We start from the raw sequence: 57,671 nt of genomic DNA, 5'->3' as shown, positions 1-57,671 counted from the left end.
GTGCAGAGTCGTACTCATTCATCTGGCAACCGTGGGTCTTGATGTAAAGCTTCTTTGTAGCCATGCGCTATCGATATCACCTTGTCTAAAACCAAGCAGGCAGGGTGTGTTAGTAGTTGCTAACCCAAAAGCTCTGCGTGAAAACGGAGCATTATAATCGCCGTAAACCTGCGTGCCTAGCTGCGCTTTGTCTGAAAGGGATGGGCAAAAGTCCCTGTAAATTGTCAGGTTATCCCGATAGGAGTAGGTATCTGAAAGAGGATTCAGGAGCCTGAGGCGGCTCCTGAGCTAGTTCTTGAGATGGCACTTGAGGTGTGGCTTATTGAGCCTGCAGGGTGATGGAGTTGTCCTGCACACTGATATTGTCGCCATTGATGACGATCTTACCGGTCAGTGCATTGTTCTGGTAAGTCAGCTTGATCTCACCGGAAAGCACGCCCGGTACCGAGCTCTGGTTGGTCCACTTGAAGCTCAGCGTCTCATTAATACAGGCCGGTGGCTGGTGAGGGCGGCCCTGCTGACCATTGGGCCTGAATGGTCTGTGATGTGGTCTGTTGTGATGTGGTGGGCCAGCAAACTGAAAGGCTGCGGCATTGCCGTTATTCAGCACAAAACCATCAAAATCCTGATGCTCTTTTTCGCAATCTGCATCGGGCAGTGCGGTGTTGCGGCTGTCCATCAAAGGCTGACCGTGGGGACGCTTATGATGGGGGCGATTCGGAACCACTGTGTACTCTTTTTTCTGACTGGCATCATTGATGCGAAGAATGGGGCGCCCGTGAATAGTGGTTAGGGTTAATGAAATGTGGCGATCATCTTCGATCACGCCGGTTAATTTGTATATGTTGTCCGGAATATTACAGGCCGGACGTTTGTGACAGGCGCTGGCGGAGCCGGATGCCATTAAACCGGCAGTCAGGGCAATACACGGAAGGAGCTTGAATGTGGAAGATGAGAAACTGCCATTGGGCTGAGTTCTGAGCATGATACGTCCCTATATCTGGATGCGTCAGGAAAAGTATAGGCAGGCTGTTTTGATTTAATGGATGCGCAACCAGGATATACGTGGCTGTTCGACTCCCAGAAGCCTGATCAGGAAGGACTTCCAGCGTTGGATATTCAGCTTGGGTGTTGTGTACTCCTCCAGAGTGACCCTGTCTGAGGGCAGATGTTGTGCCCAGAGTTGCAGGCCAGAAGGGCTGACGACCGAGTGATCAGAGAGAAAGCTGCCGACGGAGTTTCGGGTTTCTTCTCTATGGGTGAGCAACCAGCGGGCCAGTGCAGCAGTTGGAGCCAGCGAAGCTGTAGCAATCATATAGGAAGGCAGGGTCTCGGCCAGAATATGGCTGTTGTGGAAGGCGGTGGCCAGTTGAGAAAACACGGTGTGAGCCTGCTCTTCATCCAGATAAGGCAGAATGCCTTCAAGAGTAAACAGAACCCCTTCCTTTGGGATTTGATCAAACCATTCTGTACTGATGATATCGCCAGCAATCATCTGGTGATCCTGCCCAAGTTCTGTGCGCTGATAGATGGCTTGCTTCAGCTGAGTGACTGCCTGCAGATCGACCTCGATGATGGTTTTGAAGTAACGGTGGTATCGCAATGGGCGACTGTCAAAACCCGAGGCTAGTGCAACCAGCGTATCTGGCGGCTCCGGAAGGCTAAGAATCCTTTCCAGCATCTGATCAAACAGACTGCTCCGATGACGAATGTAATCACCGGCTCGCGGGTCGCGACCTATCTGTTTGCTGAGCTCCGCCAGGTGAGGGTGCTGGGTGATCAGATCCTCAAACATTCTCTCCGCATACTTGTCATGCAGGTCATCCGTTTCCACAGAGGCCTTGTGAATCAGGCTGATAAAAGCCGTTTGCATCAATGGATCGTGGATCATCTCTTCAACAGGCGTTGCTGAAGCCAGCCACGTGTTTGTTATCAGGAAAATGAAAACCACCAGATTCCCGAAATTCCGGAGCGGGGAGAGGTTCATAGTGATACAGAACAGAAGAAAAGGGACTGAGCTTTGGTGAGAATGCCGGATTTTTCAAGCTGAGCGGGCGAGTTGGCTGATCGGTTTTGCACGGTGGCCGAAAATGACTGTCTGAGATTCAAGGGTGTCAGTGACAAGAAAATTGTCTTCGCTAGAATGCCTCGTAATAAAAACAAAAGATTTTTATGTGGAGTCATGCATGCGTTACTGGAACAGCTGGGGGCACGATAACACCGAGAAGCCACCACTCACAGAGTCAGCCCTGACTTTTGTTCGTGAGACTCTGGGAGATAGTCAGCCACTTCCGGAAGCCACTCTGGAAGAGGTATGCAAGCAGGTTCCAGAATCCCGCCTTCCCGATCATGCCCTGATCGATAAGTCTGCAGAGGTTCGTGTTCGTCACGCCCGTGGTCAGTCCCTGCCGGACTGGATTGCCATGAAGAGCGGTGACTTCGGCTGTTTCCCTGATGGTGTCGCCTGCCCGGAAACACCGGAACAGATTCGCGAGCTGCTGGAGCTGTCCCGGGAAAAAGACTTTATTGTGATTCCTTACGGTGGCGGTACCAGTGTTGCCGGTCATATCAATCCTCAGCAGCAGGATAAAGCCGTTCTGACTCTCAGTCTGGAGCGCATGACCCGTCTTCTGGATCTTAATGAAGAAAGCCAGATTGCCACCTTCGGTCCGGGAACGCCTGGCCCTATGGTCGAAGCACAGCTGGCCAGCCGCGGTTATACCCTTGGTCATTATCCACAGTCGTTTGAACTGTCCACCATTGGTGGCTGGGTTGCCAGTCGTTCCAGTGGTCAGCAGTCCCTGCGTTATGGTCGTATCGAGCAAATGTTTGCCGGTGGTCGTCTGGAAACCTTTGATGGCACCATGGATATCCCGACCATTCCTGCCTCATCGGCCGGTCCGGATCTTCGTGAAGTTGTGCTGGGTTCCGAAGGACGCTTCGGCGTTATTTCCGAGGTTAAGGTGCGGGTTACCCGCGCCCCGGAAAAAGAAGAGTTCATCGTCGTTTATTTCCCGAACTGGGAGAAGGCTTACCAGTTCTGCCGCGAAGCGACGCAACAAAAGATTCAGCTCTCCATGCTGCGTGCTTCCAATGCCGTGGAAACCTGGAGCCAGTTAAAGCTGGCCGGTCATGATGATCTGGTCGCCTGGCTGGAGCGTTACCTGCGTCTGCGTGGTGTTGATGAAGGCAAATGCATGGTGACTTTCGGTATTACCGGCAACAAGATTCAGGTGATGGCCGCCCGTGGTCAGGTGCATAAATTAATCCGCAGTTATGGCGGTGTTGGCATGACCGGTCTGGGGCCAAAGGTCGGACGTCTCTGGGAGAAAGGTCGCTTCCGCTATCCGTATTTGCGGGAGAATCTATGGAAGCACGGCTACGCTGTGGATACCCTCGAAACCAGTGTTAACTGGGACAAAACCAATACCACGATTGATGGTATTGAAAACTCCCTGAGAACCGCTCTGGAAGACGAAGGTGAAGTCGTGCATTGCTTCACTCACCTTTCCCATGTGTATACCCAGGGTTCCAGTATTTACACCACCTACCTGTTCCGTATGGGCAAAACCCATGAGGAAACGCTGGCGCGCTGGAACAAGCTGAAGAAGGCCTGCTCCATTGCCGTTGTTGAGCATGGCGGTACGATCAGCCATCAGCATGGTGTTGGTCGTGATCACGCTCCTTATCTCAAGCATGAGAAAGGACCGCTGGGTATGGCTGCGCTGTATAGCCTGAGCGAACACTTTGATCCTGATCAGCGCCTGAATCCCGGTGGTCTTCTGGAAGAAATCACCGAGAACGAGAAAAGCACGGAAGGTGCTCTCTGATGAGTGATCTGGCGAAGGCAGCCGGACAGGAGTGGGATGTTATCGTCGTCGGCGGTGGCATAACCGGAGCGGGCATTCTTCGTGAAGCCGCCCGCTGTGGCCTGAAGGCACTGCTGCTTGAGCAGAAAGATTACGCCTGGGGAACTTCCAGCCGTTCATCCAAGATGGTTCATGGCGGCCTTCGTTATATTGCCCAAGGTCAGATTCGCGTGACCAAAGAGTCTGTTCAGGAGCGGGAGCGCCTGCTTAAAGAAGCGCCTGGGCTGGTGAACCTCGGCAGTTTTGCCATGCCGCACTATGAAGGTAAGTTTCCCGGCCCGCTGGCATTTGGCACTTTGCTGAATGTTTATGACTTTCTGGCTGGCAAGCGTGCCCACCGGTTTGAGAGTCAGACGACAGTTGATCACAATCTGATTCCCGGTCTCCGTCAGGAAGGCCTGAAAGGGGCGACTCTGTTTCGGGATGCAATTGTCGATGATGCCCGTCTGGTTATGCGTACCCTCGATGAAGCCACTCAGGACGGCGCAACAGCGCTGAACTACTGTAAAGTTGCCAGTCTGATTAAAGACAGCGGTCGTGTTTGTGGTGTTGTAGTCAATCAGGGCGAGAACTCTCACTCCATTGCTGCCCGGGTGGTTATCAGCGCGACCGGAGCCTGGAGTGATAATCTGCGTAAGGATGTTGGGCAGGAGCCAGTAGTGCGGCCACTACGTGGCAGCCATCTGGTATTGCCAGCATGGCGTCTGCCGGTGGCTCAGGCCTGTTGCTTTATGCACCCGGACGATAAGCGTCCGGTGTTTGTCTTCCCTTGGGAGGGGGCAACGGTAATCGGAACCACAGATCTGGATCATACCACCAGTCTTGATGACGAGCCGGTGATCAGTGCGGAAGAAGTGGAATATCTGCTGAAGGCAGCCAACAGTGAGTTTCCTTCAGCGAATGTTCAGCGTGAAGATATTGTCTCCAGTTGGTCTGGTGTCCGCCCTGTGATCAGCAGCGGCAAGGATATTGATCCGTCCAAAGAGAATCGGGAACACGCGATCTGGGACGACAGTGGGTTAATATCCGTTTGTGGCGGTAAGCTGACTACGTTTCGACTGATTTCCCGTGAAGCTCTGGAGATGGCCAGCAGTTATCTTCCCGGATATACCGTTCCGGCTGTCGAGAATAATGCCGTTCTTTTTAATAGCCCGGAAACACCCCCTGATGACACTCGCTTTCTGGCGCTAGGCGCTGATCTTCAAAACCGCCTGAGCGGTCGTTATGGCGTGCGCCTGCCGGAGATGCTGGTGCTTGCCGGGGATGAAGACTTTGAACGGGTTGGTGTGACCGACTTTCTCTGGCTGGAGCTGCGTTGGGCTGCCAAAGCGGAACAGGTGAAGCATCTTGATGACCTGCTGTTGCGCCGCACCCGTATTGGCAACCTTCTGCCCGATGGCGGTCGCGAGCTGTTTGATCGTATTAAAACCGTAATGTTGAATGATGCCGGCTGGAATGAGAGCCAGTGGCAGAGCGAGCTGGAGCGTTATCAGGGTCTCTGGCGGCAGGCTTATAGTATCTGAGTGAAAGTCTGCCGGATGGCAACCTGCTGTTTCCCGCCCCGATGGGCAATCCTTGCCCTGCGGTGCTAGTCGGCCGTCCATGGCCTATGGAAACATCAGACAGCCAACCGACAATCTCAGTGAAGTGCTGTAGAAATATGTTTTACGCAGTGACGAGGCAGTATGCAGAAAAGCGATAACAACAACGATAAGAACGCAATGAATGATCTGATACTGGCAATTGATAACGGCACCCAGAGTGTCCGGGTGCTGCTGTTTGATCTGCAGGGCAATGTGGTTGCCAAAAGCAAAGTTGAGCTGGAAGCCTACTTCTCTAATAGCCCGGGCTGGGCTGAGCAGGAGCCGGAGTATTACTGGGCTTCTCTTTGCCGTGCCTGCCATCAGCTCTGGGCTCAGAACGATATCGACAAGAGTCGCATCAAGGGCGTAACCCTGACCACTCAGCGTGGCACCTATGTCTGTGTTGATGAACACGGACAGGCCCTGCGTCCGGCGATTGTCTGGCTGGATCAGCGCCGTGCAGAAACCACCGACCCTATCGGCGGTTTGTGGGGGCCACTGGCAGCTGTGACCGGTCTGAAAGGTTTGATCAATTACTTCCGCAGCAAATGTTACTCTCGCTGGATTTCCCAGTTTGAACCCGCGATATGGGAAAAGACTGAACACTTTTTGCTGCTGTCCGGCTGGCACACCTTAAAACTGACTGGTCAGTACCGTGACTCCATTGGCGGTATGGTGGGTTATCTGCCGTTCAATTATAAAAAGCAGGATTGGGCACCGGACTGGGACTGGTCCTGGAAAGCCACCTGCCTTAAGCGTGAACAACTGCCGGAACTGGTTAAGCCGGGCGGTATTCTGGGTGAAATAACCCCGGAAGCTGCCGCTGCCACAGGTATTCCTGAAGGTTTGCCTCTGATTGCTGCCGGTGCGGACAAAGCCTGTGAAGTGATTGGTTCCGGTTGTTTTGAAGAAGACACTGGCTGCTTAAGTTACGGTACAACCGCCACGATCAATGTTGTCCACGACAAATTCCGTGAACCACAGTTTCTTGTGCCACCCTGGCCGGCAGCTGTTCCAGATGCCTGGAACAGTGAATTTATGGTGTATCGCGGCTACTGGATGGTCAGCTGGTTTAAAAAACAGTTTGGTCATCACGAAGTTTCGGTCGCTGAACGTGAAGGCATGTTGCCGGAAGAGTTGTTTGAAGACCTGATAGAAGAAGCGCCGCCGGGGTCCATGGGGCTTATGCTCCAGCCATACTGGTCTCCGGGTTTGAAAACCCAAGAGGCTAAGGGCGGGATCATCGGTTTTGGTGATGTTCACCATCGCGCTCATGTTTACCGGGCGATTGTGGAAGGTCTGGCTTACGCTCTTCGCGAAGGTAAAGAGAAGCTTGAGCGTAAAGGTCGGATTAAACTCAGCAAGCTGGTTGTGTCCGGTGGTGGCTCCCAGAGTGATGGTGCGCTTCAGCTGACGGCAGATATTTTTAATATGCCGGTTATTCGGCCTCACACCTATGAGACGTCCGGGCTAGGCGCCGCCATCAATGCCGCTGTTGGTTTGGGATATTACCCAAGTTATGGGGTTGCGATTAAAGCGATGACCCGGCCGGAACGCACCTTCCAGCCGAACCCGCTGAACGCCGAGCTTTACCAGCGTTTATACAAAGAGGTTTACCTCAAGATGTACAAGCAACTGCAGCCGCTCTATCGGAAAATCAGGGATATCACCGGTTATCCAGAGTAACCCCTTCACTGACGGGAACAGGCTGTTTCAGCCTGTTCCCGGTGATATGATACGGCCTTAATTTTGCGGCTGTTGATGCGTCACTCCATGTCTACCCCGAAATCCAGCAAGAAAACCTACAAGGTTATTTTTCATAACCAGGGTGAAGTGTTTGAAGTCTTTGTCCGTGGTGTTTACCAAAGTGACATGTACGGTTTTATCGAGGTGGAAGAGTATCTGTTTGGTGAGCGCAGCAGCCTGTTGGTGGATCCTTCGGAAGAGAAACTGAAGAACACTTTTGATGGCGTTAAGCGCAGCTACATTCCCATGCACTCCATTATCCGTATTGATGAAGTTGAAAAGGAAGGTGCCGGTAAAATATCCGCCGCCAGTGGCGATAAGGTGATGCCTTTCCCTATGCCTCCGGCTCCTGCCAAGTAAGCTTTTGCCTTCTAAGAACATGTGACTGAAGGTAAGCCCCTGTTACCTTCAGTGCTTTGTCACTGCCGTCTGTAAGCTGCCCGTCCGTTCCAAAAATCTTTGGCTATGCTGTGCTCGTTCTTTCTACGGGGGCTGGTATGGTGCTGCTGCGAGCGGGTCTGATATTTCTCCTGACGATGCTGGTTTTCAGTGTTCAGACTGCCAGAGCAGAGAACGCTGCGCTGGCCTTTGTGAATCAGGTTCGTCAGGCCAGCCATTTGCCACCGTTTAAAATCAACCGGGAGCTAGAGCGGGCTGCAGGCAATCATGTGGGCTATATGGCTCACTACAATGTTTCCGATCATGGAGAGCATTCTGGTTCTACAGGTTTTACCGGTGCAACCTGTCTGGAGCGGGTCCGTCATACAGGCTATGCGGCAGCCATGTGCCTTGAGAATAACTCGGCAGGTCAGAAGAACTGGTCGGAATCGGCACAGGGGCTGATGTCAGCGATCTATCATCGCATCGGTTTTCTTGGGTTTGATATTGATGAGATAGGCTTCAGCACCCGCAGCCAGGATCATGGCGCTGAAAAAGGTCGCAACTTTTTTAGCTACGTTATGGGAAGCTCTGTTCGGCGGGAGATGTGTCAGGGCCGCAGTGCCAAGTATGGCTACCAAGCCTGTAACGATAATAAATTTATTGTTGATTCTGTTGTGTTTGAACGGCGTATTAACGAACTGGCCGCAAACAGTCCTGAGCATATTGTTTATCCCTTTCCCAATCAGCAGGCGGTTCCGCCTTACTTTCGGAATACAGAAACGCCAAATCCTCTTCCGGGTGTAGAAGTCAGCGGTCAGCCGATCTCCGTACACTTCAATGCAGTGAAGATGCGTGGCAAACACGTCAGCGTGACCGGATTACGGCTCACAGATAGTCATGGTCGGGCTATAGAACTTCTGCCTGAGAAGAACGGGCAGAATGATCCTCATCTCTCCGAACAAGACTATGTCTGGTTTCCCCGGCTTCCTTTGGCCTGGTCCAGCCAATACAAAGCCAGACTGGATTACACAGTGGAGGGGCAAAGCCTAAGCAGAGAGTGGACGTTTACCACCGCCGCTCCTCCGGTCTCCATGAGCCAGAAGCGAGAAGGTGTCATTGTTATTGATCACACTAACAAAAAGATTCGGGTCAAGAATGGTCGGGTTTACTCACTGGTGTTATCACCAGCCCTTTCCCAGAGCTACTTGAACAGTGTGTCCACTTCCACAGTGGGAGATGTGAAGTTTGAGCCGGAGATTCTGAATGTGCTGAGCCTGAGCTTACGCGGACGGACGACACTGACATTTGAAATGAATAACGGTCAGCGGATAACGGTATATGCCAGCAGTTATTAGCCCGACATAGATAAAATTAAGCCCTCGATTGAGGGCTTAATGATGTTACTCGCGAGACAGGCGCTTTAGCAGAACAAATATTCCACTGGCCGCAAACAGATTGCCTAACGCAAGAAGATAACGATACAGATCAAGGCGCAGATAACCAGCCAACTGACCTTCCGTTCCAATCACCAGAGCCGCAAGGCTATAGGCGACAACGGCCGTTACCATAAAGACAGTAAAGGTTCTTTCCCGGCTGGAAACAGTGATGGCGGCTGCAAACATGACGGCCAGAGAAATGGCCGAAGTCGTATAGAGATAGGTCTCACCATAACCGGTATAACGGGACAGCTCGAAGCCCACCATCAAACCGATAAGGATGCGCCACCAGGTTGGCTTGCTCCACTCCAGGTTCCAGCAAAGTGTTGCCAGAGCCGCGGCCAGCATAGGCGGTGCCAGCGTCTTGGTCGCCGTCATCAGCATGATGTATGGCTGTTGCCAGATCTGGGAAAAGCCATAGCTGAGCGTGCCGAGAGACGAAGAGACTGCGACCAGCACAAAGGCAATCAATGCGCCGGCCACAGGGAGCTTGTCGTGAGCAAGGCGATAGCACTGGCTCAACAGGAAGACGCCAAAGAAACTGGAAAAAGCCAGTATGGCGTCAGACAGGGCAAGCGAGGTCCAGGTATTGAACATCAGGCGATCCGGGCGAACACTTTCTCAGCGGCATCCAGAGTCTTCTGAATATCTTCATCGCTGTGGGCGCTGGAGATAAAGCCGGCTTCAAAAGACGACGGTGCCAGATAAACACCTTCTTCCAGCATACCGTGGAAGAAACGGTTAAAGCGCTCACTGTCGCAGGCCATCACCTGCTGGAAGTTGGTGACTTCTTCCTGCTCAGTAAAGAACAGGCCGAACATAGCACCCACCTGGTTGGTACGCAGGGCGATACCAGCAGCAGCTGCACGTTCTTTCAGGCCATCCAGAAGGGTGGTCAGTTTGGCCGCCATATTGCTGTGGAAGTCCGGCTGGGCAATCAGGCTGAGAGCGGTCAGGCCCGCAGTCATCGCTACCGGGTTACCAGACAGAGTTCCTGCCTGATACACAGGACCCAGCGGAGCGATCTGTTCCATGATTTCACGTTTGCCACCAAAGGCACCTACCGGCATACCAGCACCGATAACCTTGCCCAGAGTGATGAGGTCAGCTTTAACGTTGTAGTACTCCTGGGCACCGCCCAGAGCAACACGGAAGCCAGTCATCACTTCATCAAAAATCAGAACAGTGCCGTGCTCATCACAGATCTCACGCAGGCCTTCCAGGAAGCCTGGAGCCGGTGGAATACAGTTCATATTGCCAGCCACAGGCTCGACGATGATACAGGCGATATCGTCACCGTGTTCGGCAAAGGCGGCACGTACGCTGTCCAGATCGTTATAAACAACGGTAAGTGTGTGTTTGGCGAAGTCGGCAGGTACGCCTGGAGAGTTCGGAATGCCCAGAGTCAGTGCGCCGGAACCGGCTTTCACCAGTAGGGAGTCGGAGTGACCGTGGTAGCAGCCTTCAAACTTCAGGATTTTGTCGCGGCCGGTATAACCACGGGCCAGACGAATGGCAGACATGGTTGCTTCGGTTCCGGAGTTCACCATACGCACCAGTTCCATGTTTGGAACGATCTCGCAGACCTTGTCAGCCATGGTGATTTCGATGGCGGTTGGCGCGCCAAAGCTCAGACCCAGATCAACCTGCTTGTGAACAGCGGTAATCACATCCGGATGCTGGTGGCCGAGAATCATCGGACCCCAGGAGCCAACATAGTCGATATAGCTTTTGCCATCTTCATCGATGACCTGTGAGCCGTGGGCTTCCTTGAAGAAGATTGGGGTTCCGCCCACGCCACGGAAAGCACGAACAGGGGAGTTTACTCCACCGGGAATATGCTGACGGGCCTGCTCAAACAGAATTTCTGAACGACTCATGTTGTGACCTGTTGTGATCCTGTAATGCTGGAAAATGGAAAAAGTAGCGCAAGCCTGCTGTTTATCTTTGGTGATACAGGCTTAAGTAATCTCTGGCGCGCAGCGTTATGGTTTCGGAGTCCTGAGGAGAAAACAGGTCATTCACCACTGCCAACATATCTGCGCCGGAATTCACCAGCTGCGGGGCATTATCCCTAGTAATTCCCCCTATGGCTACTATGGGTATCTCAAACTCTTCTCTGGCTTCATCCAGCAGATAGAGTGGGGCTGGGCGGGCATCAGGTTTGGTCAGGGAAGGGAAGAAGCGACCAAAGGCAATATAGTCTGCGCCCTGATCGTTTGCTCTGCGCGCCAGCTCCATCGAATCCTCACAGGTGATACCGATAATCGCCTGCCCGCCCAGACGTTCCCGGGCGCTGATCAGTGCTTCATCGCTCTGGCCCAGATGTACGCCATGGGCTCCACAGGCCAGAGCCAGATCCACATCATCGTTAATCAGGAAGAGGGTACCGGACTGGTCACACAACTCCCTAAGACGGGTGGCCTGGCGCACGCGCTTTTCGTCATCATGGCTTTTGTCACGGTACTGGAGAATGGTCATTCCCCCCTCAATAGCAGCGGTGACTTTCATGATCAGTGTGTCATCGTCCGGCATGAGCGCGGTATCGGTAATGCCGTACAGCCCTCTGAGGGTTTCAATGGAAGACATGGGGGAGCGTCCTGTCAGATAGCCTGATAAACAGTGTGATAAAAACTGTGTGATAAAAACAGTGTCAGGCACGATTTTGGGGCGAGCCGGGGGAATTACAAGCCCGGCGACTGTAAACCTGCGTAATGGTATTCCAGACCGGGTAGGGATTCTGTTACGGCTGGTAAGACCCGGCAGGGATCGTCGATCTGTCTGCTATGTTTTGGCTCGAAAAAAATACCAACAGAGCCGGACTGAATGTCTGATAAAGGGCGTCACAACAGGCGATGGCATATCGCCAGACAAGTGAAGGAGCTGATTTTTTATCTGCTACTATGTCTCGCTCTTCCCGTAGTCGCCTCAACAGAACCAGAAGATGCTAAAAGAGCTGAGGACGTTCTTGAGCTGTGGCCCCTGAGAACTGTTCCGGCTGGTACTGTTCTCCGTTATGGTGATGCCCGCGTACTGATGCCGGGAGTCAACCTGCCAGAGCAGGTCGCACAGGCACTGACCACAGCCGCCGTGACCACCGTGACCCGCAAACTGATTCACCATTTTTTGATCTGGACACTGGGTAATGGTGACCGCTTTCTTAGCCATGAACACTATCTGCGTCTTCTCGGGTGGTATCAGTCTGGCCTGATGGATGATGCTCTCTGGAGCTGGCACTATCTTGTTCGCCTTACCCATATGGTGAATATGGGCCAGCAGCTTCTGCATGGTGGAATTAATCGTTGGTTTAATTTGTCTGGTCTTAAACGAGTGGGCCAGATGCCGGTTTATCCGGGACGTGTTCTTGATAGTCACCTGTTGATGGATATTCGGCTTGATCTCGACTGGCAGGATCGGGCCACTGCCGTTCTGGATATTATTCCGTTGAAAAGCACTCCTGCTGAAGAACCACTTCCTCCCCGGCTTCAGCAGATTCACCAGTTAAGTGTGGTTGCGTTGCAGAATCACGTTGACCAGATCAGGCTGATATTTTCCCCGGATGATTCAGTTTCTCTTGGCTGGCATAAACACGGAGGAGAGTGGCGTGAACGTTTGGTTAGCCCAGCCGCCACAAAACCACACTCTTCATGGCTGTTACGTAATCTGGTGACCTCTTATGGGCTTCGTGAGAGCGAAGCCTGGAGCATGGGCTCTGTTCTGGATACAGATATGTTACAGCGTATTCAGAGCATTATCGCCGGGAAGCTTTCTGAGGACGATATTTGTGAGACTCACCCAGCGCTTGAGGTAGCTGGCTCGTCTGGTGAGCTGGTGCGACTGAATGATCGCCACTTAATTTATCAGTCAGAAAATAGCCACGAGCTTCTGCATATCCTGAATAATGATTCGTACTCTCCGGGGCTTCCCGGCGTTATGATTTTGGGCAGTGATATTGCCGAAACCTCTGAAACCGTGAGGCAATCTAGACAATATCGGTTGCCGGAGTGGCTGGCAGCCATAGGTGCATCAATGCTGTATGACGCAGCGGCATTGCTGATGAATGAAACTCTGGATGCCGTCCTGGAGAAAGCCAACCGCCATTGGCATGGCGCGGATAATTTTGAGCTGGTGAAACGGCTGAAAGTCCCGAAAAGACAGCGTGGAGGTGTCGCCACCCGGGTTGACCGGGTGCGGGATAAGCAGGGCAAAACCTGGGTGCGCAAGTATCTGAACTGGGATCATATGGCGGAGGATGATAAGTACAGCGGCATCTTTGCATCTCTGGCCCGGGAGAAGCAGATCCTGATGGAACTGGATGATGAACACATTATCAGGCTCAAGGATTCCTGGGTGGAGAATGCAGGGCACCGAGATGCCACATTGGTATTGCTGGAGGAGGATGCCGGCGAATCCTTGATTCACAAGTACAAGCGAATCAACAGTGCAAAGACCCTGAAAAATGTTTTTCGGGGAACACTGCAAGGCCTGGATGCAGCCCATAAGAAAGGCTTTGCTCATTTTGATATCAAGCCGGAAAACATTATGGAGGATGGTCAGGGGCATATCCGTTTGGGAGACTTTGGTGGTGCCTCCAGGCTGGGAGCTGATGGACGTGCTCAGGTCGGCATCATGACGCCCTCTTACGCCGCTCCTGAGATGCATTACGGCAAGTCCTCGCACTGGCAGGCTGATCTCTGGTCCCTTGGTATTACCGGTTATAACCGGGCCTCAAAGAAGCTGCTGGGTGATCTGTATACGAATGATATTAAGCTGCTGCAGAAAACCAGAAGCCGCTTTGAACTGATGGACTATCTTCCTTCCTCCGTGAGAACCGGAAAGAAAACGCCCATGGCGGATTTCTTTACAAGGCTGTTGGTATCTGACCCTGTCAGCCGACCTTCTATCCCCGAGTTGCTGCAACACCCTTTTCTGGCTGAAAAGCCTTCGCCTTTAAGACGGTGAAGGCCTCTTGTCACCGAAACCTTTGCTGGAATCTGTTGTTTGGTAACAAACAGTAAGCCAGGCCGTTTTGCCATCGACCAGCTGCTACTTTTACGCGCTCAAAGAAGAACTGGGGCGCTGGCTTGAATGGCATTTCTACGGTTATCTGCACTTAGGTATTCATTGCTGGTTCTGGTGTTATGTGTGGTTTCAGGCGTCCTTCTAGCAGCCGACACAGACGATCCTGGCGAGCCTGAAGTTGATCTTCTGGCGGATTTTCCGGTTCTGTCCACATCGGCCGGTACTGTGATTCCCTTCGGGCAGGCCCGTATATTTTTACCGGATGTTAACCTTCCCCGGCAGATGACCGGTGCGCTCTCTAAAGCAGCGGTGGCGATTGCGGCCAGGAAAATTATGTATCACTGGCTGATCTGGTCCTTGGGTAGTGCTGACCGTTTTCTGAGTGTCGATCATTACAAGAAGGTTCTGGGTTGGTATAAGGAAGGTCGTCTGGACAGCATGCTGAGCTTTGGGTATGTCCTTCTGCAGTTTAAGAATTTCTTTGATATCAGCCTTGAGGTTGGCCATGAGGTCAGCAATCGCATTTCTAATGCTGCAGGCTGGGAGCGGGTTGGCAGCCTACCTGTCTATCCCGGCAAGGTGCTGGATAAGGCTGTGTTTATCGATGTTATGCTCAGGCCAAATCTACTGGAAGGCAAAATGGAGCGTACGCTGGATATTATTCCTCTGAAGTCTGTTGATGTCAGCGATGATGCTCTAACGTCCTGGCAAAGAGAGTTAGCCTCTCTTGTTAACACTGCACTTCAGAATGATATTCAGCTGATACGGCTATCAATGCGCGATAAAGGGGCTGTTGAACTGGAATGGCAAAGCCGGCACGCCTGGTATGGCTTTAATTATGCTCCTCTTTATTCAGCCCCGTTCACCACTCCGGAACTGATGAACTGGTTGCGATTTTCCTATGGTCACCAGGAACAAAACTCATCCATCAGTACTGTGCTTTCCCCAAATGCCTTGCGCTGTATCGGTCGCAAACTTCAAGGAGAAGTGTTTGAGTGCCAACCAGAACCTGCCAGTGTATCCCGTATAGATTCTGAGCATCTGGAAGTTTCTTTGGACCAGGGGCAGGGCCGTCTTCATATTCTGGATAACCAATCTCCTTGGCCCGGGCTGCCGGGGACAATGGTTTTTGATGATAAGGCGGGATCACCACGTTCGATTATTAATCACTCAAACCAGTACCGTATGCCTCGCTGGCTGGCCCCCGTTGCTGATGCCTTGCTGTATGAAGCGGCTGTGAGTGCGGTAGAACCGATTGTTGATTCCGCTTTTGAATACTCCAATCGCTGGTGGCACGGTGCGGATCAATACAAGGTTCTTGAAGTGTTGAAGGATACAACTGCTGATATTGGTAAAGTTCAGAGCCGGGTTGAACGGGTACAGGATGCACAGGGGAAAACTTGGATTAGGAAAACAGTCTGGGACACTCGCAACAGAGGTTTTGATGCTGTACAGCCCAGCAACAGCTTTCTGGATCTGGCTCGTGAACGCAGCATGCTTAACCGGCTGCAACATGACAATATTGTGAAACTGCATGACAGCTGGATTGAAAACTCCGGCACACGGAATGCCGCGATGGTGTTGATCGAAGAAGATGCCGGTGACTCTCTGATGCAAACAGAGATCTCCAGCGTTCAGCAGTTTAAACATGTGATGAGAGGTTCCCTCTCAGCTCTGCAAGCCATGCATAAAAAGGGTATTGCGCATTTTGATATCAAACCCGGCAATATCATGGTGGATAAAAACGACAATGTGCGCGTTGGTGATTTGGGGCTGGCCATGCATCTGGATAAGGAAGGTCGCGGACTGGTTCTGGGTGCAACACCGGACTATATGGCAAAAGAAGTTCGGATTAATGGTCAGGTGCCCTGGCAGGCGGATATATGGTCGCTGGGTGTATTAGGTTTGCTCGATGGTCCTGTTGAAGATGCGCCACTCTACGATCGCCATACTATCTATGATAAGACCGAATCGCTGAATGATCTTATGAATCTGAGGCTTAGGGATTATGTGTCGTCCAAAGATGACCCTAAAAATGGCCCTGGCCTTTCAGACTTCCTCGGTCGAATGATGGAGCCGGATTACCTGAAACGAGAGAGCTATGATCAGCTGCTCGGCCATCCGTTTTTGAATTCTTATCAAACCGGGAGAGGGTATTACTACGGACAGTGAGCTAGAGGAAAATCGTTGCCAGAAAAGCTTATTGGTTTTCTGGCAACTCAGGCTGGTTAAAGCGCAGCTATTTAGAGAGCAGCTATCTAAATAGCATCAAGGGCATCAGAAAGCTTGGTAACACCAATAATTTCGATACCTTCATTGACCTTCTTGGGCTTGTTGGCAATCGGCACGATAATCTTCTTGAAGCCATGTTTGATAGCTTCAATGATTCTTTCCTGACCATTGGCGACCGGACGTATTTCACCGGCCAGACCCACTTCACCGAACGCAATCATATCCTGTGGCAGCGGCACGTCCCGAAAGCTGGACACAATAGCCAACAGGCTGGCAAGGTCAGCACTGGTTTCCGTTATACGAACACCGCCGACTACGTTCAGAAACACATCCTGATCACTGGTAAAGATACCGCCATGGCGGGTAAGAACGGCCAGCAACATTGCCAGTCGATTCTGATCCATACCTACGGTCACACGACGTGGGTTACCCAGTTGCGATTCCACAACCAGTGCCTGAATCTCAACCAGAAGTGGTCGTGTTCCTTCCCAGAGAACGGTGATAATGCTGCCGGATGTGCTCTCCTCCCCACGAGACAGGAAAATGGCCGAAGGGTTTTTCACTTCCTTTAAACCTTTTTCGGTCATGGCAAAGATGCCCAGTTCATTAACCTGACCAAAACGGTTTTTGGTGGCGCGCATGATTCGGAAGCGGGAGTCATCGGTATTCCCCAGCATCATCTGAGTATCGATGATATGGCTGAGAGTCATTGGGCCTGCCAGAGAGTTATCCTTGGTCACATGACCGACAATCAACAGAACAGTTCCGGTCTGTTTGGCAAACCGGGTCAGGAAGGCTGCGGATTCACGCACCTGGGCAACACCACCGGGAGCAGAATCAACGCCTTCCATAAACATGACCTGAATCGAGTCGATCACGATGATGCCGGGCTTTTCCTGTTCGGCAACCTGCACAATACGCTCGGCCGATGTTTCCGCCAGCATCATTAGCTGATCGGTAGCCAGTCCCAGACGTTGGGCACGGGCGGCAATCTGCTGCAGGGATTCCTCACCGGAGACATAAAGCGCCTTCATGGATGAAGCGACATGGCAGAGAGTCTGCAACAGAACCGTACTCTTACCAGCCCCAGGGTGACCACCAATCAAAACGGCACTGCCCGGAACAAAGCCACCGCCCAGCACCCGGTCAAATTCTGATGAGCCACTGCTGAAACGCGGCGCTTCTTCCACGCTGACTTCCGACAGCTTCTGGATGGCTGTCAGGCTGCCGGCAAAACCCGCCCGACTTCCGCTTCCGGAGACAGGAGCCATATGCGGACGGGATGAGCCGAGAGTGATCTCCTTGAAGGTGTTCCAGGCATGACAGTCAGGGCACTGGCCCTGCCACTTGCTGGATTCACTGCCGCACTCGGTGCAGACAAAGGCTTTGCGAACTTTGGATTTGGCCATTCGGGATTACTGAATCATAAAGTCTTGGTTCTTTTTAACACGAACACTCAACTCTTTCCTTAATCGTTAATAGCTCTAACACATTGGTTATTTATTCTTATGACGATCGTGTGGTGGGATTGGGGTCTATTCTTGAGCAGATAGCGCCTGTGCCATCTGCTGGAAGAAAGAGGGAGCCTGAGCCTATGAAGCTAATCATAAGACTGGTGCTGGGGGTTGCTGCGGGGATTCTCGCAGGATTGTATGGCCCCGAATTCCTGATCAAATTGCTGGTAACTTTCAAGACGGCTTTCGGGCAGTTTCTTGGATTTACTGTCCCTCTGATTATTCTCTTTTACATCACTTCCGGTATTGGCAGCCTGACTAAAGGTTCTGGCCGAATTCTGGGTGTCACCTTGCTGTTGGCTTATCTATCTACGATCTGCGCAGGCCTTGTTGCCTATACGGTTTCGTCCGGACTGCTCCCTGATCTTGTTCCTAAGCTCGCGGCTAACCTTGATTCTGGCGAGGAAATACTGCCTTGGCTGGTTATCGAACTGGCACCGTTAATGGATGTGGGGACGGCACTGGTACTGGCTTTTATGTTCGGGATGGGGATTTCTATCACCCACGGGAAGGCATTGCTGAAAGCTACAGAGCAGGGCAAATACATTATCGAGCTGGTGTTGGTTAATGTGATTATTCCTCTGCTGCCTTTTTACATCTGCGGCGTCTTTGCCGAGATGGGTGCCTCCGGAACCGTTTTCCGTACACTGGAAACCTTTGCCTGGGTGCTGGGCGTGGCGATAGTTCTGCACTGGGTCTGGCTGCTGGTGATGTTCTCTATTGCTGGTGGCATGGCTCGCAAAAACCCTATCTCCATGATCAAAACCATGCTGCCAAGCTATATGACCGCTATCGGTACACTATCCAGCGCAGCGACGATTCCCGTGACGGTCGATTGTGTCCGTAAACTGAAAGTGAATAACCATGTGGTGGACTTCACGGTTCCTCTTTGTGCCACGATTCATCTGGCGGGCAGTGCGACAACGCTGACTGTTTGCACGATTGCCGTCGCCTTTCTGGAAACCAATCAGATCCCTACTCCAGCGCAATTTATCCCGTTTTTGCTAACACTTGGCGTGGCAATGGTTGCAGCACCGGGTATCCCGGGCGGTGCGGTTATGGCTTCCCTCGGGTTACTGTCATCGATGATGGGTTTCGACAGCTCGGCAATTGCTATGATGATTGCCTTGTATCTTGCGCAGGACAGCTTTGGTACGGCCTGTAATGTGACGGGCGATGGAGCGATAGCTACGGTTGTGGGTGTGGTCAGTGAAGGGCGCTGGCAGGATGAATGAGTGTTCCACCTGCGGAACATATTATCCGCAGGTAGAAGAAGGTTTTACGCTGTAAATCCAACTCAGTAAGGGATACCGGTTTTTCTGTACAGGAAACCCAGACACCAGGCAGGGCCAATCATCAGGTATTGCAGGTCCTTCAGGAAGGATGGCTTCTTGCCTTCAACATGATGGCCAATAAACTGGAACACCCACAGCACCACAAAAGCAGCGACAGCTGTCATCCAGAGCGAAGCAATCTGAGCCTGCTCAAAAGCGGCAATGGCATAGTAGGCGACGAATGTCAGGGTCAGCATTCCGACTGTCACCATCAGTGAAAGACGTATATAGAAAGCCAGAATAAATAATGAGGACAGGGTTGCCCAGTTCAGGTAAGGGCTTGTCTCTGCGAAGATGGACGGAACTGGAATAGCCCAAAGCAGAGCCATAATGTCGATATAAATCAGAGGTACACAGATCCAGTGAATCAGTTTGTTGAGTTTGTTCTGGTGACTTTCACCATACTCTTCAAACCACTGGTCAATAGTCTTCCCGCTCATAGGCTTACCTCTCATCAGCTTATTGTAATTTTTGTGAGAACCATCTTAGCACTAACAGTTTCCAGTGCTAGAGCCTTATTTGGTTTGTACTATGGTACTTCTTTGTGGCTTGGGCGGCCAGCCTCTCGCTAACTTCTATACTGCGAACCATTGATGGAACAGGTTGTCACAGCCTGTTGTGGTCGTACATTGAAAAGTGGGGGGAAGATATGAAGAGACGCGTATTTTTGGGAAATTTGCTGGTGGCTGGCTCTGTAGCCGGAGCGTCATCTGCGCTGGCAGAACAGTGTCTGAAGGTGCCTGCATCCGGAGCCGGCCCGATGAAGCCCCTGCAAAAGCCTCTTTGGGAAAATGATCTGACCCGTACCTCGGAGGACGGCCCTCAGGCTGCGGGAATGCGGATCACCCTGAGCGGACGGGTTTTAAATGCAGCCTGTGAACCCGTCGCAGGTGCTGAGGTGGTTATCTGGCAGGCCTGTGTGAACGGTATGTATAACCACCCCAACGAGCATCGCAATGACTGGCGCGATCCAAACTTCCGTTACGAAGGCCGCACTGTGACTGATGAGCAGGGGCGTTATGTTTTCCTCACCATTGTTCCAGGTTCCTACCCGGTACCCGGCAAATCTGACCCCGGCCTCGGACTGGTGTCATTCCGCGCACCGCATATTCACTTTACCGTGACACCTTCGGAAGGCGAGCCTTTTACCTCGCAGATGTTCTTTGACCTGTTCGATGATATGAACAAGTTCGATCTGGTGCTCTACAAGAGAACGCTGCAGGAACAGAAGCTGCTCACAGCCTCTGTAATTGATGGGGGAGATGGAGAACCAGCCCAATGTCAGTTTGATATTGTGGTCTGACCCCTTTGCCAGGGACGTTAGCTGGTCTGGAGCTGGTTTTTGTTCCTGTTTAAACCATGGATTTAAACAGATTGCCGAAGTTGTAGCGCCATTGCAGGGCAAAGCTCAACCCGATCTTTCCGTTCAGTGGACTTTTGAGAAAACGCTGCCATTCGTTGTCATTAGGCAGGCGGGCAAAGTCCTTATGGTTATCAATCACCCAGTCGCTACAGGCGTTGATAATTGACGGCACCTTGGTATTGGAATCCTTGATGCTGAGGATCGGCTCCAGCTCACTCAAAGGCAGAGGTTCAGTTCCCTGCTGCAGAGCCTTTTTAGCCTTGGCTTGGAAGTCACTCTCCAGTTTGTCGACCTCGGCATTGATCTTTTCCGGAGAAGCAAACAGAACCTTCAGCAGTTTCAACAAAGCATTGGCTCGCCAGTTCTGCTGATTCAGGTGACAGAGGAACTGCAGCATCTTCTTGCACAGAGCTTCACTCTGGTGGAAAAGCTGTTCCTTGTTTTGCCTGGCAATGGCACACAGGTTCTTATCCGCAATCTCACTGCCCTCAAGGTAGGCCGCTTTAATAATCTGAATACGGATAGGCGGAGGATTCTTTTTGGCAGTCTGGTAATCCGTCAGCAGAATCAGTGCCGCACTCTCATTGCCAAGAATACGTTCGTAGGCCGAGAAGAACGGTTCACTGGTGCAATAGTTCTCGGAGGGTGATTTCACACCCAGATCCAGCAGAGGAATATCAACGCCCTTGGCCGGGTTTACATCCAGCGGGGGAATATCAAAACCTGCCAGCGTGTGCTTTTCCAGCACGCCCAGCAAAGTCATTTCGATTACGCTGCCGATGGTTTTGCCATCCAGGTTCGGCATCGACTGTCCGGAGGCCAGCAGGTCATACCAGTGAGGTAGTTTTCCGCCTCGACCAACACGATTAAGGATGTCCTTAATCTCAGCAACATTTTCACCGCGCAGATATTGGTTTAACTGCTCAACAAGCTCGGGCAGCTGTTCCTTAACAACGGCCCGTAATTCGCTACTACTGATCATAAGAGCTCTTCCTGAACAACCTGAGCCTGAAAATCGACACACTGCTTATTGATAGTGCGCTGGATAACCCACTTTACCATTTGGGGTGGAACAGCATTGCCGAACAGCGGGTACTGGTCGTAGCGGGATGCAGTCTGGCAGTGCTGCTCCGGGAAGCCCTGGATGCGCGCATATTCAACATTGGTCAGACGACGGAACTCATCACCAATCTTGTAACGTTCGTAATGGCGGCTGGTGGTACACGTCAGTGTTGGTGCAACACCGGCCGTGCCGAAGATGGAGTAACCCATACGGGCACCACCTTTCTGATTGTAAAGAATCTCAACACCATTGTAGAAACGATCGACCTTTTCGCTGGTCTTGATGCGTTCCAGGGTATCTTCGGTAAAGTAAAAAGACCGGTCAGGATCACTCTCCAGAATGGCAGACAGCTTCACTGCTGGCAGAGCATCCGAGAAGGAATCAATTTTGGCGTGGTGGAAGCGACCTTGAGTGGCCAGCCCCCAGTTATGGAATTTGGCGCCGTGGTCGGTAATCTTCGGCCAGCGAGAGAGGTTGGCAACCGCGCCAATCTGGCGCACAGATAAGCTCGTGGCAATATCCTGTGCGGTACACAGATAAGACTTCACGCCATGGTCGAGGTGACCAATGATTACCACGCGTTCGCGGTTTTGCGGCAGGCCAAAGTTCACGGCGTTGAGTACTCGCCATTCCACCAGATAACCCAGTTCAGAGAGTGCATCGAGAATGGTGGCGAAGTGCGCACCCTTGTCCATGGACAGCAGACGTTTAACGTTTTCCAGAACAAAGAACTTGGGCTTTTTATTGCGGATAACCTGCACGATTTTTTCAAACAGGGTTCCGCGCACATCTTCAATACCCAGCTTCTTGCCTGCGCTGGAGAAGGGCTGGCAGGGGAAGCCAGCAGTCAGTAGGTCATGGTCAGGAATCTGGTCGATCAGTTGAGAGACATCACCTTCGATATGAACACCTTTGCCAAACCTGTCGCGATAGACAGTGCTGGCTTTCGGTTCGATATCATTTGCCCACACGGTCTCAATACCCAGCTCGTCACAAGCAAGCCGGAAGCCCCCTATGCCGGCAAACATTTCGATGGCTCTCATTCACTAACCTTGGCGCAAAAGCGTCTAATGTAACATTTTTTACTCAGGGTTCAGTCAGTAATAACGACAACCGAATTGTCCGGGGATGATAGTGGTAGCAGTGGATGGAATAAGGTAGGGAATAGGAGGTAGGCAGAAGCAGCACTTTACAGTGCTGCTTCTGCAATCACATGCCGTACTGTGATTAAGCGTCGATGCGCTTGTACTTCACGCGGTGCGGGCCAGCAGCTTCTGGGCCGAGGCGCTCCAGACGATCAGCTTCATACTCGGTGTAGTTACCTTCAAAGAAGGTCACCTTGGACTCACCTTCGTAAGCCAGGATGTGAGTCGCAACACGGTCGAGGAACCAACGGTCGTGGGAGATAACCATGGCACAGCCCGGGAAGGCCAGCAGAGCTTCTTCCAGTGCACGCAGGGTTTCTACGTCGAGGTCGTTGGAAGGTTCGTCAAGCAGCAGTACGTTACCGCCGTGCTTCAGGGTTGCGGCCAGCTGCAGACGGCCACGCTCACCACCAGAGAGTTCACCAACACGCTTCTGCTGGTCGCCGCCCTTGAAATTAAAGCGACCGATGTAGTTACGGGATGGCACTTCGTAGTTGTTGATGCGCAGGATGTCCTGACCATCGGAAATCGCTTCCCATACAGTCTTGGTGTCGTCCAGTTCATCACGCAGCTGTTGCACGTTGGAGATCTTGACGGTTTCACCCAGTTCAACCGTACCGGAATCAGGCTGTTCCTGACCGGAGATCATCTTGAACAGGGTGGATTTACCGGCACCGTTACCACCGATTACGCCAACAATCGCACCCTTAGGTACGCTGAAGCTCAGGTTGTCGATCAGCATACGGTCGCCAAAGCCCTTGGAGATGCCGTTAACTTCGATAACCTTATCACCCAGACGTGGGCCAGGTGGAATGTAGATTTCGTTGGTTTCGTTACGAGCCTGGAAGTCCTGGGACTGCATTTCCTCGAAACGAGCCAGACGGGCCTTGGACTTGGACTGACGGCCTTTCGCGTTAGAGCGGGCCCATTCCAGTTCCTGTGCCATGGCTTTACGGTGCGCGTCCTGCTGCTTCTGTTCAGTCGCCAGACGGGCTTCCTTCTGCTCCAGCCAGTTGCTGTAGTTACCTTCCCATGGAATACCGTGGCCACGGTCAAGTTCCAGAATCCAGTTGGCAGCGTTATCCAGGAAGTAACGGTCGTGGGTGATCGCCACAACAGTACCCGGGTATTCGCAAAGGAAGCGTTCCAGCCAACCTACGGATTCGGCATCCAGGTGGTTGGTTGGCTCGTCGAGCAGCAGCATGTCCGGGTTGGACAGCAACAGACGACACAGAGCTACACGACGACGTTCACCACCGGAGAGGTTAGCGACTTTGGCATCCCATTCCGGCAGACGCAGTGCGTCGGCGGCAACGTCCAGCTTACGCTCGATGTTGTGGGCGTCAGCGGCCTGGATGATGTTTTCCAGACGAGCCTGTTCCTTGGCCAGCTTGTCGAAGTCCGCATCCGGCTCAGCGTAGGCCGCGTAAACCGCATCCAGATCTTCCTGAGCTTTCTTGAGTTCGCCCAGCGCTTCTTCAACCACTTCACGAACGGTCTTGTTCGGGTCCAGCTCCGGTTCCTGTGGCAGATAGCCAACGTTCAGGCCAGGCTGTGGGCGGGCTTCACCGTCAATCTCGGTATCAACACCAGCCATGATGCGCAGCAGGGTGGACTTACCGGCACCGTTCAGACCAAGTACACCGATTTTCGCGCCAGGGAAGAAAGACAGGGAGATGTCTTTCAGGATCGTGCGCTTAGGCGGCACGACCTTGCTTACGCGATTCATCGTGTAAACATATTGAGCCATAGGGAAATGTCTCTCGGAAGAAATCTGCTTAAACCGCTAAACATACTTAATCAGCAGACATCCGGCAATCAATCCCGGTGAAATAGGCAGGTTATAAGGGGAAGAATTAGAGTGCTGCCCTTATATCTGTTGCGACCCATCATAAAAGGCTTGAGCGAAAGAAGAAGGCTGATCCGGCGAAGGAATAATCAACGTAACGTGTTGGAGTGTTTATAGAATTAATTGTTATAAAAGTGTGCTTGCAGTTAAATTTTGTGTAACCCTATTAGGATTGCAGAAAAATAAACGGGTGTGATTGGGGGTATTTATTTACCTGTGCTGTATTACAATGGCGCCCCAGAAACTGGCTTGAATGAAAAGACATCCGGGGGATGGAGAGATGTTTAAAGACTATTCAGATATTGCTCATTACGATCCAGAACTGAACGCAGCCATGCAGGCTGAAGCTGTTCGTCAGGAAGAGCATATTGAGCTGATTGCTTCCGAGAACTACACCAGCCCACGGGTTATGGAAGCGCAGGGCAGCGTACTTACCAACAAATATGCCGAAGGCTATCCTGGCAAGCGTTACTACGGTGGCTGTGAGTATGTTGATGTTGTTGAGCAGCTGGCCATCGATCGCGCCAAGGAGCTGTTTGGTGCCAACTACGCCAATGTCCAGCCTCACTCCGGTTCCCAGGCTAACGCCGCTGTTTTTATGGCTCTCTGCCAGCCGGGCGACACCATTCTGGGCATGAGCCTGGCCCATGGTGGTCACCTGACCCACGGCGCCAAGGTGAGCTTCTCCGGTCGTATCTACAACTCCATCCAGTACGGACTGCACCCTGAAACCGGCGAAATTGATTACGCCGAAGTAGAGCGTCTGGCTGAAGAACACAAGCCAAAGATGATTATCGCCGGCTTCTCCGCCTACTCCCGAATTGTGGACTGGGCGAAGTTCCGTGAAATCGCCGATAAGGTTGGCGCGTACCTGTTTATCGATATGGCACACATCGCCGGTCTGGTAGCTGCGGGTGTTTACCCAAGCCCGGTTCCATTTGCTGATGTCTGCACCACGACCACCCACAAGACTCTGGGCGGCCCACGTGGCGGTCTGATTGTTTCTGCTTCTACCGATGAAGATCTGCACAAGCGTCTGAACTTCGCTGTGTTCCCTGAAAGCCAGGGCGGCCCGCTGTGCCACATCGTGGCGGCCAAGGCTGTGTGCTTCAAGGAAGCGTTGGAAGACGGATACAAGGTTTATCAGCAGCAGGTTGTTGAGAATGCCCGTGCCATGGCCGGTGGCCTGATCGAGCGTGGCATCAATGTTGTTTCCGGCGGTACTGACGATCACCTGTTCCTGGTGGATCTGATCGGTAAAGAGTATTCCGGTAAGGATGCAGAAGCTGCGCTGGGCAAAGCCAATATCACGGTCAACAAGAACGCAGTTCCTAATGACCCTCGTTCTCCATTTGTGACCAGTGGTCTGCGTATCGGCTCCCCGGCAATTACCCGTCGCGGCTTCAGCGGCGAAGATAGTGCAGCTTTGGCTGGCTGGATTGCTGATGTTCTGGACAGCATTGGTACTGACCAGCACGATGCTGTTGTGGAAGCGACCAAGGCCAAGGTTCTGGAAATCTGCAACCGTCTGCCTGTTTACGCGTAAGCTGATCTGACATTTACAGCCATTAACAATGCCTCTCGCTTGCGGCGAGGGGCATTGTTGTATTGGCCGTTCATAAAATCACATCTTCACGTTCAAATCCGATACCGGCAGACTGTGCATAGGCTGCATCTTTAAATGCGTGGCCAATACCGATTCAACCTGTTGCACACTAGAGTCGACTTGATTGCCTGCTTGTTTCTGTGTGCGCAATAATTCACGGGTAGTGTTCAGTTGGCTTGCCAGATCGGCAGTGCTGACCTTTTGGGTATTTAAAAGCCGTATCAGGGGATTGAGACGTCTATTATTCACGGCCTGATGGAGTGCTGTGCTTAATAGCGGACCGTTGACGTGAAGCCCATGATCAATACGAGCGATAACGACATTCACTGCGATATCCGCAGGTACATTCTGTGAAAGTGTCTCAGGCAGATTTGAACCACGGTACATCAAATAGTTGGCTATAGCATAATGTTGAAACTCTAATGCCATTACCGTGGCGATGGGCGTATTTTTCCCGGTATAGTCGGGAGGAAAGGCTTCGGAGAGTAAGTAAATAACGGCTTCCATATTGTTATGCTGAATAGCAGAGCCCAACAGGCTTAAACCATGCTTGTTGAGAATTTTGTAGGGTGGCGTTGTGTTTGGGTAGAGTCTATTAAAGTATCCGGCCCCCCGGGTTTTCAGGAAATGTTGAACGAGCTGGAAACAGTTATGGTCTGCAGCAATGGAAAGAGGGTTGGCACTGCATGTCTGATCAACGGTTCCATAATCCCCATTCAGCCAGTGTAGATAGGTATAACTTTTACTTTCCTCTGACCGCTGTTTTTCTATTTTTTGAATGACTTCCTGTTCATTGGGCCGTCTTGCCAGAAGCTGGTCGAGCTCGCTGTAGCTCATAAGCTGGGCAGTAACTTGAGTGGGCAGTAGCAGAAGAAAAAGTGTCAGTTGTGTAATTGCTGGCAAAGTGATCCTCTGCGGCATATCGGCATCCCCCATTATTTAGAAAAAAGAGTATTGCAGAAGCCTGCGGAGCTGCCTGTTTATGGCGGGCTGTTATGGCCGGTTTTTAATAGCAATGCTGTCAGGCTGGCTGACAATAAGCGCAAGGCATGAAACTTAGGAGGAATCCTTCTCTCAAACCTGCAGATAAATGAATTTTGTGGACTACGAGAGGGTGGTTGTATGTTTGGAAACCTTTTTGGACCGGCTTTTGTAGGTGGTGCGCGCCGCGCTCCCCAAATGTTCCGTGCTGCATCTGCTTACAGCCCTATGGGACAGCCAGCCTTTTTCGGGCGTCCGGCTTTCATCGTTATTGATGTGCCAGCCTCGCACTTTGGCTGCTCATGTCACGCGACTTCCACTCCTCGCCAGTCAGCATTCAGGAAAGTTGATCCCTTCATGAGCTTTGGTTTTAACAGCTTTGGCTTCAACAGCTATGGATTTCAGGCGCCTCGCCCGGCTTTTCAGGCACCAGTAGAGCCAGCCTTTAATATTTTTGATCTTCTGATGGGCATCAGCCTGCTGGATGAGCTGGTTATGGATGGTGGCTGCTTTGAAATGCCAGGTTTCACGGCTCAGCCAAAGCGAGAGCAGGCATCTCAGAAGCCTTCGCCGCAGCAGGAAAAGGCTCAATCAAGAGCTAAGCCACAGGCTGAGCCAAGAGCTGAGCAAGAAGCTCCTAAGGCAGAGTCTTCCCAGAAAGCCAAAGAAGAGCAAAAGCCTGAAGGCTCTAAATCACAAGAATCCAAGTCAGAAGAATCCAAACCAAAGGGGAAGCCTTTTAACTTCTTTGAAGAGTTTTATGGCTTCCGCCCTGGCCGTGGCTTTACGCCGCCTCCTCCACGTCAGGAGCAGAATGGACCTCAGATTCCAACCAAGGTTGATAGTCCTGAGGTTATCGATTCTGCTCTGAAGGCTTTCAAACTGAGCAGCGACACCCTGAGCAGTGACAACCTCAAAAAGGCCTGGAGGAAGATCGCACTGAAGAATCATCCGGATATGGTCAAGCAGCGTGGCGGCAGCGCCAAAGATATTGCAGACGCGGAAGAGCGCTTTAAAAAGCTGAATGAGCAGCGTGCTGTGCTGGATCGTCTGATCGAAGTCGACTAATACGCCGTAGACATTGCTGTAAAAGCCTGTGATCGGAAGGTTTAACAACCTGAAATCACGGGCTTTTTGCATTTTGGCGCAAGTGTTTGTTTTTCAATATCGACAGGGTACTATTTCAGTTCTCGAGAACACTAGAACTGGCGACCCATGCATTGCCCCTTTTGTAACGCAGAAGACACCAAGGTTATCGACTCCCGACTGGTAGCGGATGGTTGCCAGGTGCGCCGGCGTCGGGAATGCACCTCCTGTACAGAACGCTTTACCACCTATGAAGGTGCCGAGCTGCTGATGCCTCGCCTGATCAAGCGCGACGGCTCCCGTGAACCCTTTGATGAGCAGAAGCTCCGTGCTGGTCTGCTGCGGTCACTGGAAAAGCGTCCGGTCAGCATAGAGCAGGTTGAAGAGGCTATTAACCGCATCAAGCAGCGTCTGCGGGCGACGGGCGAGCGTGAGGTGAAATCCCTTGCCGTGGGTGAAGAGGTTATGAATGCGCTGAAGGATCTCGATGAAGTGGCCTATATCCGCTTCGCTTCGGTTTACCGGGAGTTCGAGGATCTGAACCAGTTCCGGGAAGAGATCGAGCGGCTCGAGAAAACGCCCCATGGCTCACTGACCCGCAGCCAGAAAAGCTAGTCATAAACCGCTATGCTGGCTGGCCTGAAAGGGCTGAACAGAAGATAAATACCCCATGTCAGATTCCTCCCTCTTTTCCCGCGCGGACCATGACTTTATGGCCCGCGCTCTGCGTCTGGCCCGCAAGGGCATCTATACCACCATGCCCAACCCAACCGTAGGCTGTGTGCTGGTGCGTAATGGTGAAGTGATTGGCGAAGGCTATACCAGCCCGGCCGGTGGCCCCCACGGGGAAATTAATGCCCTGAAAGCTGCCGGCGAGGCGGAAGGCGCAACCGCTTATGTGACCCTGGAACCCTGCGCCCACTACGGGCGCACGCCCCCCTGTGCTGAGGCGTTGGTGAAAGCCGGTATTCGTCGGGTTGTGGCGGCTATGCGTGACCCGAACCCAAGGGTGAACGGTGGCGGCTTCGAGATTCTGAAAAAGGCCGGAATCGAGACAGCCTCTGGGCTGATGGAAGCAGAAGCCCGTGAGATCAATGCCGGGTTCTTTAAGCGTATGGAGCAGGAGTTGCCCTACGTGCGCTGCAAAATGGCCATGAGTGTGGATGGCCGCACGGCTATGGCTTCTGGTGAATCCCAATGGATTACCGGGCCGGATGCCCGGGCTGATGTCCAGCAGTGGCGAGCCCAAAGCTGTGCCATCGTGACCGGAGTGGACTCCATCATCCATGACAATTCTTCTCTGACCGTGCGGGTCAATGAGCTGCGAATCGATCACCCGGCAGCCGCCGCAGAGAAACAACCTGTGCGGGTTGTGGTAGACTCGCGCCTGCGAATTCCCCTTGATGCAAAAATCCTGACTCTCCCCGGGCAGACTGTTATTGCCTGTCTGTCGGATGAGAATGGCAAAACCAGTCAGCTGGAAGCTCTGGGGGCCGAGGTTGTCGTGCTGCCTGAAGCCGCCGGGCGCGTCTGTCTGAGGGCGTTGATGACCTTTCTGGCGCGGCGGGAATGTAACAATGTCCTGCTGGAAACCGGGGCAACGCTGGCCGGTTCTGCTGTAGCTGCCGGGCTGGTGGACGAGCTTCTGGTGTATATGGCTCCGGTGCTGATGGGAAGCGATGCACGGCCACTTTTTCAGTTGCCTTTTGAGACAATGGCTGAGAAAGTGCCGCTGAAAATTCATGATATCCGCGCGTTTGGCCCGGATTGGCGCATTACTGCCAAGCCAATAGAGCGTTTATAAGGCGTTGCTCACAAACAGCAACACTTAAGGAGTAAAGATTGTTCACTGGCATTATTGAAGCTGTAGGTTCTATCCGTCGTATGGAAGAACGCGGTGGAGATGTCCGCCTGCACGTAGCGACCGGAAAGCTTGATCTTGGCGATGTGAAGCTGGGCGATAGTATTGCTACCAACGGTGTCTGCCTGACTGCCGTGACTCTGCCGGGCGATGGTTTTACTGCGGATGTGTCCCGGGAAACCCTGCGTCGTACATCTTTGGGTGAGCTGTCAGTAGGCAGCCCGGTTAACCTGGAAAAGGCGATGATGCCTACGTCCCGTTTCGGCGGACATATTGTCAGTGGGCATGTGGACGGCGTTGGTCGTATTGTTGATATCACCCCATCCGGCCGTTCATTGATTTACCGTGTTGAGGCACCGGCAGAGATTGCCCGGTACATTGCTGAGAAAGGTTCTATTACCGTTGACGGGGTGAGCCTGACTGTGAATGCGGTTGAATCTGCGATTTTCAGCCTCAATATAGTGCCCCATACGGCTGAGGAAACGATAATCACCCATTATCGTCCGGGCAGTCGGGTGAACCTGGAAGTGGATATTATTGCCCGTTACCTCGAGCGCCTGTTAAGCGCCGGCCAGAATGGACAGCAGCCTGCTCACTCTGGTGGAGCAGCCGGTGGAATGACCGAAGGCTTTCTGGCTGAACACGGGTTTATGAGACGTCGCTGAACGTCTTTAACAAGTACGCTTTGTAACACTCTGAACAGAGAATAATTATGCAGCTGAACACCGCACAAGAGCTGATCGACGATATCCGTCAGGGTAAGATGGTCATCCTGATGGATGACGAAGATCGCGAGAACGAAGGTGATCTGATCGTTGCTGCCGAAAAGGTAACGCCGGAAATTATTAACTTCATGTGCACCTACGCACGTGGTCTGATCTGCATGCCGATGACGGCCAAGCGGTGTGATTTCCTGGGTCTGCCCCAGATGACTGCCAATAACAAAGAGGTGTACAGCACCGCTTTTACGGTTTCCATTGAAGCGGCCGAAGGTGTGACCACTGGCATCTCCGCTGCTGACCGTGCCCGTACTGTACAGGTCGCTATCAGTCCTATGTCCCGCCCTGAAGATATTATCCAGCCGGGCCACATCTTCCCTCTGCGGGCGATGGACGGTGGTGTTCTTCAGCGTGCCGGACACACTGAAGCTGGTGTTGATCTGGCTCGTCTGGCCGGTCTGGAAGCCGGGGCCGTCATTGTTGAAATTATGAATGAAGACGGTACCATGGCCCGCCGCCCGGATCTGGAAATTTTTGCTGAAAAGCATGGTCTGAAGATCGGTACAATTGCTGACCTGATCCACTACCGTATTCTGAACGAACAGACGGTTACCCGTATAAGTGAGCGGGAGCTGCCAACGGTCTATGGCAACTTCCATATGACCGAATATAAGGACAGCATCAGTAACCGTACTCATATCGCTCTGCGTATGGGGCAGGTTGATGCGGAGGAGCCTACAATGGTGCGGGTGCACCAGGCTGAAACCTTCCGTGACCTGCTGGGTGCCCGTAAGTCAGACAGCTCCAGCTGGCCTCTGCCGGCGGCACTGGCCCGTATTGCCAAAGAGGGAATCGGTGTTCTGGTGTTGCTGGATGCAGAGCAGTACGAAGATCTGGGTACCAGTCTGGCGCGATTTACCGATAAGGATCGTGTCCATCACAGCACCGGCGCCCATGCCGGCGTGTACATGACTATTGGTACCGGCTCCCAGATTCTGCGTGATCAGGGTGTTGGCAAGATGAAACTGCTGAGCTCACCGCTGCGTTTCAGTGCGATTTCCGGTTTTGATCTGGAGATTACCGAAAATATTCCATGTGAATAATCGGTTCTGGGAGATAACCGGTTTCCTGCGAGTATTCCGGATTATCTTCCCCCCGCCAGTCGGTGTTTAATACGCGGCTGGCGAAAAAATATTTACGGGTCCATGACAGGTCGTTGCAGTCACTGCTCTGTTCATGATCCGGTTCGGTACTCTCTGGGAACCGGACACAAGCTGCTTAAGAACTGCTTTTTAAGAACAAGTGAGGAATCGCCATGACTGGCATCAAGACCATTGAAGGAATGATGACCCCAAACGACGGACGTTACGCCATCGTGGTAACACGCTGGAACGCCTACGTTGTTGAGAGCCTGGTTGAAGGCGCTATTGACTCTCTCAAGCGTCATGGCGTGAAAGAAGACCAGCTGACCATCATTCGTTGCCCGGGTGCTTTTGAACTGCCACTGGTAGTGAAGAAGGTTGCAGCCTCCGGCAAGTACGATGCCATTATCGCTCTGGGCGCGGTAATTCGTGGTGGTACACCACACTTTGAATTTGTTGCAGGTGAGTGCACCAAGGGCATGTCCAGCGTCATGATGGAGAAGGAAATCCCTGTCTCCTTCGGTGTACTGACAGTTGATACGATCGAGCAGGCCATTGAACGGGCCGGCACCAAGATGGGTAACAAGGGCGAAGAAGCTGCCCTGGCTGCGTTTGAAATGGTGAGCCTGCTCAAGAATCTGGAGTCTTGATTTGAGCGCTCAGAATGTAAGTGCAGAAACTGCGGAACAGGGTTCCGAGCAGTCTTCTGACAAGAGCAAAACCAACAAGGGCCGTACCCAGACCCGCCGTAAGGCGCGTGAACTGGCACTGCAGGCCCTTTACCAGTGGCAGATGGCTGGCGCCTCTATCACGGATATCGAAGCACAGTTTCGTGCCCGTAACGATATGACCCGTGTAGACGGTGGCTTCTTCCACGAACTGCTGAGCGGTATCGCCCGTCAGGTCAGCAAGATCGACGAAACCATCACGCCTCTGCTGGATCGTGGTTTTGATCAGCTGGACCCGGTTGAGCGTGCAGCGTTGCGTCTGGGCTGCTATGAGATGATGGTACGTACCGATGTGCCTTACCGCGTTGTTATCAACGAAGGTATTGAGCTGGCCAAGAAGTACGGTGCTCAGGACTCTCACAAGTACATCAACGGTATTCTCGATAAGCTGGCTCTGACTCTGCGTCCGGTAGAAGTTAAGGCTTACCGTGAAAACAGCCGTAACAACAACCATCAGCGTCGCAAGAGCCGCTAAGGTTCTTCTTCCAGCTTGCCCTGTCTCACAAGAGATATGACTCATGGATGAGTTTTCCCTGATCCGCAACATTTTCCAGCAACCGCAACTGACGGAAGCCGGAAGTGTTCCTGATCAGGGAATAGGCGACGATTGTTCTCTTATTTCCCTCCCCGCAGATCAACAGCTGGTCCAGAGTATTGATACTCTGGTGGCTGACGTTCACTTCACCGCTAATGGTGATCCTTATCTGATTGGTTATCGCGCGCTTGCTGTTAGCGTCAGCGATCTCGCTGCCATGGGTGCCAAACCTCACAGCTTTTCTCTTGCCTTATCCCTGCCGGAAAATAATCCGGAATGGTTGCAGCGTTTTGCCGATGGTCTTGCAGCCATGGCTAATGCCGCTGGTATCTCCTTGATTGGTGGCGACACGACCCGTGGACCTTTAACGATTAGCGTACATGTTCAGGGTATCGTCCCAAAAGGAAAGGCTTTGTTACGTTCAGGTGCCCGACCGGGTGACCTTATCTACGTAAGCGGCACACCGGGTGAAGCCAACGCTGCCTTGCCTTATATTCTGGGCGAGAAGGCAGTGACCTCAGATGCTGAACAGCATCTGGTTGATCGCTACTGGCAACCGACCCCACGTATTGCGCTTGGCCAATGGTTACTGGAAAACGGCGCAACCTCGGCACTGGATGTGTCCGATGGCTTGTCCGGAGATCTGAGCCATATCCTGAGAGCCTCCAACTGTGGCGCTGAGCTGTTCAGTGAAAAGCTGCCGGTGTCTGATGCTTTGGCGGAGGTTTGTGGTGATGAGGCGATTGATAAAGTTTTAAACGGTGGGGATGACTACGAGCTGTGCTTTATCTGGCCTGCTGGTAAACCTATGACCGCGCAAATGTCAGAACAGTGCCCGACACCGGTCACCTGTATCGGACATATCACCAAGAAAAAGGGCTTGTGGCTGGATGGTCAGTCCTTAGAGCCCGGCAGCTACAATCATTTCTCGAACTGACAGAACAGCTGGATTAAAAGGTCGATTCTTTCCAGTATCTGGACTGATGATGGTCTGCGGTTGATGTCCAGATTCAGACACGGGGCAATAATATCTTCGAGGACGTATAGTGCTGCCGGATTGTTTGCCAGCATCTTTCTGAAAGGCTCCAGTCTTCTATCTCCTGCGGGATCCTCTTTCCGGTCACTCCAGACATGAGGCACTTTTTGCTGTGTCAGTAGTTGCAGGCCGATATAGCCCAACCCATAGATATCCGCTTTCCCCTGCTCATAACCATCAACGGGTTCCGGTGTTGGGCTTCCCGGGGGACTGTGGATATCAATCCCTGAATCCGGTGTTTTCACTGACTGATCGCTATTACTGCTGCTGATCCGTTCCAGATGATAAGGATGGATGGGAGACATCTCCGGTGGGTAGATAGTGGAGACCTCCTCAAGCGGCAGCACACCGCGACGGGTTCGACCAAAGTCACCAACAACTGCTGTCCCGGTCGGGCTTAGCAGGATGTTGTCGATCTTGATGTCATTATGAACAAGCTGTCTGCGGTGAAGCTCGCTCAGCCCCGCTGCAATATCACGAAGATATTGCAGGCTTTCCAGAGTGGTATGGGGACGGTCCAGATCATCCGCCAGACTTCCTGCCATGCACTCCATATACACTTCGATACTCTTGTTGTGCAGGCTTTCTCGGGTAACAGCGCCGAGGTATTTGAGCAGGTTGGGATGATCGAGGGAGACTGCCAGCTCGGCTTCACGCTTAAGACTTTGGTAGCAGTAGATGTCGTTGTTGGTCTTGCAGGCGAAGCTGGCAGGCAAACCATCTACCTGTGGAATCTTATAAACAGATCCAAACACACCGCTTCCCAGAGGTTTACACATACGATTGAGGCTGGACAGCTGCCAGAGCAGGGAGATGGGAGTGGTTGAGCGATCCAGTATGGATACCTGAGGTGGAGTATCCCGTGGTGGAGCGCAAATGTCTTGGAGGCTGGACGTCAGCGGCATGCCTGCCCGTTTTTTCAGGCGCTGAATGAGAGAGCTGCTCTGGTGGTTATCTGCCATGGATGGAGGTCGGACTCTCTTCTGACCAGCCCGGGGCAATCTATCCGTTGCGGGGAGCAAGTAATCAACAGCCATAACATCACTCATCCTTGAGAGGCCAATGGTTATTATGACTAACCAGATTGTCAGAAAGTTCCCAAAAAGCATCTCTGGCTGGCTCTGCAGGCGGCTCTGCGGTAAGGTCAGCCGTTTACCTCTTTAGACTTCCGGCTGAGACCCTCCGGTGAACAAACCACAACTCTCAAATCCCGTACACCTGCTGGCCTTTGGCTTTGGCAGTGGTATGGCCCCCAAGGCTCCGGGTACATTCGGCACGTTGGCAGCCATTCCTTTCTTCCTGTTGATGCAGGGACTCTCTCTCCCCGTTTATATTGGCATTGTGGTTGTCGCCTCTCTGGTAGGCATCTATCTGTGTGGCAAAACCTCGGAAGATATGGGCGTCCATGATCATGGGGGTATCGTCTGGGATGAGTTCTGTGGCTTCTGGATTACCATGATTGCCGCGCCCACTGGCTGGATGTGGATTGTTATTGGTTTCCTGCTGTTCCGGCTGTTTGATATTTGGAAGCCCTGGCCGGTCAAGGTAGCCGATGAGAAGGTGCATGGCGGGCTGGGAATTATGCTGGATGATTTGATTGCCGGTGTGTACGCTTTTCTTGTTATGCAGGTGCTTATCGCCCTTTGGGGATAAACCAGCAATCGGCTCAGGCCAACGAACGGCTCAAGTTAAAAACAACAGGGCTGCAGGTATGCAACGATCCGTGCTTCTGATTATTTGGGCTCTCCTGTCTGTAATGCCGCTTTCGGCCCATGCTACTAATGTTCAGGTGGTAGGGCTGTTTCCCGGTTCTGCCGTACTGATAATTGATGGCCAGCGCCGGCTGGTGAAGGCTGGTCAGGAGGTAGGCTCGGTAAAGCTGATCTCTTCCAATAACCAGCAGGCCATAGTGGTGGTTGATGGCGTGAGAAAGACTCTTAGCCTGTCCCGGGAGCAGAGCGGCAGCTATCAGCCTCCGGAGAAGACCGAGGTCCGTCTGGTGCGCAGTAACGATGGCCATTACTGGACGGACGGCAAGATCAATGGTCGCAGTGTAAGGATGGTGCTGGATACCGGAGCTTCGGATATCAGCATCAATGAATCAGAAGCACGGCGGCTGGGAATCTCTTATCTGCAGGGAACGCCTGCCATCTACAACACGGCTAATGGTCAGGTGAGTGGCTATCAGATCACCCTGGCCAGTGTCAGTGTGCGGGAAATCACTCTCTATAACGTCAAAGCTTCGGTTATCCCCGGAAATCATCCGATTCTGCTGGGGATGAGCTTCCTGCGTGATGTCAATATGAGGGAAGAGAGTAATATCCTTACGCTTATACCGCAGTACTAAAGCTTTGTAGTGAAGGCATAAAAAAACTCTTTTTGTTAATGTTATAAAGTAACATCTCGCCTGATGGTTCGGCTGCTGATACAATGCCCCACCGCGACCAGTTGTTGAGGAGTGTCGAGTGTCAACCGTTTTTGTGGCGGCGTCCAAATTGCCCACCCCCCATGGCACATTCATTATGCACGGGTTCCAGGATGAGGCTACCGGTAAAGAACATGTAGCCCTGACTATGGGGGATGTTGGCAGCGGAGAGCCAGTACTTGGGCGGATTCATTCCGAATGTCTGACCGGCGATGCCCTTTTCAGCATGCGTTGCGATTGCGGCTACCAGCTTGAAGCCGCTATGAAGGCTATCGCAGAAGAAGGCCGAGGCGTGATTCTGTATCTGCGTCAGGAAGGCCGTGGTATTGGCCTGCTGAACAAGATCCGCGCCTATGAGCTGCAGGATGATGGTGCGGATACCGTAGAAGCCAATGAGCGCCTGGGCTTTGCACCGGATATGCGTAAGTACGATATGTGCGAAGTGATGCTGCGCCATCTGGGCATTACCAAGATGCGCCTGATGACCAATAACCCGCGCAAGGTCGATGCCCTGAAGAATATCGATATTGATATTGTTGAGCGCGTACCTCTGCAGACCGGCAAGAATCCTCACAACGAGCGCTATATTGCGACCAAGGTTGGCAAGCTGGGCCACTTGTACAACAACGCTTGAGTGTTACGGGATTGCAAAACGGGAGCTTGATGCTCCCGTTTTTTATTGGCTCTATTTCTGCTGGGCGGAGGTAATAAGGGGAAGAATCTCTGTCATAGGTTGTGGCCTTGAGAATAAAAAGCCCTGGGCCAGATCGATACCGCAGGATTTCACAAACTCATATTCGTCTTCTGTTTCTATACCTTCCGCAACCACTTCACACTGACTGATATGGCCAAGAGATGCCACCAGTCGATAGAGCTCTTTCCCTTTGTCGCTATGGGCGTCCAGCAACAAAGAGCGGTCCAGTTTGATCTTGTCGAAGGAATACTTCATCAGATGAGGGAAGGACGCATAACCAGAACCAAAGTCATCCATTGAGACTTTAATGCCATGCTCGTGCAGGCGCTCGATCCCATCCTTGAGATGAACTTTCGAGCTCAACATGGCTTCTTCGGTAATCTCAACTTCCAGCCAGTGAGATGGAACTTCAAAGTGGTTGATCCGTGACAGCATATAGTCAATGGCATCAGCCTGTTCTGCCGAGGCCACAGAAATATTGATGGCTACACGGATATTGGTTGATGCAGGGATTTGCTTCAGATCAGTCAGCACCTGATCGATTACCATTCTGTCCAGCATGGGCATCATATTCAGAGCCTGAATATCCTTGATAAAGGTTGGCGGCTGCATCTTGCCAAACTCATCCCGATAGCGAATCAGCGCTTCAAAATAAAGGCAGTCCCGATCCTTGACCGGTTTGATCTGCTGATAATGCATTACCAGTGAGCCTTCTTTGAAAAGCCGCATCATTCGTTGCTGGCTCTGGGCCAGGTTTTTGTTTTGCAGCGCACTGGCACGAATGCTGGTCAGCAAATTGCGAAACAGGCTTTTATCGATAATTTCTTTATCGTAGCTATTGAACATGGCCTCTTTCTGGCGGCCAGCAAAGGCAAGATAAAACGGTTTGTAAATCAGGGTTCCAATAGCCAGAAGGATAATCTGAAGCACCACGCCACTTACGCTCTCACCTGTGGCTATATATCCGCTGATGAGAGGTGGAGTCATCCAGGACAGTATCGTCTGCACAGGGGGAACCAGACCGATAAACATCGCGCCGTAGGTGACCAGGAACAGCACGAGAGGTGTGATGATGAAAGGAATCATCAGTAAAGGGTTAAAGATGATCGGCAATCCGAACACCACGATCTCATTGATATTAAATAACGAGAGAGGAAGGGCTGTCAGTGCCAGCATAATATGGCTTTTCTGGCGTGAAAACATAAGGATGCACAAAAGCAGGCAGAGCGTGCTGCCGGAGCCTCCCATTGCGAGAAAGGCTTCATAAAAACCTTCACTGATAATATTTAACGAGCCATTGCCTGCTTCCCAGACCGCAATATTGTTTGTGGTGAGTTCTTCTATCTCTTCATGGGTGGCAAACATCATATTGGGACCATGTATACCAATCGCGCTAAGGCTGGTGATCACCAGCTGATACATGAGTCCACCGGAGACAGAGAATGGATTGGCGCCCAGCTCTTGAGTACAAGCATTGAACAGGATCGAGAATCCGGATGTCGCCTTAGCCAGAAGCATGGCCAGTAAAATAAAAATGGAAAAGTGCAGGGTATGCCTGAACAGCTGTAAGTTCAGGTTCATGGACATATAAGTCATGAACTGCAGCTTGAACTTTTTGCAGTAGAGATAGGTCGCAATCGGGCAGACCAGTGCATAGAAGGAATTGTTAGGCAGATTAAAAATCGGAGAAAACCTTTGCCCCTCAACAGACACCAGATAAAACAGGCAGAGGGAATAGAAGATAAAGTTCACACTGCCCAGTGATGTTTTATGGGAAAAGTAATAGGCGACAATGATGCACATGCACAATGGATATAAATTGTGCAGAAGTTTTGAAATGTATAATACAAAGGCTGCGGCGGTACCGAGTTCCAGGTACTCAAACAGATTACCGACCCCAAAAGTCAGGGAGCTCGATAGCGTGAGTGGCAGTAACAGCAGGGCAAGCGACGCTATATCGTAAGCGTACGAATTGCGTGTGTTATCTGCTGGAAAAAACTTTCCCCAGTATATTTTCGAGAAAATAGAGGGCCTGGTGCGAGCGTCGCCCATTGCGTGTTCCGATTCGGGATTGCTGAAGAATTGCCTAAAGGGTTAAGGGTGATTATCTCTCTGTCGCAGAGGTATCCCTTTATATGGCTTTATGTATATGTGGATATTTTATTTAGCGCTTGTGCGCTGTATATGGTGATAAATACCTGATCTGTGACAATTATTTGCTGATTATCACAATTTGTAAGATCTTGGTGATGATTTGGTAACAACGGGTGCTGTCTATTAATTATTGATGACCGACATCAACCAATGTTTGATAAATGCTCTCAGAATTCAGACCGCAGTCTATTAATTGATCAGTTTTGGCGGCGTGAGGTATAAATCTGTCGGGAGTGCCTAGGGTGATAACGCGGCAGGCTTTATTCTGAAGTAGGGATTTGATTCGTTCACCAACTCCGCCTTGAACGGAACCTTCTTCCAGCGTCAGAAGTGTTGAGTGCGTATCTGCCGCTTTCAAAATGGCTTCTTGATCCAGAGGTTTAATAAAGCGCATATCTATAACGGTGGCATCAATCTTTTCAGCAACGGCTAATGCCGTTTCAACCAAAGAGCCAAACGCCAAAATCGCTACATCTTTGCCAGCTCTCAATGTTCTGGCTTTCCCCAGAGTTAGGGGATCACTTCCATAGGAAGACTTGGCCGCTCCTCTCGGATAGCGAACAGCCGCCGGCCCTGAGTATTCATATCCCAAAGTCAGCATCTGCTTCAGTTCATCTTCATCGGATGGGGCCATCAGGACCATATTGGGAATGGTCTGCAGAGCGGCAATATCATAAAGGCCGTGATGGGTCGGACCGTCTTCACCAACAAGACCCGCCCGATCGATGGCAAACAGCACATCCAGATTCTGCAGAGCCACATCATGGATCAGCTGATCATAGCCACGTTGCAGGAAGGTGGAGTAGATAGCCACAACAGGCTTCATGCCTTCGCAGGCCAGACCTGCTGCCAAAGTGATGGCATGTTGCTCAGCTATAGCAACGTCGCTGTAGCGTTCCGGGAATTGTTCAGAGAAACGAATCAGGTCTGAGCCTTCTCTCATCGCAGGGGTGATACCAAACAGGCGATCATCTTTCGCTGCGGTTTCACACAGCCATTCGCCAAAGCGGTTTGACCAGGATGGCTGCTTTTTTGTGTTCTGCTGTTTATGAGCTGCGACTTTGGCAACGGCATGGTACTTCACCGGGTCTGCTTCAGCTTCCGGCAAGCCTTTGCCTTTCTGCGTAGTGATATGTAATAGCTTTGGGCCAGGCTGATCACGCAGAGTTTTCAATGTGTTGATCAATTTGGGAAGGTTGTGACCATCAACCGGCCCGGTCAGACTCATGCCGTGGTTGGAAAACCGGATCGTACGTTCTTTGCGTGGCTGCTCCCGATTTTGCAACCCCCGGAGATAGCGCGCCAGCATGCCCACGCTGGGAGAAATCGACATGTCATTGTCGTTCAATATGACAAGCAGATTGGCCTGTTCACAGGCGGCGTGGTTCAAGGCTTCATAGGCCTGCCCTGCGCTCATGGCTCCGTCGCCAATCACTGCAATCGCCTGACGCTCTTCACCCTTGATTCGGGCAGCCATGGCCATGCCCAGTGCCGCACTGATCGATGTGCTGGAGTGGCCCGTACCAAAAGCATCATATAGGCTTTCGTCCCGGGACGGGAAACCACACAGGCCATTGGTCTGGCGCAGGGCGGACATTTCGCTTCTGCGCCCGGTCAGTATTTTGTGTGGATAGCACTGGTGGCCAACATCCCAGATCAGGCGATCTTCCGGGGTGTTGAACACGTAATGCAGGGCAATGGTCAGCTCGACAACGCCAAGGCCGGCACCCAGATGGCCGCCGGTCTCATAGACCGAGCGGATCAGCTCCCGGCGTAGCTCTGTGGCAAGCTCCGGAAGCTGGTCTTCAGAGAGTTGGCGGAGTTGTTGTGGCGTTATTATTGTTTCGAGCAGCGACATTGATAATCAGGCTTTCCAGTGAACTCAGCTGTTACGATGAATGATGTAAGCAGCCAGCTCCCTGAGCCGCAATGTCTGTTGTTCGTCAGCAACGCGTTCCAGCGCTGACAGTGCTTTGTGGTAGAGGCTTTGCGCTTCCTGCTTTGCAGCATCAAGACCTAACAGAGACACATAGGTGTTCTTGCCCTGGGCAATATCGGAGCCTTGGGTTTTTCCCATCTCTTCTGCGGTCGCGGTGACATCAAGAATATCGTCCTGAACCTGGAAGGCGAGACCAATAGCGTCGGCATACTCTTCCAGCGCGGCACGCTGGTCAGGATTAGCATTGGCAGCCAGCGCACCCATTGAACATGCCACCCGGATCAGTGCTCCGGTCTTGTGTTCGTGCAGGGCTTTCAGTTCATCGAGAGTCAGTTCTCGTCCGGTCGCCTGCATATCCCGGGCCTGGCCTTCGATCATGCCATTACAGCCAGCCGCTTTGGCCAGAGCGAGAGATTGTTTAAGACGAATTTCTGCTGGTAACTGGTCATGGTCGGCAACGACTTCAAAAGCCAGTGTGAGCAAAGCATCACCGGCCAGAATAGCAGTGGCTTCATCAAAGGCTTTGTGGCAGGTCGGACGACCGCGGCGCAGATCGTCATCATCCATGGCGGGTAGGTCGTCATGGATCAGGGAATAGGTGTGGATCAATTCAATCGCGCAGGCCGCAGGCAGAGCCTGTTCTGCTGTTCCACCAAGAGCTTCACAGCTGGCCAGAACCAGCAGCGGTCGTACACGCTTGCCACCGGCCAGCGTTGAGTAGGCCATAGCTTCGCGAATACGGTCGTTGTGGATATTGGCGCGTTCAAGACTTGCGGAGAGGCCGGCATTGGCCCACTGCTGGCAAGAGGCCAGATAATCGGAGAAGTGCATTAATTCTCTTCTGGCTGATCGAAGTTCTGAAGGGTGGTTTGTCCGTCCTGTTCCAGCAGGATGCGGACTTTCTGCTCGGCATCCTGCAGGGCTTTCTGGCAGTCGCGGGTCAGGCGAATACCTTTCTCAAAGGCTTTCAGAGCCTGTTCCAGCGGCAGATCACCGGATTCCAGTTCCCGAACTGTTTTCTCCAGTTCGCCCAGTGAGGTTTCAAAAGCAAATCCGGAGCGGGTTGCTGCGCCGGTTTCAGAGTCGGTTCTGTTCGCCATGCTATTTCGCCATGCTTTTCTGAAGCAGGGTGGGGCCTGTATTCGCGCTGTAGAGAAGGCGCGTTCAGACGGGAAGAGTGAACAGTACCCGAGCCGGTGAAACCCGTCAAACCGGTGCGGAATGTTTGTCTATAGTTGAAGAGCCAGACAAGGATGATCAGGCACTGTTCGACCTCTAACACACTGATATTCAGATGTTTTTCTGGTGAGCAGCGGTAGAAAACTGTTACAGGATGTTGCTGATATGAAAACCGGGAGCCGTCGTGCCAAAGCATTGGCATTGCCCATTCATACCCCTGCAGAAAGTCTCTCTCCTTATCTCACGATCTTGCTGTCTGCCGCGCTGATGTTCGCGGTACTGATCATGATGCCGGGAGAAGCACGGGCCGAGTTAAAACCGCTCAATAATTTTGAGATGTCTGCGATTGCCGGACAGGGTGTTGAGAACGACCAGCAGGAAATTGAAGCGCGTAATGCCGGCCTGAATGGTCTGGCGAAAGTCGCACAAAGCACCTTTCCGGTACTGGGCTTTATCCAGTCGGATACTTCAGTGAGAGGTGTGCGTTACGCCGAAGGTGTGCAGCCGTTGGAAATTAATCTGGCGGATGGTTCGATCACCATCAACCTGCCGGAATATATCGAGAATGTCTCGCTGTCGAACCTGAGACCCAAGGGGGCTAGTGCAAATGGCCCTTCGTTTGGCTCTATTGAGCTTCGCGGTCTACGCTTCCACAACAGTTCAATCACCATCAAGACCAAGCCGTAAAGCTGCATTGCCGAAAGCGGCTTTGAATGACTGATTGTCGTTGGCAAAAGGCCGGTGTCTCTCTATAGAAATAAGTCTATAGAGAGACACCGGCCTTTTTCCTTAACCCGCGTATTTAAGACGCTTTTTCAGCTTTCTCGATCGGGTTGCAGTTGGAGCAGATGCAGTTGTAACCCTGATCCAGCTTGCGACAGCTCTCTTCTTCTTCGCTATCCCAAACGTCCTGATCCATGGTCTTGTCCAGGAACGGGAACTTCTTCCGATCAAACTCAGGCTGCAGGCCTGCATCGATCTGTTCGTCGAAGTCTTTTAGAACCGGGAACACATGACGGGCCAGCCAGATGATGGCAACCAGATTGATCAAAGCCATGATGCCCATGGACATATCAGCGAAAGACCAGACCAGAGGCAGCTCACCGACAGCGCCCCAGACCACCATACCCAGCACCAGAACACGGAACACCATAATCACTGGTTCCTTGTTGCAGATGAAGCGCAGGTTGGATTCGCCGTAGTAGTAGTTGGCAATCACAGAAGTGAAGGCAAACAGCAGAATTGCCAGAGCGATCAGGTGATGACCGATCGCACCAATCTGGCTGCTCAGTGCCTGCTGAGTCAGGTTGATGCCGGTAACACCGCTGGTTGGATCCAGCTGACCGGACAGCAAAATGATAGCGGCAGTGGCAGAACAGATGACGATGGTATCAACGAATACACCGACCATGCCCAACAGACCCTGAGTGGCCGGGTGGTGTGGAACCGGCGTTGCGGTTGCTGCTGCGTTCGGGCCACTACCCATACCTGCCTCGTTGGAGAACAGACCACGGGTAACACCCTGCTGGATTGCCTGGCTGACCAGGTAGCCAGCACCACCGCCGACAGCACTTTCCAGACCGAAAGCACTCTTGAAGATCAGAGCGAATACGGCTGGCAGCTCAGCAATGTTCATCACCATAACAACCAGGGCAATAACAATGTACAGCAGAGCCATAAATGGTACGACCATCTCCGCAAAGCGGGAAATGGAACGGATACCGCCAAAGATAATCATGGCAGTTACCACGGCCAGCGCGATACCCACACCCAGAGGTGGGATGTCGTAGGTCGACAGAGCAGCTGCAATGGAGTTGGACTGAACACTGTTAAAGGCAAAGCCGAACGCAATAATCAGCGAGATGGAGAAGGCGATACCCAACCAGCGTATGCCCATAGCCTTCTCAATGTAGTAGGCCGGGCCACCGTAGTAGGTGCCGTCATGCTTGTTGGACTTGTAGATCTGAGCCAGAGTGTTTTCCACAAAGCTGGTGGACATACCCAGCAGGGCAATCAGCCACATCCAGAAAATGGCACCCGGGCCTCCGGTGTAAATAGCAACGGCCACACCGGCCAGGTTACCTGTACCCACACGGGCAGCAAGACTGGTACAGAATGCCTGGAATGAAGAGATATGATGGTCTTCGCTTGTTGAGCGACTGTTCAGCATGTACTTGAAAGAGAAGCCAAACCGACGCAGCTGGACAAAGCGACTGGCCACAGTGAAGTACAGACCGGCACCCAGCAGGAGATAAACAAGCACATTCCCCCAGATCACACCGTTCACGGCGGAGATGAATTCACTCATACACTTACTCGTTTTAGTTGGAAGGAGTCGTAATTGAGAGTTTTGACCACGAGGGACTTTTGGATATTACTGATGTCGTAAAAATTGAATATTAGTGATTAACCGTATTGAACCTAGGTATTAGTTCTGGAAAGGGTAGGTGTTTTTTGTATTTCTGCACATGTGGCTAGAGGTATGTTTGTAGTTGTCGCGGTGCTTTCCGCAGGTGTGAAAAACACCTGACAACTGACGTGTTTTTAGGGGATATGTTTTAAAAGTGGTCAGAAATATTGGTTTTTTACCGGTTGGTGGAGAGCTGCTTATCACCAGCCCCGGAACTCCAGACATCTCTGTCCAGCAGTCGTTTCAGTTCCGGGAAATCATTGCTATTGAATGTGGGATTAGTACCCCGCTGAATGCCCTGTTCAAAATGTTCCAGCAGCAGGAAGGCATACTTTGAAAGAATCAGGATTGCCCCAAGGTTGATTATGGCCATCACCGCCATGGTGATATCGGCCAGTGCCCAAACCAATGGCAGGCTGCCAACGGCTCCCCAAAACACCATACCAAGAACCAGCAGGCGATAAACACGCACAGCAGCTTCGCTGTTATGGATAAAGCGCAGGCTCGATTCTCCGTAATAGGTGTTGGCGACAATGGAGGTAAAACCAAACAGAAGAGTGATTAAGGCAATAAAAGGTTTGCCAAAGATGCCCATGCTTTCTGCCAGTGCGTTCTGGGTAAGTACGATCCCTGTCGTTTGATCAGGGCTGTAACTGACACCGGAGACGAGAATGATGGCGGCTGTCGAAGTGCAGATCACAATCGTGTCGAAAAACACACTGAACATGGAAACCAGGCCCTGAGTCACCGGATGGTTCGGATAAGGGGTGGCAATTGCGTGAAGGTTGGGGCCGCTGCCCATGCCTGCTTCATTGGAAAACAGCCCGCGTCGTATACCGTGGGCAATGGCCTGAGACATTAAATATCCTGCACCACCGGCTGCAGCATGCTCCAGACCAAAGGCGCTGCGGAATACCAGCAAGGCAATGTCAGGCAGTTGTTCTATATGAATGGCAGTAATAATCAGTGCCGCACCGACATAGGCGACCGCCATAAAGGGCACGATCTTTTCTGCAAATCGGGCAATTCCCTGCACACCGCGAAAGATAATCAGGCTGGCAATCATAACCAGCCCCAGCCCGGTTAGCTCGGGAGAGAAAGAGAAGGCTTCATGCAGAGCGGCACTGACGGAGTTTGATTGCACAGCATTAAAGGAGAAGCCAAAGGCACTGATCAGGCAGAGGGAAAAGATAATGCCCAGCCAGCGTTGCCCCAGGGCCTTCTCGATGTAATAAGCTGGCCCGCCGCGGAAAGAACCATCAGGGTTTCTGGTTTTAAACACCTGAGCCATGGTGTTTTCAACAAACGCAGTGGCCATTCCCAGTAACGCCATAATCCACATCCAGAAAATGGCCCCGGGCCCGCCAAGGCTGATGGCTATGGCAACACCGGCCAGATTGCTGGTTCCTACATGGGAAGCGAGACTGGTACACAAAGCCTGAAAGGTGGAGATCCCTTTGCTTTGATCCTCACCGGTTGCGCGGGAGTGGAAGAGCAGACGGGTCGCCAATGGGAAGAGTCGAAACTGCACAAATCGCCCACGAATGGTGAACCACAGGCTGGAACCAATAAGCAGATAGATCAGGCCATAATCCCAGATGCTGGTGTTTATCGCGGCGATAATGGCACTGTTCTCCATGAACCTTCCTCATCGACAGTCGCTGTAAACCCTTTGATAAACCACACTAATGTCAGGTTTTTTAAGCTTTCATGTCATAAATGTATAAAAAAATTCGTTATAATCACTGATCATAATTATAAGCACTGTAGCCAGCTTTGAAGGTGAAAAGCTGAACATGAGAGACCGTTTATATTCTGCGTACATCAGTGTGTCCCCGGCTGCCGGTGAGCCCCGGGTCGAAACACTGTTGCCTGTTCTTTTAAGTCTTGGCCTTGTGCCGCGCTGGCCTGCACCTCGTGCAGACTGGCTGGAAAGAAAGGCCATTCTTGATGAATGTGATTATCTGATTCTTCTGTGTGGTCACAGTTATGTGATCTCATCGCCGGCCGGCGTGAGCTGGCAACACCGTGAACTGAACTATGCCAATGTCCGGCAGCTCCCTGTCTTTACCGGCAGTCTGGATGAGCAGAACCTGCCGGCAGAGCTGGGCAAAGAAGAAGCCGCCAGGCTCGGCGCATTTCGTCAGCAGCTTGGGCGCCAGTATCATCTTGTCTGGCAGGAGCGCCGTGATATTCCCAAATTGCTCGAACAAACCTGGGCTGATTTTCTGAACACGCATCCAACTGTGGGGTGGGTAAGAGGCCAATCTGCAGGTCGCAGCACGGCTATCACGACAGATGTACCGCTTCCCCGTATCAAGGGGGTAGTGGAGGGAACTCGGGAAGTCATCCCGGATGAAAATCTGCTGCCTTTATTGACTCAGCCAGAATGTCAATGGTTGCAGGATCGGGAAGCCTTCAGCTTTTATTGCCAGATCTATGCAGGCGGCAACTGCACAAGGGTCAGCCAGAGTGGCATTTTATCCTGGCAGGAAATCAGCCGGGCATTTGCCACGCCGCTGCAACCTTCGGGCAGCGAAGACCGGATCGAACGGTCTTTGGGGGCTCTGCTGGAAAAGAAATTCACAGCTTCTGTTCTTGCCCAGCATTTGCAGGCTCACGCCGCAACAGACTTCGTACTCACTGAAACCTCTCTACGCAAGATTCGCCTGAAGATGCGTCGGTCAGGACTGGTGAGAAAAGATACCCGGGCATCCGGTCGGCACACTCAGGTCTGGGCGCTTACCACAGACGGGGAGAAATTCCTGAAAAACTGTGCGTCGATGGTTTGAGGCTGTTATTCTGGGCGCTCATATTTACTCAGGAATTTTCTGCTCATGACCACAGACGTGACAGACACCCAAACTGTTGCAGACAACAAGGTTGTTCTTATTCACTACACCCTGAAGGATGATGATGGTGCAGTGATCGACAGTTCAGAAGGCCGCGAGCCGCTGCCATACATCCATGGTCTGGGCACTATCGTTGAAGGTCTGGAAAATGCTCTGGCTGGCAAGCAGGTTGGCGACAAGCTGACAGTAACCGTTGAGCCTGCAGAAGGTTATGGCGAGTTTGATGAGAGCCTGGTTCAGCCTGTGCCTCGCGAGCAGTTCGGTGACCACGAAGTGACCGAAGGTCAGCAATTCCATGCTGATACCGCTGTTGGCCCCCGCATTGTCACGGTTGTTGCCATTGAAGGTGATGACGTGATTATCGATGCCAACCACGAGCTGGCTGGTATGAACCTGAACTTCGATGTGGAAGTTGTTGAGATCCGTGATGCGACCGCTGATGAGCTGGAGCATGGCCATGTGCATGGCCCGGGCTGCAATCACTAAAAGTTTTCAAAGAGCCGACGTTATGTCGGCTTTTTTGTACCTGCAGGCAGGGAATATCCCAGATGAAAAGGACAAGAAAAGGGATATTTTATCGCTGTACAAAAAATGAACAATTATCTCCATTGCAGTTTTGTGAATGGCCGACACCAACAGTTAATAATTAAATCACAGGGTTATCCACAGATGTTGTGGAGAACTTTTCCGGTATGATCAAAAAAGTGAATAATGCCGGTTATTCGGTGAGGGAACGCATCCATGTCTGAGACAAATCGACAGCGCTTTGGTGGGCTTGAAGGCTATGAAATCTATCGGGTAGAAAAGTCCAATGCTCAGGGTGTGGTTACATCTGTCAGCTTTGAAGTGCAAACACCGGAAGGTGAGTTTCTGGATCGCTTTCGTTCCATCGAACAGGCTATGAGGCTTGTTAAGTCGCTGGCGGGTGTTCCTCTGGAAGCCGACGATTACGATTATTAATTTCGTACGACCACTGTAGCAATCCGTCAACCTGACTGGCAGCTGTGGTCAGCGACAGTTCTATCCTCTCTTTGGCACAGTAGCGTTTAACCTACAAAGTAAAAGAAGAGGGGATACCATGATTCCAAGAACGGTTTTTGAACCTGAGCATGAAATGTTCCGGGACAGCGTACGACGTTTCCTGGAAGAGGAAGCTGTTCCCCACCATGAGCAGTGGGAGAAAGACGGCTATATCGACCGTGCCCTTTGGACCAAGGCCGGTGAGCTGGGTTTCCTCTGCCCAACCATCAAAGAAGAATACGGCGGTGTGGGTGTCGATTTCCGTTACAACGCCATCGTTGATGAAGAGATTGCCCGCCTTGGCCTGAGTGGTATCGGCTTTGGTCTGCACTCCGATATCTCTGCCCCTTACATCCAGAACTACGCCTCCGAAGATCTGAAAAAGAAATACCTGCCGGGTATGGTCTCCGGTGATATCGTGTCCGCAATTGCCATGACTGAGCCTGGTGCCGGTTCAGACCTGCAGGGTGTTCGCACCACTGCCGTGAAGGATGGCGACGACTACATCATCAACGGCTCCAAGACATTTATCACCAACGGCCAGCAGGCTGATCTGGTGATCGTTGTCGCCAAAACTGATCCAGCCGCCGGCGCCAAAGGCACCAGCCTGATTCTGGTAGAAGCCAATACTCCAGGCTTCCAGAAGGGGCAGAACCTGAACAAGATCGGTATGAAGGCGCAGGATACGTCTGAGCTGTTCTTTGAAGATGTGCGTGTTCCTCAGAGCAACCTGCTGGGTCAGGAAGGCATGGGCTTTGTATACCTGATGCAGGAGCTGCCTCAGGAGCGTCTCTCTGTTGCCCTGAATGCGACGGCTAACGCCGAAGCTGCGCTGGAATGGACCAAGGAGTATGTGAAGGAGCGTCAGGCGTTCGGTAAGACTATCTCCAAGTTCCAGAACACCCGCTTCAAACTGGCCGAAATGGATACCGAAGTCTCTATCGCCCGGACCTTTATCGACCGCTGCCTGGAGTTGCATGTGCAGGGCAAGCTGGATGTTCCGACTGCGGCCAAGGCGAAGTACTGGACTACTGATCTGCAGTGTAAGGTGCTGGACGAATGTCTGCAGCTGCACGGTGGCTACGGTTATATGCTGGAATACCCGATTGCGCGGGCCTGGGCTGATGCCCGTGTTCAGCGTATCTATGCCGGTACCAATGAGATCATGAAAGAGATTATTGCCCGTTCTCTGCTGTAACAGTCGGTAGAGAGTCGTAAGCAAGCGTTAAGAAACGGCAGGTAGCCAAAGGTTGCCTGCCGTTTAACGTTTTGAATTCTGGTAAGTTTTCCCGGCACAAAAAGCAGAGATAAATTACTGAACCCTTTAAACACACTCTGAAAACATCTGTAACTTGAAGAACCGGGGTTCTGGTCAAGACTTAGCCGCTATAAAAATCACCACAAACAGGCGGACCTCTTATGACCAGAATCAGGACTTCAGGATCTTTTCCTATCCCTTTGTCTTCCAGCCCGTTATTTTCAAGACGCATGGCTGGTTCAAGACGAGTGGCTGCCAGCAGCCTCTGTGGCTTATGCCTTGCCATCTCAACAATCACTGCAACGATGACCAGCACGGCCTGGGCTAATGACGATGATCTTCCTGTTGATCCGGGATCGAATCTGGAAGAACAGGTCGCTGCTGCCGCTGCTGATGTCTTTGGGGCCAGGACTGACAAGTTTGCCGGTGCCAGAGAGCAGACCCCGGCAGAGATGCTGTTCAGTCAGGCTGAACTGCTGCAAACCGAAGATGGGCAGCTGCAGCTGGCTCTGAGCGTAGCCGGTGGTGCTCCGGAAAGTTTTGACGGGCTGCTGCAGGCTGAGGATGAAGGCAGCAGTGCTCTGCTGACTCTGGATGAAGAGCATGATGATGGTTATATCAATGCCGCCACCGACGCGGGTAGCTATGGTCGCCTGTTTGTGCGCCGGGTAAAAGTAAGTCTGGATGATGTGCTGCAGGGGCCGGTTCCGGGCGCACCTGCCAGTGAGGTGTTTGAAGATGATATCTATCGCGTGTTCCGTCAGCTGCTCACAGTCGTCAATCTCAAGAAGGACTATCTGGTTCGTGATGCTCTGATTCAGGCAGGCAGTGCGGTCATCACCCATCGTGCCAATGGTGATCTGGATATTGGCCTGTATCGCAAGCGTTCCGATGATGGTTCTTTGGAATATCTCGGTCAGCTGCTGGCCGACAAGCAACTGCGTTATGAACTGCAGGGGCCGATCAGCACTTCGGAATATCAGGAGTTCCGGGAAGCGGTGATCAAAGAGCTGCAGGCTTTGGAGATGTTGATCTCTCAGCAGAATCAGCAGATCGCCCAGATGACAGACAATGGCGAGCATGAAGGTGTTGAAGAACTGCTGAGTCAGGTTGAGAAGCTGAAAGAGCGCTTCCGTGAGCTGTATAAAGAGATCGAACTGGCGACTGAGTTTGAGTGGTTTGCGATCACAGAATCGCTGGATTACTCCGCCAGCAACTGGGTGAAGATTGGCGATGAAGGTGGTCTGGAAGTCGCGGCTCAGGCGATGAGTTATAAAGTAATGTCGTCTATTGTCGAAGCCCGTGCCGGACAGGAGCTGGCCGAGAAAAGTCTGAATGATCTGCGTACCTATGTATACCGGTTGATGGAGCAGACCCGTGATGGTAGTACCCGCATCCTTGCAGGCCAGATTGGAGCCGAGCTTGATGAAAATGTGATGACCTACCTGACCCGTCAGCTCTCCACGGCCTGGAATGCCATTCAGGGGTTAAGTGGTGAGCAGGGCTGGTTCAGTCGGCAGCAGACACCTTATGAGCTGCCTGCGCATTACACCGAAGCCGCCAGCGGTGGAACGCCGTTACTGAATATCCGTAACAGCAGCCACTATGTCACTTCCGGTTTGACGCTGCAGGAAACACTGGAGCAGATCAAAGCGGCTGCGGCATCCGGTAGTGTTCAGCCAGACAAATATATTGTCTCTGAAGCGCAGCTGCAGGATATGAGAAACAGCCTGAGCAAGAGTGGCTGGGGCGCCTGGGCAAAGAGCTTTATCTGGTCTGATGCCTATAAGCCTGACCAGCAATCAGAGACATTGCGCGAGATTCTGGCGCAAAGAAATACCAGTTTGCATAACTTATTCACCTCCGGAGTGACCGGTGGGATACCGGTGCATGTGATTGATACCGCCAACGGGATTGATGAGTACCGGTTTATCAGCGATGCCAGCATGCCCGAGTATGCAGCCAAGGCACAGGAAGAGCTGAACAAAGCCAACCCGAAAGTGCTGACTCTGAAGTACACCGGTAAAGACGGCAAGATCAAGCTGGGCTCCGAACGTTTAACGGATGCCCGCCAGCAACAGATTGAAGAGGCGCTGGTGGATAGAGAAGCCAGCCGTGCTGAAAACGCTGTGGATCTTAAGGTTGCTCAGAACAAGCTGGAAAATCAGGGCATTCTGAAAAAGGTCGGTAGCCGGGCTGCCAGTGTTGGTATGTCTGCCGGTATGGGCTGGATCACCGGTATGTTTATGCAGGGAGCCGTGGATGCAGTTTCCAAGTATCACAACGAAGGTGTGCTGCCATGGAACTACACCGCGAAAGATCGTGAAGAGATGAATGATCGCGCGTTCAGCACCGGTAAAGTTATGGCTGCGAATGCTGCGGTCAGTGATCTGGTGCTGCCTTATGTGGCCGACAGTCGTCACTACTTTGAAGGGGTTTCTGGTCAGGGACTGCTGAACCAGAGTCTGACGGGCAAGTATGAGGCCTCCATCGCTGGTGGTATTGCCGGGGTGGCGACCCGATCAGCAATGGCGGGGTATCAATACTGGAATGGAGAGATCAGCGGCAGTGATCTGGCATGGGATATTGCCGATGCCACGGCGCGGGCTGTACCCGTGACGGTGGGAAGTATTGCAGGACACGCCTTGCTGCCATACACCTTCCAGGTGCCGGTGCTGTCTACCATTCTACCGGTTGGCTTTATGGGAGCTGTCGCGGGAAGTATGGCCGGTAGCGCGGCCTATGATACGGCAAAATATTATGCCGGCTCCGGAATCCAGAAGCTGAGTGGATATTATTACGGAACAGGCAGTGATGAGGTGGCCACTGCGGATGAGCCTGCTGTCGTAGAGTAGAGGCAAGACCTCTACTCAAACAGAAAATACTGATCAGTATTTGACCCATGGAGCCCGCCTGCTCCGTGGGTCTTTTTTTATCCTGCTGTCAGGTTGAGCTTGGCAACGACTGTAGTGTTGCCACTGTTTTGTTCTGAAGGGTTCGGTTCTGCAGGTTCCTCAGTGACATTAAGAATGTAGATACGGTTGGCAGCCAGCCCCGTTTCAATCAAAGCATCTTTGATGGCTTTGGCCCGTTCGATGGCCAGACGTCTCAGATCAATAAATGCGACAGGCCAGGCATTGCTCAGCTGCTCTTTCTTTTTGGTGATAGATGCGGAGCTTTTGATCTGGTCAGACAGTTTCATTTTGACAATCAACTGATTGAGAATGGTATTGAGAGTGTCGTCCGGAATTTTGGGAATATTCTTGCCATCGTTATAGCTGCCTGCGGCTTTCAGCTGCAGGATGTACTCACCCTGAATCGCTTCATTGAGCTTTTTCCTGGCCAGAACCGGAGTGTCCAGTGCTTCGTTGAAGTAGGACTGAATATCCAGCTCCAGCTGAGGACGATCATGCAGAGCCTTGGTCAGGCTGGCCAATGAAGAAAGTTTGGCTTTCGAGAGCGCAAACTCTCCCGGCTGGAATGCAACCGAAGACATTTCATCAGGGTTGCCGGAAACCAGTGACGCCAGGAAGTTAAACGGCGCAGTAATAATATTGGTGAGGAAGTTAACGATCGCCATGCGAATGACCGGACCAATCTCAAATTTCGGGTCGTTCAGGTCTCCGGTAACAGGAAGGTCAACATCAATCACACCCTCGCTATTGGTTAACAGAGCGATAGCCAACTTAAGCGGCAGATCGACTGCATGTTCGCTTTCAACCTTCTCACCCAGCATCAGGTGCTTGAGAATAATGCGGTTCTGGGCATTCAGTTGCTGGTCATTGATCAGGTAGTCGAGGTTGAGATCCATCCGTCCCTTTTTCAGGGTATAGCCGGCAAAGTAGCTGGAGTATGGCGTCAGTGTTGTCAGTTCAACATTGGAGAAAGCCAGTTTCACCTCGGTATTGTTCAGAGGTGCAGAAGGTATCAGGCTGGCCGTGATATCTACTGGTGAATAACGATCCACTTCCCCGGTCAGCTCTATATCTGTATGTACGGATGAGCGGGTATCCAGATTCAGGATTTGACCCTGAAGATTATTGATGGGTGCTTCAAAGCCCGGCTTGAAAGACTGGTCAGAAAACAGCAGCCGGCCTTCGGTGATGCTGAAGCGAGCCTGCATCAGATGAAAAGGTGTGGATGGTTCCGCATCCTCTTCTGTTTTTGCGATCTCTGCGGTGCTTTGTGGCTGAGGTTTAACCAGTTCGGCCAGGTTAACCTTCCGCTCCTGGCTGATTTCCAGATCAGCAAACGGCTTTTGCAAAATCACCGTCTTTAAATCCAGAGCATTGGACTGTTGGTCAAAGCTGGTTTGTTCCAAGGAAAGCTGCTCCCAGCCAACAATCGCCTGGTTTGAGCGGCTATCCAGAATATTAAGATTGCTGACGGTTGTATCACCAACAAACTCAACACCGGTATCTTCCTGCCAGTTCACAGTAAAGGTTGTGGATAGTTCCCCATCATGAAGGTTGGCGAAGAGGTAAGGGGAAATATACGGCTGAACAGTTGGCAGCAGGAAGTTTTCAATACTTCCTTTGAGTGCTATTGCTGGAATTCCATTACCGGGAATGGGACGAATATCGGCCTGAGCTGAAATTCGTGTCGTATTATCCATTAGCGTAGAGAGCTTAATAGAAGGCTGCGGCTGTGTTTCATTGAATGGCCAGGCCAGATGTTCTGCACTGATATTAAGGTCATCAAGTCGGGTGCTGAACGGCTCATCCGGTGCGGTATTCATCGCATCGGAAAAGCGGATGGTTCCATCATTCAAGCTGAATTGATTGAGCGCCAGCTTGATCGTTGATTCGGTTGCGTTGCTACTCTCAGCTGCAGAAGCCTTGGGTGCTTCTTTGTTGCTTTTCAGCAATGCAGCCAGATTGACCTGACCATTCTCCAGTAGAGCGATATCAGCCAACAAACCATTGAGAGAAACCTCTTCAATAATTACGGATTTCTGAGAGAGAGAATCCCAGCTGGCCTGGACTTCCAGTACATCAAACCCAACTGATGGATTGTTAAAGTCCTGCCCGATCGCCAGTGCTTCAATTCTCAACCGTAATGTTAAAGGGTTGAAGGTGACGCCTCCCAAAGCCAGAGGCTCTGTCAGGAAAGAGGGCGCCAATCGGGTGACACCGTAATGGAGTGCGGCGGGAATAATTACGAATCCGGCAAACGCATAGAAGCATACGATGCCAACAATGATACGAAGAATACGCTTGGGCAGCTTGGACATTGATGTCAGAACGTTGTGAGTTGTGTTTTCAATGATTCTAATGCTGTTAAGGGTTTCTGCCTAATATTGCGTTGCTGTTCGCAGCATTTAATGGGCTTCAGCTTCTGCCGCCAGAGCTTCCCGATACATATCTGGAGTATCTATATCCTGAATTATCTCAGGAAAAGGTAGCAGCAGTTTTTGGATATAAGGCTCCAGACGTTTTCTTACCGGACGTGAACTGTTCTCCGCCAATAATCCGGGAATTAAAGAGGCAGGTAGCAGAACAGGGTGGCCTTTTTGAGGAGTGGTGGGTTCTTCACTTTGATAAAAAGGAAAGGCCGCCTGCTCGCCTCTTGCCTGCCAGATAGTTTGAAAGATAGTGCTGTTCAGGAAAGGCAAATCGCCCAGTGTGATAAAGGCCTGTTCCGTTTCTACATGCGAAAGAGCCGTGAGGACAGAATGACTTAGCCCTTCCCGGAAACCAGAGTTATGCACAAGATGTATATTGGGAATATCGGCATAACGCACCATAAGCTCTTCGCTGCGAAAACCTGTTACCAGAACAACACGACGACAGCTTTGTAAAGCATTGCGCAGACTATGATCGAGCAGTGTTCGTAAGCCATCAGACTGATCGCCGAAGGGTAACATCATCTTCCATTGTCCCATTCGGGACGATAAACCCGCTGCCATGACCAGACAGTCCACAGGTAAACGACTGTTAATGTCTTCATCGGGTTGCAGAAACTCTATAAGGCTCATAACCAGACAGCAGATTTTTGATTGTAGGGGAGTTGTGGAAAAACCTTACATTCATTGACAAACGAGGTCTATATAGTTGCCGCGCCAAAATTCTTATAGAGCGCCTGCTTACACAGGTTGCTAGCACATCGCAGAGTAAATAATGAATCGAGCTTTCAAGATCCTGCTTGCAGGGGTCTGTATCAATCTTTGTCTGGGCGTTCTGTACGCATGGAGTGTCATCAGTAAGTCTCTGGTGAGCGAACTGGGCTGGTCCGCAACTGCGGCCGGTATGCCTTACACTATCGCCGTTGTGACCTTCTCTCTGGGTATGCTGATTGCCGGTGGCCTGCAGGACAAAATGGGTCCTCGGGTTATGGCGGTATCCGGTGCCGGTATGGTTGGCCTGGGTCTGCTGGCGTCCTCTTTTGCGACCTCTCCGGTTATGCTGCTGCTGACCTTTGGTCTGCTGGTGGGTACCGGTATCGGTTTCACCTACTCCTGCCTGAGCCCAACCGCGATGAAGTGGTTCCACCCTTCCAAGAAGGGCATGGTTAATGGCCTGATTGCCGGTGGTTTTGGTATTGCGCCACTGTATCTTGCGCCACTGAGCAGCAGCCTGATTGCCAGTGTGGGTATCAACCAGACTTTCCTGATTCTGGGTGCTGGTGTGCTTCTGATTGCTGTGCCTCTGGCATTCACCATCGTGGTTCCGGAAGCTGGCTACAAGCCGGAAACGCCAGCAGGTTACAAAGAGAGCGCGAAGTCTTCCGCCTATAACTTCACCTGGCGTGAAATGATCAAGACCCGTCAGTTCTACATGATGTTTGTGGCTTTTGCTTTTGCATCTTCTGCAGGTCTGATGCTGATCGGTAACTTTGCGGCTATCGCCGGTAATCAGGGTGGCATTACCAATGCAGCGTTTCTGGTTTCCGTGCTGGCTATCGCCAACACCTTTGGCCGTATCCTGATGGGTATGCTGTCTGACAAGATTGGCCGTACCCAGACTCTGCTGCTGGCTATTGCTCTGCAGACTCTGAACATGATTCTGTTCGCCCAGTACACCTCTGAAATGCACTTTATCTTCGGTGCGGTACTGGCAGGTTTGGGCTACGGCGCGCTGTTGAGCGTATTCCCATCCATGACCGCTGATTTCTTCGGTATCAAGAACTACGGCTCCAACTTCGGCGTGCTGTACATGGCGTGGGGTATGAGTGGTTTCATGGGCCCGGTTATGGCCGGTTACCTGGTTGGTGTATACGGTAACTATAACTACGCCTACATCATCTCTGCAGTCATGCTGGGTGTGGCCGCAGTTATGGCCTTTATGACCAAGCCTGTTGATATTGAAGCGATGAAGCAGAAAGGACAGCTGGCTGCTGCCTGATACAAAGCTTCACTGCCGTAATGAAAGAGGCCCGGTGTTTGAAGTGACCCCCAATAGTTGGACACCCAATTATTGGGGGTTACTTTTATGTCCAAATACAGCCCAGAGCTGAAACGTATCATTGCCAGCGAATACATAGATGATGGAATATCATCACATCAGCTCG

General features: G+C 51.9%; 50 protein-coding genes (1 of these 50 running past the window's edge). 28 read left to right on the top strand and 22 right to left on the bottom strand.

All coding sequences use genetic code 11. The annotated features are described in order from the left end of the window. The 3 genes from miaB to EHSB41UT_RS16730 all read right to left on the bottom strand — a co-directional run. On the bottom strand, positions 1–64 hold the start of the coding sequence (miaB, locus tag EHSB41UT_RS16740; protein ID WP_087111934.1) for a tRNA (N6-isopentenyl adenosine(37)-C2)-methylthiotransferase MiaB. Its footprint begins 1,331 nt before the window's first position; only the first 64 of its 1,395 coding nucleotides appear in the window; its start codon is at positions 62–64; the stop codon falls past the left edge of the window. A gap of 255 nt (positions 65–319) precedes the next feature. Continuing rightward, entirely contained in the window at positions 320–985 is a 666-nt protein-coding gene (locus EHSB41UT_RS16735) for a hypothetical protein (protein WP_087111932.1), read from the bottom strand. Between the two features lie 54 nt (positions 986–1,039). Next, the gene (locus tag EHSB41UT_RS16730) at positions 1,040–1,951 is read right to left on the bottom strand and encodes a class I SAM-dependent methyltransferase (protein WP_165767301.1); all 912 of its coding nucleotides are present in this window, start codon (positions 1,949–1,951) and stop codon (positions 1,040–1,042) included. 235 nt (positions 1,952–2,186) lie between these two features. Here EHSB41UT_RS16730 and EHSB41UT_RS16725 point away from each other — a divergent pair, with 235 nt between their 5' ends. The 5 genes from EHSB41UT_RS16725 (at position 2,187) to EHSB41UT_RS16705 (ending at position 8,934) form a co-directional block, all read left to right on the top strand. Next, positions 2,187–3,830, top strand: coding sequence for an FAD-binding oxidoreductase (locus tag EHSB41UT_RS16725; RefSeq protein WP_087111928.1), 1,644 nt, complete (start codon positions 2,187–2,189; stop codon positions 3,828–3,830). Then, on the top strand, positions 3,830–5,392 hold the full coding sequence (locus EHSB41UT_RS16720) for a glycerol-3-phosphate dehydrogenase/oxidase (protein WP_087111926.1): 1,563 nt from the start codon (positions 3,830–3,832) through the stop codon (positions 5,390–5,392). Before EHSB41UT_RS16725 ends, EHSB41UT_RS16720 begins: the two co-directional genes overlap by 1 nt. A 162-nt stretch (positions 5,393–5,554) precedes the next feature. Further along, on the top strand, positions 5,555–7,138 hold the full coding sequence (locus tag EHSB41UT_RS16715) for an FGGY-family carbohydrate kinase (RefSeq protein ID WP_087111924.1): 1,584 nt from the start codon (positions 5,555–5,557) through the stop codon (positions 7,136–7,138). Positions 7,139–7,225: 87 nt separating this feature from the next. After that, entirely contained in the window at positions 7,226–7,558 is a 333-nt protein-coding gene (locus EHSB41UT_RS16710) for a DUF1820 family protein (RefSeq protein ID WP_087111922.1), read from the top strand. A 137-nt stretch (positions 7,559–7,695) separates the two neighbouring features. Further along, positions 7,696–8,934 carry a CAP domain-containing protein gene (locus EHSB41UT_RS16705; protein WP_087111920.1) on the top strand — a complete coding sequence of 413 codons (1,239 nt, stop codon included), beginning with the start codon at positions 7,696–7,698 and terminating at the stop codon, positions 8,932–8,934. Positions 8,935–8,979: 45 nt separating this feature from the next. On the opposite strand, the gene EHSB41UT_RS16700 is transcribed toward EHSB41UT_RS16705, so the two are convergent. The 3 genes from EHSB41UT_RS16700 to thiE all read right to left on the bottom strand — a co-directional run bounded on the left by EHSB41UT_RS16700 (position 8,980) and on the right by thiE (position 11,604). After that, positions 8,980–9,612 (bottom strand): hypothetical protein, encoded by a 633-nt coding sequence (locus EHSB41UT_RS16700; protein WP_087111918.1) that lies wholly within the window; start codon positions 9,610–9,612, stop codon positions 8,980–8,982. Next, positions 9,612–10,895: a glutamate-1-semialdehyde 2,1-aminomutase gene (gene hemL / locus EHSB41UT_RS16695; protein ID WP_087111917.1), complete on the bottom strand. Its 1,284-nt coding sequence runs from the start codon at positions 10,893–10,895 to the stop codon at positions 9,612–9,614. The genes EHSB41UT_RS16700 and hemL overlap by 1 nt, the downstream gene beginning before the upstream one ends. A gap of 61 nt (positions 10,896–10,956) precedes the next feature. Continuing rightward, the gene (gene thiE, locus EHSB41UT_RS16690) at positions 10,957–11,604 is read right to left on the bottom strand and encodes a thiamine phosphate synthase (protein WP_087111915.1); all 648 of its coding nucleotides are present in this window, start codon (positions 11,602–11,604) and stop codon (positions 10,957–10,959) included. A 237-nt stretch (positions 11,605–11,841) separates the two neighbouring features. Between thiE and EHSB41UT_RS16685 the strand changes: the two genes are divergently transcribed. Then, the gene (locus EHSB41UT_RS16685; protein ID WP_087111913.1) at positions 11,842–13,977 is read left to right on the top strand and encodes a protein kinase domain-containing protein; all 2,136 of its coding nucleotides are present in this window, start codon (positions 11,842–11,844) and stop codon (positions 13,975–13,977) included. A gap of 126 nt (positions 13,978–14,103) precedes the next feature. After that, the gene (locus tag EHSB41UT_RS16680; RefSeq protein WP_087111911.1) at positions 14,104–16,209 is read left to right on the top strand and encodes a protein kinase domain-containing protein; all 2,106 of its coding nucleotides are present in this window, start codon (positions 14,104–14,106) and stop codon (positions 16,207–16,209) included. Between the two features lie 86 nt (positions 16,210–16,295). Here the strand turns inward: EHSB41UT_RS16680 and radA are convergent, their stop codons facing one another. Continuing rightward, positions 16,296–17,678: a DNA repair protein RadA gene (gene radA / locus EHSB41UT_RS16675; protein WP_087111909.1), complete on the bottom strand. Its 1,383-nt coding sequence runs from the start codon at positions 17,676–17,678 to the stop codon at positions 16,296–16,298. A gap of 185 nt (positions 17,679–17,863) precedes the next feature. On the opposite strand from radA, the gene EHSB41UT_RS16670 reads away from it, so the two are divergent. Beyond that, complete coding sequence (locus tag EHSB41UT_RS16670; RefSeq protein ID WP_087111906.1) at positions 17,864–19,018, top strand: dicarboxylate/amino acid:cation symporter; 1,155 nt, start codon at positions 17,864–17,866, stop codon at positions 19,016–19,018. A 62-nt stretch (positions 19,019–19,080) separates the two neighbouring features. Here EHSB41UT_RS16670 and EHSB41UT_RS16665 read toward each other — a convergent pair whose 3' ends face one another. After that, positions 19,081–19,557 (bottom strand): Mpo1 family 2-hydroxy fatty acid dioxygenase, encoded by a 477-nt coding sequence (locus EHSB41UT_RS16665; protein WP_087111904.1) that lies wholly within the window; start codon positions 19,555–19,557, stop codon positions 19,081–19,083. Between the two features lie 209 nt (positions 19,558–19,766). On the opposite strand from EHSB41UT_RS16665, the gene EHSB41UT_RS16660 reads away from it, so the two are divergent. Then, positions 19,767–20,420 carry a dioxygenase family protein gene (locus tag EHSB41UT_RS16660; RefSeq protein ID WP_133060551.1) on the top strand — a complete coding sequence of 218 codons (654 nt, stop codon included), beginning with the start codon at positions 19,767–19,769 and terminating at the stop codon, positions 20,418–20,420. 49 nt (positions 20,421–20,469) lie between these two features. On the opposite strand, the gene EHSB41UT_RS16655 is transcribed toward EHSB41UT_RS16660, so the two are convergent. The 3 genes from EHSB41UT_RS16655 to ettA all read right to left on the bottom strand — a co-directional run bounded on the left by EHSB41UT_RS16655 (position 20,470) and on the right by ettA (position 24,438). Continuing rightward, a complete protein-coding gene (locus EHSB41UT_RS16655) occupies positions 20,470–21,462 on the bottom strand; it encodes a hypothetical protein (protein WP_087111900.1) in 993 nt (330 codons plus the stop codon). After that, positions 21,459–22,586, bottom strand: a complete 1,128-nt coding sequence (locus tag EHSB41UT_RS16650; RefSeq protein WP_087111898.1) for a DNA cytosine methyltransferase — start codon at positions 22,584–22,586, stop codon at positions 21,459–21,461. The genes EHSB41UT_RS16655 and EHSB41UT_RS16650 overlap by 4 nt, the downstream gene beginning before the upstream one ends. 184 nt (positions 22,587–22,770) lie before the next feature. Beyond that, complete coding sequence (ettA, locus tag EHSB41UT_RS16645; protein ID WP_087111896.1) at positions 22,771–24,438, bottom strand: energy-dependent translational throttle protein EttA; 1,668 nt, start codon at positions 24,436–24,438, stop codon at positions 22,771–22,773. A 379-nt stretch (positions 24,439–24,817) separates the two neighbouring features. On the opposite strand from ettA, the gene glyA reads away from it, so the two are divergent. Then, the gene (glyA, locus tag EHSB41UT_RS16640) at positions 24,818–26,083 is read left to right on the top strand and encodes a serine hydroxymethyltransferase (protein WP_087111894.1); all 1,266 of its coding nucleotides are present in this window, start codon (positions 24,818–24,820) and stop codon (positions 26,081–26,083) included. Between the two features lie 78 nt (positions 26,084–26,161). Here the strand turns inward: glyA and EHSB41UT_RS16635 are convergent, their stop codons facing one another. Then, entirely contained in the window at positions 26,162–27,064 is a 903-nt protein-coding gene (locus EHSB41UT_RS16635) for an ankyrin repeat domain-containing protein (RefSeq protein ID WP_133060550.1), read from the bottom strand. Positions 27,065–27,265: 201 nt separating this feature from the next. On the opposite strand from EHSB41UT_RS16635, the gene EHSB41UT_RS24730 reads away from it, so the two are divergent. The 8 genes from EHSB41UT_RS24730 to thiL all read left to right on the top strand — a co-directional run bounded on the left by EHSB41UT_RS24730 (position 27,266) and on the right by thiL (position 34,132). Further along, on the top strand, positions 27,266–28,192 hold the full coding sequence (locus tag EHSB41UT_RS24730) for a J domain-containing protein (protein ID WP_207626675.1): 927 nt from the start codon (positions 27,266–27,268) through the stop codon (positions 28,190–28,192). Positions 28,193–28,339: 147 nt separating this feature from the next. Beyond that, the gene (gene nrdR, locus EHSB41UT_RS16625) at positions 28,340–28,825 is read left to right on the top strand and encodes a transcriptional regulator NrdR (RefSeq protein ID WP_087111888.1); all 486 of its coding nucleotides are present in this window, start codon (positions 28,340–28,342) and stop codon (positions 28,823–28,825) included. 55 nt (positions 28,826–28,880) lie between these two features. Beyond that, positions 28,881–30,014 (top strand): bifunctional diaminohydroxyphosphoribosylaminopyrimidine deaminase/5-amino-6-(5-phosphoribosylamino)uracil reductase RibD, encoded by a 1,134-nt coding sequence (gene ribD, locus EHSB41UT_RS16620; RefSeq protein WP_087111886.1) that lies wholly within the window; start codon positions 28,881–28,883, stop codon positions 30,012–30,014. A 38-nt stretch (positions 30,015–30,052) separates the two neighbouring features. After that, a complete protein-coding gene (locus EHSB41UT_RS16615; RefSeq protein ID WP_087111884.1) occupies positions 30,053–30,736 on the top strand; it encodes a riboflavin synthase in 684 nt (227 codons plus the stop codon). Positions 30,737–30,783: 47 nt separating this feature from the next. Further along, positions 30,784–31,893, top strand: coding sequence for a bifunctional 3,4-dihydroxy-2-butanone-4-phosphate synthase/GTP cyclohydrolase II (ribBA, locus tag EHSB41UT_RS16610; RefSeq protein WP_087111882.1), 1,110 nt, complete (start codon positions 30,784–30,786; stop codon positions 31,891–31,893). Positions 31,894–32,105: 212 nt separating this feature from the next. Continuing rightward, positions 32,106–32,582, top strand: a complete 477-nt coding sequence (ribH, locus tag EHSB41UT_RS16605) for a 6,7-dimethyl-8-ribityllumazine synthase (protein ID WP_087111880.1) — start codon at positions 32,106–32,108, stop codon at positions 32,580–32,582. A 1-nt stretch (position 32,583) separates the two neighbouring features. Continuing rightward, positions 32,584–33,135, top strand: a complete 552-nt coding sequence (nusB, locus tag EHSB41UT_RS16600) for a transcription antitermination factor NusB (RefSeq protein ID WP_087111878.1) — start codon at positions 32,584–32,586, stop codon at positions 33,133–33,135. A gap of 43 nt (positions 33,136–33,178) precedes the next feature. Next, positions 33,179–34,132, top strand: a complete 954-nt coding sequence (gene thiL, locus EHSB41UT_RS16595; RefSeq protein WP_087111876.1) for a thiamine-phosphate kinase — start codon at positions 33,179–33,181, stop codon at positions 34,130–34,132. Here thiL and EHSB41UT_RS16590 read toward each other — a convergent pair. Next, complete coding sequence (locus EHSB41UT_RS16590; protein ID WP_165767300.1) at positions 34,117–35,268, bottom strand: protein kinase domain-containing protein; 1,152 nt, start codon at positions 35,266–35,268, stop codon at positions 34,117–34,119. The two genes, thiL and EHSB41UT_RS16590, sit on opposite strands and share 16 nt — an antisense overlap. A 148-nt stretch (positions 35,269–35,416) precedes the next feature. Between EHSB41UT_RS16590 and EHSB41UT_RS16585 the strand changes: the two genes are divergently transcribed. The 3 genes from EHSB41UT_RS16585 (at position 35,417) to ribA (ending at position 37,290) form a co-directional block, all read left to right on the top strand. Next, positions 35,417–35,884, top strand: a complete 468-nt coding sequence (locus EHSB41UT_RS16585) for a phosphatidylglycerophosphatase A family protein (protein ID WP_278248161.1) — start codon at positions 35,417–35,419, stop codon at positions 35,882–35,884. A gap of 58 nt (positions 35,885–35,942) precedes the next feature. Then, positions 35,943–36,578: a retropepsin-like aspartic protease family protein gene (locus EHSB41UT_RS16580; protein WP_207626674.1), complete on the top strand. Its 636-nt coding sequence runs from the start codon at positions 35,943–35,945 to the stop codon at positions 36,576–36,578. A gap of 118 nt (positions 36,579–36,696) precedes the next feature. Further along, a complete protein-coding gene (ribA, locus tag EHSB41UT_RS16575) occupies positions 36,697–37,290 on the top strand; it encodes a GTP cyclohydrolase II (protein ID WP_087111872.1) in 594 nt (197 codons plus the stop codon). Positions 37,291–37,341: 51 nt separating this feature from the next. Here ribA and EHSB41UT_RS16570 read toward each other — a convergent pair whose 3' ends face one another. The 4 genes from EHSB41UT_RS16570 to EHSB41UT_RS16555 form a co-directional block, all read right to left on the bottom strand. Further along, positions 37,342–39,402, bottom strand: coding sequence for an EAL domain-containing protein (locus tag EHSB41UT_RS16570; RefSeq protein WP_087111870.1), 2,061 nt, complete (start codon positions 39,400–39,402; stop codon positions 37,342–37,344). 229 nt (positions 39,403–39,631) lie between these two features. Beyond that, positions 39,632–41,362 carry a 1-deoxy-D-xylulose-5-phosphate synthase gene (locus EHSB41UT_RS16565; RefSeq protein WP_087111868.1) on the bottom strand — a complete coding sequence of 577 codons (1,731 nt, stop codon included), beginning with the start codon at positions 41,360–41,362 and terminating at the stop codon, positions 39,632–39,634. Positions 41,363–41,386: 24 nt separating this feature from the next. Then, on the bottom strand, positions 41,387–42,274 hold the full coding sequence (locus EHSB41UT_RS16560; protein ID WP_087111866.1) for a polyprenyl synthetase family protein: 888 nt from the start codon (positions 42,272–42,274) through the stop codon (positions 41,387–41,389). After that, positions 42,274–42,543 carry an exodeoxyribonuclease VII small subunit gene (locus tag EHSB41UT_RS16555; RefSeq protein ID WP_087111864.1) on the bottom strand — a complete coding sequence of 90 codons (270 nt, stop codon included), beginning with the start codon at positions 42,541–42,543 and terminating at the stop codon, positions 42,274–42,276. Before EHSB41UT_RS16555 ends, EHSB41UT_RS16560 begins: the two co-directional genes overlap by 1 nt. A 244-nt stretch (positions 42,544–42,787) precedes the next feature. Here EHSB41UT_RS16555 and EHSB41UT_RS16550 point away from each other — a divergent pair, with 244 nt between their 5' ends. After that, a complete protein-coding gene (locus tag EHSB41UT_RS16550) occupies positions 42,788–43,309 on the top strand; it encodes a hypothetical protein (RefSeq protein ID WP_087111862.1) in 522 nt (173 codons plus the stop codon). Positions 43,310–43,424: 115 nt separating this feature from the next. Here the strand turns inward: EHSB41UT_RS16550 and EHSB41UT_RS16545 are convergent, their stop codons facing one another. Further along, positions 43,425–44,930: an alanine/glycine:cation symporter family protein gene (locus EHSB41UT_RS16545; RefSeq protein ID WP_087111860.1), complete on the bottom strand. Its 1,506-nt coding sequence runs from the start codon at positions 44,928–44,930 to the stop codon at positions 43,425–43,427. A 277-nt stretch (positions 44,931–45,207) separates the two neighbouring features. Beyond that, positions 45,208–46,671 carry an alanine/glycine:cation symporter family protein gene (locus EHSB41UT_RS16540; protein ID WP_087111858.1) on the bottom strand — a complete coding sequence of 488 codons (1,464 nt, stop codon included), beginning with the start codon at positions 46,669–46,671 and terminating at the stop codon, positions 45,208–45,210. Between the two features lie 157 nt (positions 46,672–46,828). On the opposite strand from EHSB41UT_RS16540, the gene EHSB41UT_RS16535 reads away from it, so the two are divergent. From EHSB41UT_RS16535 to EHSB41UT_RS16520, 4 genes are all read left to right on the top strand, one after another. Next, positions 46,829–47,824 carry a hypothetical protein gene (locus tag EHSB41UT_RS16535; RefSeq protein ID WP_087111856.1) on the top strand — a complete coding sequence of 332 codons (996 nt, stop codon included), beginning with the start codon at positions 46,829–46,831 and terminating at the stop codon, positions 47,822–47,824. Positions 47,825–47,869: 45 nt separating this feature from the next. Further along, complete coding sequence (locus tag EHSB41UT_RS16530; protein ID WP_087111854.1) at positions 47,870–48,370, top strand: FKBP-type peptidyl-prolyl cis-trans isomerase; 501 nt, start codon at positions 47,870–47,872, stop codon at positions 48,368–48,370. Positions 48,371–48,625: 255 nt separating this feature from the next. Continuing rightward, a complete protein-coding gene (locus EHSB41UT_RS16525; RefSeq protein WP_087111852.1) occupies positions 48,626–48,844 on the top strand; it encodes a hypothetical protein in 219 nt (72 codons plus the stop codon). A gap of 118 nt (positions 48,845–48,962) precedes the next feature. Then, positions 48,963–50,102, top strand: a complete 1,140-nt coding sequence (locus tag EHSB41UT_RS16520; protein ID WP_087111850.1) for an acyl-CoA dehydrogenase family protein — start codon at positions 48,963–48,965, stop codon at positions 50,100–50,102. 181 nt (positions 50,103–50,283) lie between these two features. On the opposite strand, the gene EHSB41UT_RS24655 is transcribed toward EHSB41UT_RS16520, so the two are convergent. After that, a complete protein-coding gene (locus EHSB41UT_RS24655) occupies positions 50,284–50,448 on the bottom strand; it encodes a hypothetical protein (protein ID WP_165767299.1) in 165 nt (54 codons plus the stop codon). A 19-nt stretch (positions 50,449–50,467) separates the two neighbouring features. Here EHSB41UT_RS24655 and EHSB41UT_RS16515 point away from each other — a divergent pair, with 19 nt between their 5' ends. Then, on the top strand, positions 50,468–53,017 hold the full coding sequence (locus tag EHSB41UT_RS16515) for a hypothetical protein (protein ID WP_087111848.1): 2,550 nt from the start codon (positions 50,468–50,470) through the stop codon (positions 53,015–53,017). Positions 53,018–53,094: 77 nt separating this feature from the next. Here the strand turns inward: EHSB41UT_RS16515 and EHSB41UT_RS16510 are convergent, their stop codons facing one another. Continuing rightward, entirely contained in the window at positions 53,095–55,395 is a 2,301-nt protein-coding gene (locus tag EHSB41UT_RS16510) for a DUF748 domain-containing protein (protein ID WP_087111846.1), read from the bottom strand. Positions 55,396–55,482: 87 nt separating this feature from the next. Beyond that, entirely contained in the window at positions 55,483–56,139 is a 657-nt protein-coding gene (locus EHSB41UT_RS16505; protein ID WP_087111844.1) for an NTP transferase domain-containing protein, read from the bottom strand. A gap of 142 nt (positions 56,140–56,281) precedes the next feature. Between EHSB41UT_RS16505 and EHSB41UT_RS16500 the strand changes: the two genes are divergently transcribed. After that, positions 56,282–57,505 (top strand): L-lactate MFS transporter, encoded by a 1,224-nt coding sequence (locus EHSB41UT_RS16500; protein ID WP_087111842.1) that lies wholly within the window; start codon positions 56,282–56,284, stop codon positions 57,503–57,505. Positions 57,506–57,671: the final 166 nt, after the last annotated feature.

This window comes from Parendozoicomonas haliclonae (genome assembly GCF_900174585.1).
Lineage (GTDB): Bacteria > Pseudomonadota > Gammaproteobacteria > Pseudomonadales > Endozoicomonadaceae > Sansalvadorimonas > Sansalvadorimonas haliclonae.
This window is presented reverse-complemented; position numbering and strand designations above follow the sequence as displayed.

Excerpts from the sequence above, each read along its gene's own strand:
- EHSB41UT_RS16655 (WP_087111900.1), bottom strand. The coding sequence starts at position 21,462 with ATGATCAGTAGTAGCGAATTACGGGCCGTTGTTAAGGAACAGCTGCCC.
- thiE (WP_087111915.1), bottom strand. The coding sequence starts at position 11,604 with ATGTCTTCCATTGAAACCCTCAGAGGGCTGTACGGCATTACCGATACC.
- EHSB41UT_RS16565 (WP_087111868.1), bottom strand. The coding sequence starts at position 41,362 with ATGTCGCTGCTCGAAACAATAATAACGCCACAACAACTCCGCCAACTC.
- EHSB41UT_RS16710 (WP_087111922.1), top strand. The coding sequence starts at position 7,226 with ATGTCTACCCCGAAATCCAGCAAGAAAACCTACAAGGTTATTTTTCAT.
- EHSB41UT_RS16660 (WP_133060551.1), top strand. The coding sequence starts at position 19,767 with ATGAAGAGACGCGTATTTTTGGGAAATTTGCTGGTGGCTGGCTCTGTA.
- radA (WP_087111909.1), bottom strand. The coding sequence starts at position 17,678 with ATGGCCAAATCCAAAGTTCGCAAAGCCTTTGTCTGCACCGAGTGCGGC.
- EHSB41UT_RS16705 (WP_087111920.1), top strand. The coding sequence starts at position 7,696 with ATGGTGCTGCTGCGAGCGGGTCTGATATTTCTCCTGACGATGCTGGTT.
- ribD (WP_087111886.1), top strand. The coding sequence starts at position 28,881 with ATGTCAGATTCCTCCCTCTTTTCCCGCGCGGACCATGACTTTATGGCC.
- EHSB41UT_RS16550 (WP_087111862.1), top strand. The coding sequence starts at position 42,788 with ATGAAAACCGGGAGCCGTCGTGCCAAAGCATTGGCATTGCCCATTCAT.
- hemL (WP_087111917.1), bottom strand. The coding sequence starts at position 10,895 with ATGAGTCGTTCAGAAATTCTGTTTGAGCAGGCCCGTCAGCATATTCCC.
- EHSB41UT_RS16720 (WP_087111926.1), top strand. The coding sequence starts at position 3,830 with ATGAGTGATCTGGCGAAGGCAGCCGGACAGGAGTGGGATGTTATCGTC.
- EHSB41UT_RS16715 (WP_087111924.1), top strand. The coding sequence starts at position 5,555 with ATGCAGAAAAGCGATAACAACAACGATAAGAACGCAATGAATGATCTG.
- EHSB41UT_RS16535 (WP_087111856.1), top strand. The coding sequence starts at position 46,829 with ATGAGAGACCGTTTATATTCTGCGTACATCAGTGTGTCCCCGGCTGCC.
- EHSB41UT_RS16515 (WP_087111848.1), top strand. The coding sequence starts at position 50,468 with ATGACCAGCACGGCCTGGGCTAATGACGATGATCTTCCTGTTGATCCG.
- EHSB41UT_RS24655 (WP_165767299.1), bottom strand. The coding sequence starts at position 50,448 with ATGGCAAGGCATAAGCCACAGAGGCTGCTGGCAGCCACTCGTCTTGAA.
- EHSB41UT_RS16545 (WP_087111860.1), bottom strand. The coding sequence starts at position 44,930 with ATGAGTGAATTCATCTCCGCCGTGAACGGTGTGATCTGGGGGAATGTG.
- EHSB41UT_RS16510 (WP_087111846.1), bottom strand. The coding sequence starts at position 55,395 with ATGTCCAAGCTGCCCAAGCGTATTCTTCGTATCATTGTTGGCATCGTA.
- EHSB41UT_RS16680 (WP_087111911.1), top strand. The coding sequence starts at position 14,104 with ATGGCATTTCTACGGTTATCTGCACTTAGGTATTCATTGCTGGTTCTG.
- EHSB41UT_RS16520 (WP_087111850.1), top strand. The coding sequence starts at position 48,963 with ATGATTCCAAGAACGGTTTTTGAACCTGAGCATGAAATGTTCCGGGAC.
- EHSB41UT_RS16670 (WP_087111906.1), top strand. The coding sequence starts at position 17,864 with ATGAAGCTAATCATAAGACTGGTGCTGGGGGTTGCTGCGGGGATTCTC.
- EHSB41UT_RS16505 (WP_087111844.1), bottom strand. The coding sequence starts at position 56,139 with ATGAGCCTTATAGAGTTTCTGCAACCCGATGAAGACATTAACAGTCGT.
- EHSB41UT_RS16735 (WP_087111932.1), bottom strand. The coding sequence starts at position 985 with ATGCTCAGAACTCAGCCCAATGGCAGTTTCTCATCTTCCACATTCAAG.
- EHSB41UT_RS16700 (WP_087111918.1), bottom strand. The coding sequence starts at position 9,612 with ATGTTCAATACCTGGACCTCGCTTGCCCTGTCTGACGCCATACTGGCT.
- EHSB41UT_RS16570 (WP_087111870.1), bottom strand. The coding sequence starts at position 39,402 with ATGGGCGACGCTCGCACCAGGCCCTCTATTTTCTCGAAAATATACTGG.
- EHSB41UT_RS16530 (WP_087111854.1), top strand. The coding sequence starts at position 47,870 with ATGACCACAGACGTGACAGACACCCAAACTGTTGCAGACAACAAGGTT.
- EHSB41UT_RS16500 (WP_087111842.1), top strand. The coding sequence starts at position 56,282 with ATGAATCGAGCTTTCAAGATCCTGCTTGCAGGGGTCTGTATCAATCTT.
- thiL (WP_087111876.1), top strand. The coding sequence starts at position 33,179 with ATGGATGAGTTTTCCCTGATCCGCAACATTTTCCAGCAACCGCAACTG.
- EHSB41UT_RS16525 (WP_087111852.1), top strand. The coding sequence starts at position 48,626 with ATGTCTGAGACAAATCGACAGCGCTTTGGTGGGCTTGAAGGCTATGAA.
- ribBA (WP_087111882.1), top strand. The coding sequence starts at position 30,784 with ATGCAGCTGAACACCGCACAAGAGCTGATCGACGATATCCGTCAGGGT.
- nrdR (WP_087111888.1), top strand. The coding sequence starts at position 28,340 with ATGCATTGCCCCTTTTGTAACGCAGAAGACACCAAGGTTATCGACTCC.
- EHSB41UT_RS16580 (WP_207626674.1), top strand. The coding sequence starts at position 35,943 with ATGCAACGATCCGTGCTTCTGATTATTTGGGCTCTCCTGTCTGTAATG.
- EHSB41UT_RS16590 (WP_165767300.1), bottom strand. The coding sequence starts at position 35,268 with ATGGCTGTTGATTACTTGCTCCCCGCAACGGATAGATTGCCCCGGGCT.
- EHSB41UT_RS16685 (WP_087111913.1), top strand. The coding sequence starts at position 11,842 with ATGTCTGATAAAGGGCGTCACAACAGGCGATGGCATATCGCCAGACAA.
- glyA (WP_087111894.1), top strand. The coding sequence starts at position 24,818 with ATGTTTAAAGACTATTCAGATATTGCTCATTACGATCCAGAACTGAAC.
- EHSB41UT_RS16665 (WP_087111904.1), bottom strand. The coding sequence starts at position 19,557 with ATGAGCGGGAAGACTATTGACCAGTGGTTTGAAGAGTATGGTGAAAGT.
- EHSB41UT_RS24730 (WP_207626675.1), top strand. The coding sequence starts at position 27,266 with ATGTTTGGAAACCTTTTTGGACCGGCTTTTGTAGGTGGTGCGCGCCGC.
- EHSB41UT_RS16560 (WP_087111866.1), bottom strand. The coding sequence starts at position 42,274 with ATGCACTTCTCCGATTATCTGGCCTCTTGCCAGCAGTGGGCCAATGCC.
- EHSB41UT_RS16650 (WP_087111898.1), bottom strand. The coding sequence starts at position 22,586 with ATGAGAGCCATCGAAATGTTTGCCGGCATAGGGGGCTTCCGGCTTGCT.
- ettA (WP_087111896.1), bottom strand. The coding sequence starts at position 24,438 with ATGGCTCAATATGTTTACACGATGAATCGCGTAAGCAAGGTCGTGCCG.
- EHSB41UT_RS16540 (WP_087111858.1), bottom strand. The coding sequence starts at position 46,671 with ATGGAGAACAGTGCCATTATCGCCGCGATAAACACCAGCATCTGGGAT.
- EHSB41UT_RS16725 (WP_087111928.1), top strand. The coding sequence starts at position 2,187 with ATGCGTTACTGGAACAGCTGGGGGCACGATAACACCGAGAAGCCACCA.
- EHSB41UT_RS16635 (WP_133060550.1), bottom strand. The coding sequence starts at position 27,064 with ATGCCGCAGAGGATCACTTTGCCAGCAATTACACAACTGACACTTTTT.
- EHSB41UT_RS16555 (WP_087111864.1), bottom strand. The coding sequence starts at position 42,543 with ATGGCGAACAGAACCGACTCTGAAACCGGCGCAGCAACCCGCTCCGGA.
- ribH (WP_087111880.1), top strand. The coding sequence starts at position 32,106 with ATGACTGGCATCAAGACCATTGAAGGAATGATGACCCCAAACGACGGA.